Here is a 57260-nt window from a genome sequence, read left to right as displayed (position 1 = left end):
TAATGGCAGTAATCACCCTGGCAATCTACTGGGTGATTTCAACTTTCATCCCGATATTTTCAGGCTATGCCATCCCGATTTCACTGTTTCTAGGCATCATCGGCGGTTTCTTTATCTACATTCAAATTGATAATCGCATGGGCCCTTAAGCTTAACAGCCTGCCTATGCCGTTACTCTTATTTCAATATTTAAATTCCAGATAATTTAGATTCCAGCGCTGTTGCTCACCATATCCTTATAGTTTTCAATAATTGGTACTTCACCATAATCCCAAGGCAAATATTTGATGGCATGTGAAGTATTGAATAAAACAACTTCATCATCCGATTGAATCCAGCCGCTCTCAGTTAACCTGGTAAACGCTGCCCAGGTTGCTGCACCTTCCGGAGATGATGATATTCCCTGTTTTCCAAAAGATGTTTGCGCATTTTTGATCTCTTCTTTGGATACTGCAATCGCAGATCCTCCCGATTCACGAATAATGGAAACGATCCGTTCCCCATCCGGCGGATTTGGCACCCGCATACCTGTAGGATTAGAGCTGACATTCTCCGTTTGCGCCTTAAACATTGTTCCATTTTCAAAAGCATCAACGACCGGCTGACATCCTTCCTCTTGCACACTGACGATCCGCGGCAGTTCACCTTCGATGAAACCAAGCTGCTTCAATTGGTTCAAGGCATTCCATATACCTATAACACCTGAACCCCCTCCGGTTGGATAGATAATTACTTCAGGCAGTTTCCAGTTGAATTGTTCCGCTAATTCCAGCCCCATCGTTTTCTTACCCTCTGATCTCCCAGGTTCTTTAAGGGTGCCGACATTGTACCAGTTTTGTTCTGATTCACCATCTTCAATAATTTTTCCGGCATTATGAATAAGACCATCAACTAAATAAGTCTGTGCACCATATTGCAGGCACTCTTCAACAATTAACCCTGGACAATCCTGCGGAAGAAAAACATAGCTGTCCATTCCGGCGTAGCCCGCATAGGCAGCTAGAGCTGAAGCAGCGTTCCCATTCGAGTTGACCGCCACCTTTTTTATGCCGTACTCATTGGCAATCGAGAGTGCCGCAGAAAACCCCCGGGCTTTAAAACTGCCCGTCGGATTTTGTTCTTCTCTTTTCACCCAGAGTTTCTTCACAGGGTAATTCTGTTCCTCTTGATACATTCGTACGAGCGGTGTCCATCCTTCACCTAAAGAAACCACATTTTGCGGATTTTCTATCGGCAGCAGTTCTTTATACCGCCACATATCAGCTGCTCTGTTTTTCAACGCGTCTTTCGTGAAGGTTTGACCGGCGAATTCCAAATCATATTCTAACTCCAGCGTCCTGCCGCATGTACACTCATTTTGCTTTAAATGAAAATCGGTCGTTTTGCCACATGCAATACAAACATGCCAAAATTTCATCCCAAGCCCCCTTTTAGGTTACTGGATACTGGCTGCTTCCGGCCAATCCAGATTATCCTCTTTTACACTTGTAATATTGTTGTTTTCATCAAAAAAGACCACTTTTGGTTTTAAATCTTTGATTTCCGCTTCTGACATTTGGGCCATACTCAGGATAATGGTGATGTCCCCTGGTGAAAACAAGTGTGCAGGCGGTCCGTTCAGACAAATCTGTTTTGAACCTTCCGGTGCAGGCAGCGCATATGTCTTCCACCTGGCAGCATTTTTCAGGTTGGTGACTTGTACTATTTCATACGGCTTTATATCCGCTGTTTTCATAAACTCAGCATCTATTGTAATACTTCCGACATAATCAAGATCAGCTTCCGTGACTCTCACACGATGCAATTTACCTTTACACATCAACCGTTGCATGAAAAAGTTCCTCCTCAATTGTTTTATTAACTATTTTACCCGTAAGTCCTAATGAGTATGCCTGATTTGGGAAATTGGCCCTCTGCAGCAATGAAATGTGCCAGAACGTTCCTTCTATTCTTCAGGCAATTTTTTTGGCTTGTGAATCCAGAATGCCAGTATGAACCCGGCTAAGGAAAGAATGCTTGCGACCATAAATGAATGATTCACCCCCTGAACCATACCATCGACCCCGGTCTCGGGGTTCATGGTATGTGCCATGACTGAAATGAGCATTGCCGTCCCCAGGGCACCGGCAATCTGCCGCATCGTGTTGTTCATTGCTGTGCCGTGGGGGACGAGCCTGTTCGACAGCTGGTTCAGCCCGGCAGTGGTCGCCGGCATCATGACCATGGAGACACCAAACATCCTGAGAGCATTTACTATTGCCAGATAGGCAAACGTGGTACCGGAATCGAGCATGGTGAACATGAATGTTGTTACGGTGACAATACCAAGACCGGTGATCAGAAGATAGCGGGCCCCGAACATATCGAACATCCGACCGGCCACCGGATTCATGATGCCCATCACCAGCGCCCCCGGCAGCAGCATGAGGCCGGATTCAAATGCATTGTACCCAAGCATGTTCTGCATGAGCATCGGCAGTATCACTGTACTTCCGATCATGGACATGAAGACAATCATGCCGAGTATCGTCGCCAGCGTGAATATCTTATCCTTAAACACCCTGAATTCCAAAATCGGCTGCTCGAGCTTGAACTGCCTTTTGATGAATAAATAAAGGGAAACACCGCCAATGAGTAACGGAAGCAGAACAGTCGGGCTCAACCATCCGGCACTGCCTGCGATACTGAATCCATATAATAACCCGCCGAAACCGAAAGTGGACAGGATGATGGACAGTACATCTAACTTCGGATCGGTTTTCTCTGTGATATTTTTCAGGAGAAAATAGGCGACGACCAAATCAATGATGACGATCGGCAGAATAATGAAGAATAACCCTCTCCACGGATAAATATCAACAAACCAGCCGGATAATGTCGGACCGATTGCCGGCGCAAAACTGATGACCAGACCAAACATCCCCATCGCCGTGCCCCTTTGTTCCCTTGGATAGATCAAAAAGAGAACAGTCTGCATCAGCGGCATGATGATGCCTGCCCCGGAAGCCTGCAAAATACGGCCTGCCATTAAAACTGGAAAGTTGGGTGAGATGCCGCAAACCAGGGTGCCGATCCCAAACAGAGTGAGCGCAGCAACAAATAACGACCTTGTTGTAAATTTACCGATCAGGAAAGCTGTAATTGGAATCATGATTCCGTTAACCAGCATAAATACAGACTGAACCCATTGGGCAATGTCTGCCTCAAGATTCAGGTCTCTCATGATATGCGGTATTGCAGTGGATAACAATGTCTGATTCAGTATCGCTGCAAATGCACCGGATAAGAGGACCAGCATTAACGGCAGTTTCTTAACATTGTTATGGGCATTTCCGTTATTTGCATTTGATGCCATAAATTTTCCTTCTTTCATATATATAAAAAGAATAAAAATAATTTCATAAAACAGCCTATTAAAGCGTCCATATCCGGGACGCTTTAAATTTAGCGATATGCAGCAATTTTACTGATTTCCACGATGACTTTTACCGATTGTTCCATCGTATCCACTGATACGTACTCAAACTTCCCATGGAAATTCTCTCCGCCTGTAAAAAGGTTGGGGGCCGGCAGGCCTTTATAGGATAACTGGGAACCATCCGTTCCCCCGCGAACCGGCCTGATCAGCGGCTCAATGTTTAACGTTTCCATCGCTTCTTTTGCATAATCGACAACCTCGATGACCGGTTCAATTTTATCTCTCATATTGTAGTATTGGTCATGGATATCCAGCATCGCACGGCCTCGGCCGTATTTGTCCCGGATTTCCCGGACATTCGATTCCATCCGCCGTTTGCGGGCTTCGAACTTTTCCTTATCAAAGTCGCGTATGATGTACTCGGCTGTCGTCTGTTCAACTGAACCGCCCATTTTTGTCAGATGAAAGAAGCCTTCATATTCTGAAGTAAACTGCGGCGTATCTTCAGGATCGAATTTTGTAATGAATTCTGCAGCCATCATACCGGCATTCACCATTTTACCCTTGGCAGTCCCTGGATGCACACTGTTACCGATAAAAGTGGCCTTCGCTGAAGCTGCATTGAAGCTTTCATATTGAAGTTCACCGGCAGGTCCGCCGTCCACTGTGTAAGCGAAATCTGCACCAAAACGATCCACATCGAACCGATGCGGTCCGCGGCCGATTTCTTCATCCGGCGTGAATGCCACCCGGATTTTACCGTGTTTAATATCCGGATTGTCGATCAGGTACTTCATCGCCGTCATGATTTCAGCAACACCTGCCTTATTATCCGCCCCAAGCAGTGTCGTTCCATCGGTAGTCATCAGCGTGTGTCCTTTGTAACCGGCAAGTTCCGGGAAGGCCTCATCCGACAATATGATATCTTCCGCTTTGTTCAGCACGATGTCTCCGCCCGCGTAGTCAATCACCTGCGGGTTGACATTTGCAGCTGTGAAATCCGGAGAAGTATCCACATGCGCCAAAAACCCAATGATCGGTGCGCCTTCTGTATTTGCAGGCAATGTCGCCATTAAGTAACCATTGTCGTCGCTCTCCACCTCTTCCATACCGATGGATTTCAATTCATCTTCAAGCAATTCTATCAGATGCCGCTGCTTTTTAGTGGAGGGGATCGTGTCACTCTCCGGATCCGATTGCGTATCCATTTTCACATATGTAGTCAGCCGTTCAATTAATCGATCTTTCATTTCCCTTCCCCCAAAATTATTCAAAATATTTGCTGAATATAAACATACAGTTATATCATGCCATAACCAGTCAGCAGAATGAAATCAAACAAACTCATGAAAAATTGCAAAACAAAAGGGACAGCACCTCAACACTGCTGTCTTCCGTTGATATCACAACTCTTTTATATTTCTCCAGCCGTAGACCAGCTCTGTGTGCTGGCTGCCGCCGATGCTGATTTCCTCTTTGGCGATAGCCACTCCGCCCATCCTTTCATAGAACTCACAAGCCGGGTTATCTTCCAGCACTGCAATGATCATATTTTCAAATCCACGTTCCAACAGATCTTCAACAACGGCATCAAACAGCATGCTGCCGCCGCCTTTGCCCTGGGCGTGCTCATACAGGTAAATGGCATACAATTCACCATCATATCCCACATACTCTTCAGATCGCTCAGGCCCGCCGATGGCGAACCCCACAATTTCTCCATCGTCAGATTCAAGCAGAAATGCCGTATTCTGAATGACTGCCAGTTCCCATACTTCTTTTCTTTTCTTATAGCTGAGATTCTTCAGATAGTCATCGCTGACGATCCCTTTATACGTCGTCCGCCAGCTGTCCACCTGCACCTTTGCGATATCATATGCATCTGCTTCAGCCGCTTTCTTTAATTTGAACACCGTGTGATCTCCCCCTTGTGTAATGACTATGATTAGTCTGTAAAACCCTGGATTGTCTCCTACATTATATCCGTCTTCAGATGACTCTTGAGATTATACCTCTCCAACGCCAGTTCAATCAGCTGGTCCAGAAGATGCGGATATTCTATCCCTGAAATTTCAAGCAGCTTTGGGTACATGCTGATGTTTGTGAATCCGGGCAGGGTATTGATCTCGTTGACAACGACCTGTCCGTTTTTATCGAGAAACATATCTATCCTTGCCATACCTTCACAATCGAGTATTTTAAATGCGTCCAAAGCTGTTTTCCTGAGGCGGTCTGATGTCTCTTTATCCAGTGTGGCCGGAATCTCAAGCGCCGCACCACTCTCGTTGATATATTTGGATTCATAGGAATAAAAATCAGTATTTGCCACGATTTCCCCGGGCAGCGAGGCGACGGGATCAGCGTTGCCCAGCACAGATACTTCAATTTCCCTGCCGTCGACAGCGCTCTCAGCCATCACTTTCATATCAAACTCAAAAGCCAGGCCGAGCGCATCGTAGAAAGTCCGCTCATCATCCACTTTGGACACACCGACAGAGGAACCCTGGTTCACAGGCTTGATAAACATCGGCAGACCGAGTTTTTCTTTCACCGGCTGATAATCAACAGCATCTTTTTCCCCGTAATGGAAAACCGTCCAATCAGCAACACCGATGCCCTCGAGTTTCAGCAGCCGCTTTGTCATATCTTTATCCATGCACACTGCGGAACTTCTGACGCCGCAGCCGATATACGGGATATTTGCAAGCTCGAGAAGCCCTTGGACACTGCCATCTTCACCGGCTGTCCCATGTAAGATCGGCAGCATGACATCGAAATTTTCCGGTCCATTTTCTGAAGACATCTGGTTCGCAGGAACAATGGACAGACTTTTCGCTCCGTCTGTACCATCCAGACGCTCAACCGTTTCCGATTGAGGATTTAAAAGCCATTCCCCTGCCTTGGATATATGTACCAGCTTTATATTGTATTTATCTTTGTCCAAAGCATTAAGCACACTCTCAGCCGAACGCATCGACACTTCATGCTCTGTCGACTGTCCGCCATACAAAATGCCCACGTTTAATTTCCTCATAACTAACACTCCTCGGCTTCACCATTTCAATTTCTTTCATAATACCATATCTGCGGTTTCTCTTTCCTCAAATAACTGATAATATTCAACTTATCAAAATATTTAGTCATAATTATTGACTTTCATAAACGGTGTTGATATCATTTATTACAATCTTAAAAGAATTGAGTGGTCGACATGTCACATGACTATATGCAAACTCAATTGAATCAATTTTTCTTCAGCTATTTTAGATAGCGTCTATATTCCATTGTGGGTATAGGCGTAAGCATATATCTATGATGGCTGATTTGGATGCGCAATTTTCAAAATCCAGCCGCATGGGATTCTAAGTGGCTGGGTTTTTATCTATCTTCTCAACCATTTGGATTCTCTCAGCCGGAGGATGAAAAATGGCTTTTTTTATGAACTATATTCGAGGAGTGGTTTTATGTTAATTGGTTATCAGGGTGTCGAAGGTTCCTACAGCGAGCTGGCATGCAAAAAATTCGCCCAGGATTCGGACTGTCAAATGATAGGATACCCGACTTTCAGAACCCTTGTGGAAGCGATGATGGACGAGACACTTGATTATATCGCCCTGCCGGTTGAAAATTCAACGAGTGGTCCGATCACACGGACGATAGACCTGATGAAATATTTGGAAGTGTCTGCCGTGGAAGAAATATACATTAAAATCGAGCACGCACTGATCATGAAGGCGCCCATGGATATGGCTGATATCAGTAAAGTGTATTCGCACCCAGAGGCACTTGAGCAATGCTATGCATATTTGAGCCGCTACCCGAATATCGAGGTCATGGAGTACTCGGATACAGCTGAAGCTGTGAAAATGGTGAAAGAGGCTGAGGAAACGGATATCGCCGGCATTGCCGGTGCCCATGCAGCAGAGATGTACGGCATGTCCGTCATCCGGGAAAACATTAGTGACAATCCGCTGAATACCACTCGCTTTTTATTCTTCAGAAAAGGGACACAGGCCAGCCGGCAGGGAACGGATAAAACCTCCCTTTACATTGAGTCCGGCCACAGCACCGGATCCCTCAGTGAGATACTCGAGATTTTCAAGAAATATGAAATCAACCTGTTGAATCTGACCTCCAGGCCGATCCAGCACAAACCGTTCTCCTACGGATTTTTCATCGATGTTGAGAAAGGCAGAGCAGATACGAAACTGGCAGAAGCACTGGAAGATATCAGTCAAGTCAGCAGATATCTTAATCTGCTCGGCACTTATGTCAAAGGGAAAATCCCGGCCTACGAAAGTGTGACGATCAATGATTGATATAAAAAACCCCCTCTCGGTTTACAGATTTTTTATTTCATCTGTAAACCGAGAGGGGGCAAATCATAATGAGCGGCCTCAACCGTTCATGCAATTTTACGATTTGTTTCTGTATCTGGCCTGGCAGTACAGATAATACAGTGCTGGTGTTGCGATCATGGAAAGGATTGTCGAGAATGCAATTCCTGCAATGATTGTGACTGCAAGCGGCACGAATAGTGCGTCTCCGCCAAGAGCTACCGGCACGAGGGCGATGATACTTGTGATTGTGGTCAATGCAATTGGCTTGAATCTTGCCCGTCCGCTTTCGTAAATGGCCTGGTGAATATCGAATGTTTCATCTTTACGTCTCGCTTCGATAAAGTCGAGCAGTACCACTGCGTTCCTGACGACGATACCGGAGAGTGAAACCATGCCCATGATACCAAGGAAGCTGATCGGTGTCTGGGTCACAAAGAGACCGATGATGCCGCCGCTGAACGCCAGGAAGATGCTGAATACGATGATGAGCGGCATGACCACGGAATTGAATTCAACCGCAATGACAAGATAAACCAGTACAAGTATGACAGAGAATAAAATCCCTATCTCGATAAAGAAGTCCGTCTGCTCGGAAGACTCGCCGCCTGTGGTGATTTCTGTACCATCTGAAGCGTCTGCGCTGTATGCATCGATGATAGAATTCACAGCTGCTTCATCATCAGCATACACGGAGAGCTCAGCTGCGCGTTCCCCGTTACTGTGCTGGATATACTGCGTATCTTCACTTTCCTCGGTACTGACAAAATCAGTCAGCGGGAAGGTCTCCGTGTCTCCGCCGCTCATACTTACGATGTCCACATTATCAATTTCATATTCCTCGGAATATTTCAAAGAAGTCTCCCTGGAATCATCATCCACAATGACCTCCTGAATCGGAATCCCTTCAGAAATCATGCCCAGTTCATTTTTGACCTGGGAGACTGAAATGTCATTTTCTTCGAGCGCACCGTAATCAATGCTGTAGTTCATCGTTCTGACCGGATCGCCGATATTTGAAGTCACAACTGCCCCTTCATTTTCAAGTTCAGATGTGAGTTCACTGATATCTGAATTCAATGTATCCAGGTCTTCATTCAATATTTCAATGGTTATCGGTGCACTTTCAGGCGGTCCCTGGACGATGGTCTCCATGAATATTTCCGCCTCAGGGAATGCCGCTCTCACCTGAGACTGATATTCATCGATGGTGGCTGAGGCACTCATCTGCGCCTTATCAATCTCCAGAGCGATTTGTGATGTATTTGATCCTGATTGATCAAGGGAAGCCCCAAACAGGTTGGGCAGTCCGTCGCCGGTAAATATGGAAGCAGATTCCAAATGCTCCAGCTCCTCGGTGAGATACTGCATCACTGCCTCAGTATCCTGATGTGTCTGCTCAATTGTCTGCCCATCTTCGAAAATCAGGTCAACCGTCACTTCGGAGCGGTCAGCCTCCGGAAAGAACTCAAACGGTGTAAAGCGGATCAATCCCACTGAGGCAAGGGCAATAACCAGCACAGTCAGGAATGAAATGAACGGTCTTCGGACAACTCCGGGCAGGAGCTTGTCCGCATAGAAGTCACTCCCCCATGTAAATACTTTACCGATGATGCCCGGATGTTCAGCGGTTTTCCGTTTAACGATCAGATATCTCACTGCCGGCACAAATGTCAGTGCCAGTATCGTCGAGGCGATCATCGTGGTAATCAGAATACTTGGCAGCGCCCTGATGAATTCCCCGTTGGCCCCGGACAGGAGCAGCAGCGGTGAAAATGTAAAAACGATGGCGAGGGTCGAAGCGACGACTGATGGCGCCACTTCTTTCACCCCATTGTAGACCCCGTTCATCCGGGTGTCCCCAAGGTTGAACCGGCGTTCGATATTGTCATTGATAACGATGGAATCATCCACCAATATCCCAAGCGCAATAATCAGGCCGATCACTGATATCTGGTTCAGGTCGACCCCCAGCCAGGGTACCGGTATCAGGCCGATCAGAACCGACAGAAGTACGGTCACCATCACCGTGATGGAACCAAACCATGAAAGCCCCAGTGATGTCCCTATGATGACAGCAACCAGTGCCAGGGCGAGCGACATATACAGACCGATGAATATTTCCTCTACATTTTCTCTCTCTGATGAAATAGTGTCTATATTGATGTTTTCAGGCAGCTGTTCAAAACCGTCGTTGACCAGAGATTCCACATCCCTGGAAACACTCGGGACATCCTGGTTGCCGGCCAGGAATACAGTGAAGGATACCGCCCTGTCGCCTTCGTGTTCCACAATGTCTTCCGGCCGGTCTTCTACCTGCTCAACATCTGCGACATCAGTTAACAGAATGTTCTCTTCCCCAACCCTGACCTGTTCCAACACTTCAATCGGTGTTTCATCCTGGAATGACATCCTGATCGTCTCTTCATTGTCAGTTTCCTCTCCCAGGATCACGGGATTAAGTGATGACTCAATTTCACTGCTGATCGAATTGGGATCCAGCTGATTTTCAACCATACTGTCGTAATCCAGCTGCACCTCATACTGATAATCGTTATATCCTTTAATCGTCACGCTGTCGATGCCTTCCATCTGCGTCACTTCACGTTCCAGGTCTTCCAGGTCGGAACGGATGCCGTCAAGTGACCCCCCATCATCAGCAGTGATCTGATAACTCAATAGCGGGAACGAATTCGTCACTGACTGCACATCGGGTTCATTTGCATTTTCAGGCAGTTCACCGGATACACCGCTGACCAGATTATTGACGTCATTCAATACATCGTCAGGTGCTGCATCATCGGTCAGTTCGAGTGTGACCACTGACGTATCATCCTGCGATACAGAAGACACACTTTCAATTCCCTCGGCACTGAAAATTTCCGCCTCTATCACATTGGTGACGTTCTGCTCAACGTCAGACTTATCCGCACCCGGCCACGGCGTCGTTACATTTATCAGATTGGCTTCAGTTTCCGGGATTTCACGCTGATCAATCGTTAAAAAAGTGTATACACCGATGATTGATACGGTAAATATAAGGATAATAAAAAGCAGGCTTCTCCCCATCAATCGTTCATATAATTTTTTCATTAAAGCGCCTCATTTTTATATAAGTATGTGGTACTGATTTTAATCTTCGGCACTGAAGGTCAAGTATAAGCCGGCTACAAAGAGCAGGAAAACCGCCATATATCCAGGCACAATGAGTCCGTCCGGGAAAACGGTCTGGGTACCGAACATGATTAACGTTCCTGCTGCATAGCATATCGTCGCGGCAATCTTCATTAAAATTCCTCCAATTGACGCTTACTGATCATCGCTGTCAACCCATGTTGTTTTTTCATTGAACGGTGTGCGTGTCACATTTTCTTTACTCATGTCGGGTTCCCCGACAAAGATTAATCCTAAAATCTCTTCGTCTTCACGCAGTCTAAAGTAGTCTCTTACCGCTTTTGTATCATAGATAGTACCGCTTCTCCACATCGCTCCAAGCCCCAGGCCATGTGCCGTAAGCAGCATATTTTGTGTGGCCGCAGCCACAGCACAGACATCCTCGATGTAAACAGCCTTTTCACTGTCCGATGGTGACAGTGAAACAACGATGACAGTCGGTGCATTGAACGGTTTGCCAGCAATCCTTTCAATACGCTGCTGTCCCGAATCAGAATCAGGTTCCGGTACACGATGATAAGCTGCATCCTTTAGTGCCCGGGACAATGGAATTCTGCCGTCACCACTCAACACAAAGAACTTCCAAGGTTCCGTCAAATGATGATTGGGCGCCCATGTGGCTGCTTCAAGCATGGTCTCAATTTTTTCCTTGTCTACGGGGCTGTCCTTTACTTTACCCACTGACCTTCTTGTGAAAATCGCATCTGTTACTTCCATATTTATCGCTCCTGTTCACATTTTTTCATACTACATTACCAATCTTTTTGTCACTTCAACAAAATAATTTGCACCGTTTTCCAGACCATTTTCATCAATTTCAAATTTAGGATGGTGCAGCGGAAATGACTCACTCCGCTCAGGGTCATGCATCCCGATAAACTGCATCGATGATGGCACTGCCTGGGAAAATGAAGAAAAATCCTCCGTGCCAAATATCGGTTGATCCACTTTTATCAGTTTATCCGCCCCGTACACTTCCGCTGCCGCCGACCTCGTAATATCCACCGCTTCGGCATGATTGAACACCGAAGGATACCCGATGTCCCAGTCGATCGTGTAAGATGCCCGATGCGCAGTCGTAACCCCTTTCAGAATCTGTTCTATTTCTTCGCGTGCCTTCACTCGGGAGGGTTCATCAATGGAACGGACTGTCCCTCCGATTTCAACCGTCTCCGGGGTGACATTCATCGCCGCACCGCTGTGGAACTTCGTCACAGAGACGACCGGTACGTTATGCGGAGAAATTTTTCTTGAAACTACAGTCTGCAGACTCATTGTGAATTCCGACCCGATGATGATCGGATCGATCGTAGCGTCCGGCATGGCAGCATGTCCGCCGCGCCCGGATATTTTTATCCTGAAATCATCCGCCGAGGCACAGTAAACGCCGTCTCTGACGGAGAAATAACCAGTCTCATAGTCCGGTGATACATGAAGCGCAAAAGCGAAATCAACAAGATCAGCCACTCCCAGCTCAACCAGTTCTCCGGCGCCTCCCGGGAAATCCTCCTCTGCATGCTGGAAAAGAAATCTGACTTCACCTTTAATCTGCGCTTTCATCCCGGATAGTATTTTAGCAGCACCGAGCAGCATCGCCGCATGCGCATCGTGCCCGCAGGCATGCATGACGCCCTCATGCTGTGATTTAAACGCCAGATCGGTTTCTTCCTTAACAGGCAGGGCATCGATGTCCCCGCGAAGGAGCACAGTATTACCATCACCGCTGCCTTTCAATACCCCCAGCACACTCGTCTTTGTCGGCTGTGATACTTCAATGCCATCAAAAGTCTCCAGTACATTTTTTATATATTTAGATGTTTCGTATTCTTTATACGACACTTCTGGATATTTATGAAAATGCCTGCGCCATTTTATTATTTCAGATTTCAATGTTTCGTTCATCTCAGATACCTCCTTGTACCATAATCAATTATACCGAGCATATCAGTCTTCCATAGTATATAACACTGAAATACGTTTACACCAATTCCATGCGGGAAAATATAAGGGAGGTGATAAAGAAATGGAAAAAGCGAAACTAATTGAAGAAATTGAAAATATACTGGCTGTTTCTAAAGTGGGGGTCATGTCCACAGCCTTTAATGATGTGCCCAACAGCCGTTATATGATTTTTTATAATGATGAGCACACCCTTTATACAAAAACAGATAAAACTTCTTTGAAAGTAGAAGAAATTAAAGATAATCCACTCACCCATATTTTACTGGGATACGAAGAGACGAGCAACCAGAGCTTTCTGGAAATCATGGGTAAAGTCGAAGTGGTCGAAAATACGGAGACCATCGACTGGTTATGGCAAAACCAGGACAAGACATACTTTGATTCGGAAGCAGATCCGGAGCTGACAGTCATTAAAATCACCCCTGAGAGAATCAAAATCATGAATGATGACAACGTGGACACTCCCGAGTTTGTAGACTTTACCGAATAACTGGATAAAATTTCCGCCGTCATACTTCGGCGGAAATTTTATGTTTTTGGGTTGATTCCGGAAATTTTTAATACCGGCAAAAACTGCGACGATTAACAAAGCGAAGCTTAAAGTGAGTTGCCTCTATAGACTTTCTGCTATAAAATAATTAGATATGCATTTTTGAAGGAGATGAATGATTTGATCCCGCTGATCATATTAGGCACCATCGCCGGTATGCTGGTACCGGTCCAGACTTCAGTCAACAGCCGGCTGGCCAGCTTCACCCGTTCTTTAATCGTCGCATCGTTCTACTCTTTCCTCATCGGATCCGTGTTTTTACTGATATTCAATTTATTTGCCAATCCGGGGAAGCTTTCGCCTCAGTTCGTATTCAGCCACGATATTTCATACATATGGTTTGTCGGCGGTATTATGGGCGTTATCTACCTGACCGGCAACATGATTCTGCTGCCCAAAATCGGTGCGGCACTGACAGTGATCATGACCGTCGCCGGTCAGATGATCATCGGTCTCCTCATCGATACGTTCGGATGGTTCGATGCCGCAGTGCAGCCGATCAGCGTCTATAGAGTGTCGGGCATCCTCCTCATGATTGCCGGCATCATTTTCATGAACTACAAAAAGAAAAAGGACAGGGCCGCTGCGTCCGGCAGTTCTAACGCCTGGCTACTGCTCGGTCTTTTTACAGGATCAATGCCGCCGATCCAGACAGCTGTAAACAGTGCGCTCAGAATTGAAGTGGATTCATTCCTGCTGGCCGCCTTCATTTCATTTATCGTCGGTACAGCCGCATTGTTCCTTCTTTCTGTCCTCAGTACCGGCAACATTAAAATATCAGGATCCAGTGAAAAAGCAGGTGCCATAAAACCATGGCATTTTGCAGGGGGGATGCTCGGTGCCGTTTACGTGACAACGAACGTCATCCTCATGCCGCATCTGGGAGCGACCCTGACCCTGATGACCACCATTTTTGGCCAGATGCTCATGGGACTGCTCATCGATCATTTCGGATTGCTTGGCATCCCAAGACAGGCCGTGGACATGAGACGGGTCATCGGTGTGCTCATGATCCTATCCGGCATCCTGATACTTCAGCTGTCTTAAGAAAATATCCGGATGACAGATACTGCTCGTATCCTCACCCGGATATTTTCATTTAAAGATTAAACAGCATCCTGCCGAATAGAATGGCAATGCCCAGCATGCTGATCAGATTGACTGACACGATCCAGATACTCATATTTCTGCTTTTGGCCGCCGCTCCTTGTTTCCCTTTAAAATATAAAGAAATGATGCCTGCAAACAGCAGAACAAAGGCAATCAGAAGCGGTAATCCGAATGGCAGCATGTACAGGCTGGTGTCATTATCTATGAATACAGTAACGATAAAATATATAACGTTTAAAATTGACAAGGCAAGCAATGTCTTTTTCATAACTTATCCCTCTCTGTGAAAGTAGCTGTGGGTGAGTCTTATAACCATGCCTGTTAATATTAACATCCACACAATGATTGCGAAATAGATCATGATATGCGGAATGACCATTAAAAAAGGCTGATACCTCAGCATCAGCCCTTCCCATATTTATTATCCCCTTCCCCAGGCAGCAGTGTAAAGATGAAGCCGAGGAGATTAAACGCTGCGATAGCCGTAATGACCGCCATTTTCAGCCATCGTTTGGCAACCCTCATAAATATGACCGGCAGCAGCAGGATTGACAAATATTGCGGCAGCTGGAACCAGCCTGAGATCCCTGCGTCCTGATAGCGTCTTGAAGTCAGGCTGATGGAAGGCAGGATAATTGCAGCTGCAGCCATATCCTCCAGTCCCCTGATCCCCCTGTATCGATTGAAACAGTTCAACAGGATCCCGATGAGCATCAATATGATATTCGGAATCCAGAATTCCTTTCTCGTCGCGCGCCCTCTGTATTGAAAAGTTTTCTTAAAAAATTCGACCATTATCCGGCCCATTGTTAACCCTCCAGTCATTTTATACGGGGTTTGCTAAATAAAGCTGTTAAGACTCTCCTGGGTAATCGTCTTCAAATTTTCCCGGGCTGCATTATCATACGCCTGTGAGGCAGCATTTGAATGTTTCCGGCCGTCAAAGTATTCCCCTGTGACATCTTTTATATCTTCTGAAGCTGCAAGGAATATAACTGCATCTAATCCTTGTTCCACTGTGCTCTGGGCGCTTCCAAAATGTTTATCAACCATATTTGTATCCATCAGTGTAGATGGATGAAGAGCATTCACATTTACACCTCTGTCTTTCAATTCATCAGCAAGGTCAAACGTGAACATGATCAAAGCCAGCTTACTGCGGGCATAAGCCAAATATCCTTCATAGGTTTCCTCCATATTCAAATCATCAAAATCAATGGCAGATTGTCCAATCGATGCCACATTGATGATTCTGGAACCATCATTCAATAGCGGGGCCAGCTTCCGGGTCATCAGCACCTGAGCCAGATAATTCACTGCCCAGCGTAATTCAAAGCCGTCCCTGCTGATTTCCCGCTCATTTCGGGACTTTGGTCCGCCGCCGATTCCTGCGTTATTGATCAGAATATCCAGTTCCCTTTCATTTGATACAATCTTTTCAGCGAGTTGAGCAACAGAAGCCAGAGAGGAGAAGTCTCCATTAAAATACGCCAGTTTCTGATTGCCAGTGGTATTCTTTATTTCTTCAAGGATTCTATACCCTTTCTCCTCATTTCTGCCATGCAACAGTACCTTTGCGCCATTTTGTGCAAACCATTCCGCTGTCATCCTGCCAAGACCGCTGGTGGCTCCTGTGATTAAAACCGTACATTCTGATATTGGTTTCATTCGAATCCCCCATTTTTTCGGTATAAACAATTGATTGTATTATAACATAATACCGCCCCACATTATGAATGGTAAAAAACACGAACTTTTATATTATAAATATGATTTTTTACATCAATTTATGAACTTTAATCTTTTTCATTCTTGAAAAGTTCGTCAATGATGTTACAATAATAATTATCTTTAAAAACGAACCACTCATATAATAGCAATAATATGGATTGCGAGTTTCTACCGGACACCGTAAATGGTCCGACTATGGGTGAGTAATGATGCGGACGCTTTTTGAATTGAGTTTTAAATCTCATTCATATTTATCCCGAAGCTATTGCTCATCCTGTGATGAGCTATGGTTTCGGGATTTTTATCTGCTTAGCGGAATATATATTTCTTGAGGTGAAAAAATGGAACGTTTAGAAGAAAAGATTTTGTTAGAAGGCACTGCCCTGTCTGAATCTGTGCTGAAAGTCGATCAGTTCTTGAATCATCAGATAGACCCGCAATTAATGTATGAAATCGGCCAGGAATTCAAAGAAAGATTTGCTGATGCCAATATCACTAAAATTCTGACGCTCGAATCTTCAGGCATTGCCCCGTCAGTAATGGCGGGTCTGCTCATGGACGTACCGGTCGTGTTTGGACGAAAACGGAAATCCCTGACATTGAATGACGGTCTGCTGACGGCAGAAGTATATTCTTTTACAAATCAGGAGACAAATCAGATTTCAGTTTCGGGCAAATTTTTACAGGCGGACGATTGTGTGCTTGTCATTGATGATTTTTTGGCAAATGGTCAGGCTGCAGATGCACTGATCGACATTGTCAGCCAATCAGGTGCAGGGATTGCCGGCGTTGGAATCGTCATCGAAAAAGCATTTCAGGAAGGCGGCAGAATGCTGCGGGCGAACGGTCATCGCGTAGAATCGCTGGCCCGGATCGAGTCGATGGCTGAAGGCAGTATCAAATTTACTGAAAACGGAGCGCATACGCATGCAAATATCTAAAGCAAGATCACTCTCCTTAGGTTTCCAGCATGTGCTCGCGATGTATGCAGGTGCGGTCATTGTCCCTTTGATCGTGGGCGCGGGCATCGGTCTCAATAATGCCCAGATGACTTATCTGATTGCAATTGACATTTTGATGTGCGGAATCGCAACCATGTTGCAGGTATGGAGGAATAACTTTACAGGCATCGGGCTGCCGGTCGTCCTCGGCTGCGCCTTCACAGCCGTCGGACCGATGATCGCGATCGGCAATTCATATGGTATTGAATCCGTCTATGGTGCAATACTCGTTTCAGGGCTCTTTGTCTTTCTCATTGCAAAATATTTCAGCAAAATGCGTAGATTTTTCCCGCCGGTCGTTACCGGCAGCGTCGTGACGATCATCGGCATTACGCTGATTCCTGTTGCCATGAACGACGTCGCCGGCGGTCAGGGCAGTGCGGATTTCGGTACTCCTGCCAACCTTGCGCTGGGATTCGGGACTTTATTCATCATACTAATGATTTTTAAATTTGGCAGAGGGTTCATAAAATCCATTGCAATATTAATCGGCATCATCGCCGGTACGGCAGTCAGCGCATTATTCGGACTCGTGGACTTCTCGGCAGTCGGAGAAAGTTCATGGTTCCATCTGCCTCAGGTGTTTTACTTTGGCATGCCCGAATTTCATCTGGCACCGATATTGACGATGATCCTCGTATCGATTGTCAGTTTAGTTGAGTCCACCGGCGTCTATTTCGCACTCGGCGATATAACAGATAAGGACTTGAAAGAAGAAGATCTGAAACGGGGGTACCGGGCTGAGGGATTAGCAATTATGTTCGGCGGCATATTCAATTCATTTCCATACTCCACATTCTCACAAAACGTCGGACTCATTCAGCTTTCCGGCGTGAAAAACCGCAGTATCATCTATATCGCAGGTGTCATGTTGATCATACTCGGACTCGTACCGAAAATTGGCGCACTCACCCTTGCCATACCGACACCCGTACTTGGCGGCGCGATGGTTGCAATGTTCGGGATGGTCATTTCATACGGCATCAAGATGCTCGCCAGCGTAGATTTTTCCAAACAGGAAAACCTCCTGATCGTAGCTATTTCAATTGGCATGGGACTCGGGGTCACCACAGTACCAGAACTCTTCGCGGCATTGCCGGACAGCATCTCAGTATTAACAGACAGCGGCATCGTCCTCGGCAGCCTGTCAGCAATTGTACTGAATCTCCTCTTTAATCTGAGGCGATCACCAAGTGTTGAAACACAGGCGGAAGTGACAGAACAGCATGTCACAGGATGACACTGAGTAAAATTCCCCGGAGATCACGGGTCTTTGGGGAATTTAGTGATTCTGGGAAAAAAGCCTCACCGCTTGTGCTCGATTTTAGATCGAATACAAGAGAACGCCGACGCTTATCCTCGATCACGGATCGAATACAAGAGAACGCCGACGCTTATCCTCGATCACGGATCGAATACAAGAGAACGCTGCCGCTTATCTTCGATCACAAATCGAATACAAGAGAACGCCGCCCCTTATCCTCGATTGTAAATCGAATACACGCGAAGCACTCCTAAAGCATTAATAATACGCCAGACGCTATGTTTTTCGTTTGTGCTCATCCCAAAACTGACATATAATATACTCCATCAGAACTTAGGAGTTGTATTTTGATGACACGCATTTTCATGGGACTGGTTTTTACAATCGCAGCTGCTGCACATTTCCTGCAGCCGGAAAAATTCGCGAAAATTACGCCTGCTGTCATTCCATTCAAAACATTTATCGCCTTTTTCACAGGCGCGGTTGAGTTGACATTCGGCATATTATTACTTTTCAATAAAGTAAATCAGTGTCTGATAAAAGGAATGCAATTCTTTTTGTGGGCGGTGTTCCCGGCAAACATCTATATGTATACACACAGGAAGACACTCGGCCTGGAAAATTACCCGAAATGGGGACTGCTGGCAAGGCTTCCGCTTCAGCCGCTGATGGTGAAAATGATTGGGGATATCAAAACGTCCAATTCTTGATTTTCCGGAAACAAAACATTCAAAAGTATATGAAAAACAGCGAATCCTCCAGGAGCCAGAGGTTTCGCTGTTTTTTTATCCACCGGGCTTTAAAAGCCTTTCAAATACGTCTGTACATATTCAAAGAACCGTTCGACATTATTTTCATTATCGATGACTGCAATATATCCATCCGGACGCACAAGCATCACCGTATTCTTTTTTATGCCTGCGCTGCGAACTTCTGCGGTCCAGTTGAACTCATGAAGTTCGATGCCGGATTTTTTTATATGCTTTCTCATTTCTACACTGGTCTGACCGTAAAGATGGTACTGCCATTCAAAGCTTTTCAACGCATCATGGTTATCACCATCATAATATGGCACCCATGGCAGCCGGTCGCCGCCGCGGAGTCTGCCGGCTCTACCTTTTGATAAATCGCTTTGATTGTAATCGATATGGATTTGGGAAACCAGCCGGAACATCATCTTTTTCCATCTCTTGTAGTTCAGCAGACCGGGAATGACATTCGGCAGGATGAAGCCCCTGAGTGAGGCAAAAACACTGCCGGATCCCACCATTGCCTTAAAAACCTCATCAGTCGTATTGACAAGGAGTCTGGCGAATGCGATTCTTTCCGGTTCATAGGTCGCCAATGCTTCTCTGTCCAGTTTCCCATCAATGACTTCTGCCAGTTTCCATGAAAGGTTCATCGCGTCCCCAATGCCGGTGTTCATCCCCTGGCCGCCTGCCGGACTGTGCACGTGTCCGGCATCACCAAGGATGAAGACATTACTTCTTCTAAAATTTTCACTGACTCTGTGGTGCACATTATAAGTGGAAAACCAATTCACTTTACTTGCGGTAATACCGATATTCCCCTTCAGATACGCTTCTATATCTTCAAACCCGATATCTTCTGCCTGCCTGACAATATTTTCAGGCACGAGGCCGATCACTCTTACCGACCCGGTCGTTCTGACTGGTAATAAAAGAGCGAATCCCGCTTCAAACAGGTGCACCTGGACCCCGTCGATATCATATTTGCTGACAAGATCTGTAACAAAAAACATTTCTTCGTAAGTACCGCCCGGAAAATCGAAGTCAAGCGATTTCCTCACCGTGCTTCCGACACCGTCGCATCCTGCCACGTACTCATATTCATCAATGGTTCTTGACCCTTGCTTTTCAATCGTTGCTTTTACCGTACCTTCTGTCTCCTCGAGGTCGATCAGCTCAGTTTCCCATTCTATTTCAATATTTCTGCGCTTTAAGTAGTCTGTGATAATCCGTTCGTGTTCATCCTGAGGTAAAGATAGGACGAACGGAAAGGAGCTGAGTCCTTCCCCGATATCCTCCAGATTGAACCGTGCCCGTCGTTTGCCTTCATTGAAGAAAGATACATTATTCAATATAATACCGCGATTGATCATTTCCTCCGCAAGTCCGAATTGATCATACATTTCCAGTGTTCTGGCATGCACAATCATCGCCCTTGATTCACCGCCGGGCGCAGGCGCTTTGTCAATGATCCTGAATGGCACACCATGTTTTTCCAGACCCGCTGCCATCGCAAGGCCTGTTGGGCCGCTGCCGGCAACCAGTACTTTTTTGTCCATCATAACCATCCCTCTCGGGTTTTCTTATCCCATTCCCGGTTCAATGATTTTTCATGCCTCCAGTAACGCAATAATTTCTTCAGGATAATCCGTCATGATTGTGCCAATTTCCATCTCAATGAACGGCTGTGCATTTTCCGTATGATTCACCGTCCATACACGGACCTTGTCTTCAACACCTTTAACACGTTCCGGCTCAGCCAGCACTGCTTCACCATAAATGTGAAATGCATCAAGGTCAAAAGTGCTGATATAATCGCAGAGCATTGGCGGGGCGGTCTTTGACAGCCATGCCACTCTTACGTTTGGATCAACATCCTTCATACGTTTGAGGGAAGGCAGATGCACGGAGGAATATATCACTTTTGATCCCAGATCGAATTCACGGACCAGCGTATTTAATTTTGCTTCAATCCCATTATATAAAAATACAGAAGTCTTCAATTCGATATTCAGTTCGATATCCGCTGCCCTGACCAGTGTTAATACTTCACTTAATAAAGGAATCCTTTCCTTATCCCAGAACGCTGCATACTTCACAAACTCATTGAACCGGCTGCCTGCGCTGAGCTGCCTGATTTCTTCAAGTGTCATATCTTTAACCGCCCCAAAGCCATCTGTCGTGCGGTCGACATATTCATCATGGAGGACAACAATCTCCCCGTCCCTGGTGAGATGGACATCAATTTCCAGCCCGTCGACACCCATTTCAACAGCTTTTTTAAAAGCAAGCATCGTATTTTCCGGATATGTCCCCATCGCTCCTCTGTGGCCGAATACCTTTGTCATATTTCCGCTCCTTGTGTCGAAATTAAAGAAAATGAAAATTTCCTGCCCGCATTTGCCCATCTATTCAATGATGGACTTGATCAGAGCAGCCTGAGCTTCTTTATCTTCTGCTTTGGTTATACCGCCGCCCACGATAATCACTGAAGGGTGCATGGCTGAAAATCGTCTGACATTCTCTGCATTGATGCCGCCGGCCATGTACACTTTAAACGAAGCAGGATTGAGTGCTTCAAATCCCGGGAACGCATCTGCATTTTTCTGCTGATCTTTCCCAATATGCGCGCTGACTGACTTCACTCCAATCTGCCGGAGCGTATTGATCACTGAATCTTTACTGTTATTCAACAGATCGACGACCACTTCCCCGCCATGGGCATCAGCTGTCTTAAGGCACGATCGGATAGTGTCCTGATCCGCAAATGACATGACTGTAATAATATCAGCGCCGTATTGAAATGCTTGTTCACTCTCACTCTGGCCGGCATCACATATCTTCACATCTGCCAGAATTTCTTTCTCCGGATATCTTTCTTTGACTGATTTCACGATGCCAAGACCAAACGCTTTAATGACACCGGTGCCTATTTCAATAATGTCCACAGACTCATGGACCTGCCCCAGAATATGAAAGCATTCGTCATACGTCAGTCTGTCCAGTGCAATTTGCAACTTCATAAGAATAACCTCGTTTTAATTAAATATTTCAACATCGCTGTCATCAAATGCAATGATTTGTGCGATATGCCGGTCAAAAATACCAGTTTCCACAACCCCGGGGATGTTCAGAAGTTTGTTATGCAGGCAGGTTAGATCCCCTTGTTTCTCGTAAGTACAGTCGACGATATAATTTTGGTTATCCGTCACGAATAACGCCGTACCGTTCTTTCTCATCGTTGTTTCAGCCCCTGTTTTTTGTTCTATTTCTATGACAGTCATTTCATAAAGATACGGGTTGAGTTCAACAGGGATGCCGACACCATCGAAATCAGCCACAAGTTTTTTACGATCCGCAATGATATGGATCTCCTCGGAATAATAACCAATCTGCTTCTCCCTCAGAAGTGAACCGCCGCCGCCTTTGATGACGTTAAGATGAGGGTCAAACTGGTCCGCACCATCTATTGTCAGATCGATATCGTCAGCATTGCAGATCACTTCGAGATTGTGCGCTTCCAGCAGATTTTCCGTCTTTTTGGATGTGGATAAAAATCTGACATTCAAACCGTTCTCCATGATATATTGTTTTAGCGCCGGGATGTACCCGGCGATGGTTGTCCCCGAACCCATGCCAATAATAGATTCATCGTTGATGCGTTCATTCAAAAGTCCATATGCTTTTTTCAATTAAAATCAACTCCCTTCAGCCATCAGATCCGGCAGGAAGGATACGATCCCCGGCACGAATGCAATGAGCAGCAGTACAATTAAGATGATGAGCAGGTAAGGAACAACCGCTATAAAAGATCTTTCAACAGACATGTCCCCTATTTTACTTGCGATAAGCAGACACAGCCCGTACGGCGGCGTCGACAGACCGACGGCCAGAGTAATGACGACAATGAGGCCGAGGTGTACAGGGTCGATTCCAAATGCTTCAGAGGCCGGCAGAATGATCGGTACAAATAAAATCATCGCCGGTATTGAATCCATGAAAGTTCCGACAATCAGGAAGAACCCAATAATCAGCAGAAGGAACAACCATTTTGCAGAAACATTCTCAGTAAAGAATTCCTGTGCCATTGCCCCAAACTGATAGTAGCTCAGCAATTCACCCAAGGCGCTGGCAGTCGCAAGTGCAAACAATGAAAGTGCACTCAATGACAGTGTATCAAATATGATCTTCGGAAGATCTTTGAATTTCAGTGTCTTATAGTAGAACATACTGATGAAAAACGTGTATATAGAGGCGATGGCAGCAGATTCAGTTGCTGTAAAGACCCCCGTCGTAATACCGCCGATGATAATGACAATGGTCAGCAATGCCGGGAACGTATCCAGGAACTTTTTACCGATTTCCTTCAAATGGACCCTTTTAAACGTCGGATATCCCCGTTTCATTGAAATGAAATAGATCAGAATCATCATGCCCAGGCCGATCAGTATCCCCGGAATAATACCGCCAAGGAAAAGTGCACCGACTGATGCATTCGCGACACCGGCGAAGATAATCATCGGTATACTCGGCGGGATCACGACACCGACGGTGGAAGAAGCTGCAGTGACACCGACGGCTGTTTCTTTATCATAGCCGTTTTTCAACATGCTCGGAATCAGCACCTTGCCGGTGCCTGCAGTATCCGCCTGAGCTGCACCGGACACCCCGGCAAACATCATAGAAACGAGAACATTTGCCTGTGCCAGGCCCCCTTTCAGCGGACCGACGATGGCAAGTGCCAAATCAATCATCTTTTCAGAAATTTTACCGGAATTCATCAGATTAGCGGCCAGGATGAACAACGGAACAGCTAAGAGAACAAATGAATCCAGCCCATTCACCATATTCATCGGCACGATCACCTCCGGGATGTCTTCAATAGTCATCATGCCCACCAGTGCAACAATACCGATGACGAATGCGATTGGCACACCAATAACAAGCAGTATGATAAAAAGCGCAGCAAGCAGGTATCCCATCAGTGACTCACCCCTTTTCCATCTGGATCTTTAAGGGAATTGAACGCATTCAATATGTGATTTAACGAATAAATAATCATCGTTATGGACATTACCGGCACTGCAAGCCATACCACGCCCATATTGAAGGCCGGCACAGTTTCCCATGTGAAATCCCAGAAATGATTCAAAAGCTGAAAGCCATACATCGTGATGAAAATATTAAATATGATCAGTAAAGCATCTATAAAAATGCTTAAGTATGATTTATATTTGCCCTTGAACTTCGACTGGAGCATATCGAAAGTGAAATGTTCCTTATGATTGACCATGACAGCCGCCCCCATAAATATCGCCCATATAAATGAATAGTTGGCGAGTTCTTCAGTCCATATCACACTCCATCCAACAAATCGGGTTACGATCTGAACAATTGTTGCAGTGAAGAATATCAATAAAAATATGATGCCAAGAACAATCTGACCTTTTTCCAGTGATTTAACGAATTTGTTCATCATGCAGCCCTCCAGTTAAATAGTTTTTTATTCCTTAAGGTCCCGTACTTTTTCCAATGTTTCAGTCATATTCAATTCTTCTGCCAATTCATCCTGGATGGGTGCTGCAGCTTCCTCCATTTCTGTCGTATCCATCTGATTGACCTCGGCGCCGTCTTCTATCGCAATTTCCTTATATTCCTCGTCCTGCGCAAGCACTTCCTGTCTTTCGGCTTCCACTGAAGCCTCTGAAGCATTCATCAGGATCTCCTGTATATCTTCAGGGTATCCATCAAATCTTTTTCCGTTAGCCAACAGGAACCGGGTCGTATAATCATGAGCGGTTTCGGTGATATATCGGCCGTTGCTTGTCGTATGATGGTTTTGCTGAACAAAATAAGGATATGAATTTTCAGATGAATCTACAACGTTCTGCTGCAGTGCCTGATAAAGTTCCCCCCATGAAACTGACGTCGGAATTGCACCGGTCTGCTGCCAGAAATCTGACACGACACCTGAAGCCTGCGTACGTATCGTCATACCATTCAAGTCAGACATATCTTCCAAAGGCTTTTTACCGTAATAATGTCTGGCGCCCGCCGACCAGTAACCAAGCAATTTCAGATCATTGCCTGACTCTTCGCTCACCATCTGTGACATTTCTTCTCCAATTTCTCCATCGACCACGCTTTCCCAATGCGCATAGCTGTCAAAAAGATAAGGCAGGGCAAAGAACTCAAATTCCTGTATACCAGTACCTGTCATAAACCCGGGCGACACAAGGACAACATCAGCCGCTCCAACCACAAGCTTCTGGATTAATTCAGGCTCTTCCGTGCCGATTGTGCCGGCATGGACTTCCACCTCAATACGTCCGTCGGATTGTTTCTCTGCCACTTCTTTAAACTTTAAAAGACCGGTCTGGTAAGGACTTTCAGTCGATGTCTGGTTGTGTGCAGCGATTATTTTAATCGGGTCTTCCTGTGTGCCTTCCGATACATCTTCAGGAGAACTGCATGAGACCAGTGCAAAACATAACACGGATATGAATATAGCAAGAATGTATCTTTTCATCGTTAGCCTCCTTTTATTCCAAATTAAAATGCTTTGCTTTCAGCGCTTCATTACCTTTTTGATGCAGCTGATTCAAATAAACAATGAGCCCGTCCAGTATCAGGTGGACTGCCTGGTCAAACTGGCTGCCGAGTGGCTGGATCGTTGTGATGTCATTGTGTTTCGTGCTCGCATTGAGGTATAGGACGGCGTTAAACTGCTGTCTGATCTGCGCATCATCAGCTGCTGTCACCAGCGCTGCTTGGCCGCCGATGGACCGGACTTTTCTCAGCATATGATCCACCGAGTGACCTTTGCCGGAACCGCTCAAAATAATAAGCAGGTCACCCGCCTTGAATGCAGGTGTTGTTGTCTCTGAGACTACATACACGTTATAACCGCTGTGCATCAGCCGCATGGCAATCATCTTGCCGGCGAGACCGCTCCTGCCGTTGCCATGTATGAATATGTTTTCTGCCGAATCAATTTCTGATGCTAATTTTTCCACTTCAGCGGCGTCCACTTTTTTGCAGACGTCACTCACTTCATCCGCAATATTGCCGAAAATATCATTTATGTTCATGATTGATCACCGATTCCCTTTCAATTAATTCAGGTTCGAATCTATGAACCTGTGGTTTTGGATTGATGCCATTCAAAACGTCAAAAAGATGTTTGGTTGCTGCAGTCCCGATGTCGTAAGCAGGCTGTGCAATCACAGTGAGACTGGGATTGAAGAATTCTGTAAACTCGATATTATCAACACTGATGATAGACAGTTCTTCGGGAATGTTAATATTATATTGCTTCACAGCTTTCAGTACTTCAAATAGTGTAAGATCATTACCAACGATCAAAGCTTCAGGCATGGAATCATTCTTGATGTGTTCCCTGATCTTCTCAGTGATTGAGGAAAGATCCCCATCAATTAAAAGCGCTTTCACATCATGCCGCAAACATTCCTCAATATATGCATCCCGGCGTTCGAGGCGTGTCACTGCATCATTCACCTGCTGTGATATGTATCCGATGTGTTTAAATCCTTTTTTGAATAAATGATCAAATGCAATCTGGATCGTTCTGGCATTGTCCAGAAGAAAGGACGGTACACAAACGCCTTCGATATATCTGTCCACGAAAACAAGCGGGTAGCCGGCATCTGCCAGTGCTTTGAACTCATCATTATTCCCGGGTGTCGGGATAACAATCAGGCCATCCACCTGCTTGGCCAGAAGCATACTGATGTAATCTTCTTCCTTCAGCGGATCATTATCTGCATTGCAGACAATCACATGATAATCTCTGCTGTTGGCATAATCCTCGATTGAACGGATAATTCGCGTTGAAAAATTATGCAGAATGTTTGCAACGATGATACCGATCGTCATTGTTTTTTTATTCTTCAGGCTTTTAGCCACGTAATTGGGGCTGTAGTTTAATTCATCGATGGCAGAAGATATACGCGCCTTTGTCTTTGAACTCATATTTGTAAACCGCTCATTCAAATAATGGGACACAGTGGTTTTTGAAACCTTCGCTCTTCTCGCCACATCTGTAATCGTTATATGCTTCATGAGACTTCCCCTCTTTGTTACTAAACCGATTTAGTAAACCGGTTTACACGATTATAAAATAAATGTAACCGTTTTACAATACCGGGTTTTACTATTATCCATTAATAAAAGCCGCGTGCAAGAGCGGAATATCATATGAATATTCCCAGAACAACGGCTGTCAGTCCGGCTGTAATCAGCATCTGCTTCTCCACGGCCGTCGCTGCCTCAACATCGTTATTATGCATGGTAAAAAGCGCTCTTAATGTGATCAAAATCATGATCAGCGACAATATACTCGCAACCGGCCGGGTCAAAATCATTATGATAAGAATAATTAAAATGATAAGTAAGTAGAACACAGACGGCAGGTGGGCAAATTTTCTGCCGCCGCTGTTCACTGCATAGACGACGGTGGTGATTTTCCGGGGATTTGCCTGCCGGTCCGCCTCGATATCCGGGATATGGTGGACCATCACCCAGGCCATGCACCAAAGTGCATTGATTATGGCATTAAACCAGGCCCACGCCGGAATGGTATCCAACAAAATCCAAGGGGCGGCAATACCTAACGCGAACATGGAGGGGAATAAACTTGCCCATTCTCCGATAAACGGTTTGTACGCCAGCATGAACGGTCTTAAAGAATAGGACACGGCTCCCCACATACCAATAAGCACTAAGAAACCGTACTCGATGTGCCCAAATATGAAGAACAGAATGGCAGCGGCTAAAAGCAGGACGGATAATCCAATCCCCAGCAGTCTGAGCTGCCCGTAGGTTATTGCTTTAGACTGGATGACCCGGCTGCCTCCTGACAATATCCCCGGACTGTAATCATCCGTACCTGTTTTAAAATCAGTCATGTCATTGATGATATGTGTCAGCAATCCGTGGATGAGAAAAGAACCCAGGAGCAATACGATCATCGTCCACAAAACGTTTTGGTTTGGTATATCAGAGTAAAATAGAAAAAGCGGCAGACTTGTGGATAATACAGTAACGAAGCTTGAAAACACAACCGCGGTCATTCGAATCAGCATGTTGAATCTTGTGAATACATTCATATCCTTACCCATTGATCATTTCCCCTTTGTAAAAAGTCTGTTTCGCATTGGTTTTGACGCAATCCAGCAGTTTCATTCTACATTTTTTCAACTGCACCTGACAGTCCCTTTAACGATTATTGCCGCTGGATGATGATAAAAGTTGACTGTACTTTGATTATGTTCCAAAATTAAGCTAGATTATTTATTTATAATTAGATATTATAGCTTTAGGGAATAGTAAAATGAAGTATTTGAAAATGATAAGGAGTGGGTTTTATGAACCAGGAACAATTTGACAAAGTTAAAAATGGTGATGGCTTTATTGCAGCGCTTGATCAGAGTGGAGGCAGTACGCCAAAAGCACTCGCTCAATATGGTATTCCGGAGAGTTCGTACTCTGGCGAGGATGAAATGTTCGACCTTGTACATGAGATGCGCTCCCGTATCATCACATCCCCCGAATTCACTTCAGATAAGATTTTGGGCGCCATCCTGTTCGAACAGACGATGGACCGTGAAATTGAGGGAGAATACACTGCTGACTACCTGGCCCAAAAAGGCGTAGTTCCTTTTCTGAAAGTGGATAAAGGGCTGGGTGAACAAGTGAATGGCGTTCAATTGATGAAGCCGATTCCGGACCTTGGTGCTTTACTTGAACGGGCCAACGAACGCAATATCTTCGGCACAAAAATGCGTTCCAACATTCTGGAAGACAACGCAGCAGGCATCACAGAGGTTGTTGACCAGCAGTTCGAAATTGCCGGACAGATCATGGAAGCAGGACTGGTTCCAATCATCGAGCCTGAAGTCAATATACACAGTGAAAATAAGGAACAGGCGGAAGATATGCTGAAGGCTGAAATCAAAAAACACCTGGACGAACTTTCTGACGACCAGAATGTAATGCTTAAACTCTCGATCCCGACTCAGCCTGACCTTTATAAATCTCTGATTCATCACCCGCGTGTTGTACAGGTTGTTGCACTGTCCGGCGGTTATTCAAGAGAGGAAGCGAACGCACTGCTCAAGAAAAATGACAAACTGATCGCAAGTTTCTCCCGTGCGTTAACCGCTGATCTGAATGCTGATCAATCCGATGAAGAATTTGACCAAAAGCTCAAAGAAGCCATTGATTCCATCTATGATGCATCTGTAAATAAAAACTAAATGCTAAAGGTCCATGGCGTTTTCCTGTGTGAAAACGCCTTTATAATATTTTTTCATATTTTTAGTGGACTTTTTCAACATAATGGTGTATAGTATCTTTAATAAGATTTTTAAGTACAGCAATTTCTAATTCACATGTTACAAGAAGTAATCGTGACTAGTTCGGTACTTTTTGTAATGTGTGAATTTTTTTATGCTCACTTTAAGATATTATTAATTTATTTTTGGAGGTCATTATTTATGACACAGGGTACAGTTAAATGGTTCAACGCGGAAAAAGGATTCGGTTTCATCGAAGTTGAAGGTGGAAACGATGTATTCGCACACTTTTCCAATATCGTAGGCGAAGGCTACAAAACACTTGACGATGGTCAGGCAGTAGAATTCGACATCGAAGAAGGTCAGCGTGGACCACAAGCTGTCAGCATCGTAAAACTTTAATAATATTCGTTTGAATATGAATTTTGCGTGAGCAGACTAAAATCAGCCCCTTGAAACCGAGGGGCTGATTTTTTTATGACCTGATCTGGCCGCTGCCTTCAACAATATACTTGTAGCTTGTTAATGCCTCAAGCCCCATCGGGCCTCTGGCATGAAGTTTTTGGGTGCTGATGCCGATTTCTCCTCCGAAGCCGAACATCTCGCCGTCTGTGAATCTTGTGGATGCATTGACATAGACTGCAGCAGCATCCACTTCATTCAGGAAGTCCTGAATGACTTGATAGTCGTTCGCTGCGATGGCATCTGAATGCCCTGTGGAATAATGATCAATATGGCTGATGGCTTCATCATAACCGTCCACAACTTTTACAGCGATGTCATAACTTAGATATTCATCTGCGTAATCTGCTTCCACTGCTTCTTCAGCTTCCTCGATCACCTGGCATGTGAACGGGTCTCCATGAATCTTAACACCAGCGTCCTTCAGCGCATCGGCTAATTCCGGCAGCACATCCTGAGCAATGCGCTTATCGATTAACAGTGATTCGAGGGCATTGCATACCGAGACCCTGTGTGTTTTTGCATTGATGAGAATGGATTTAGCCATTTCAATGTCTGCAGATTCATGGATATACAGATGACAATTGCCTGTTCCTGTTTCTATGACCGGTACAGTTGCCTGCTTCAATACAGCCTGAATCAGACCGGCACCGCCCCTTGGAATCAGACAGTCAACACATTCATTAAATTTCATAAATTGGCTGGCGAGTTCTCTGGAAGGGTCTGTAATAAGCTGGATGCTTTCTTTTGGCAGAGCGGAATTGGAAAGCCCCTGCTGCAGCGCTTCTACAATGGCAGTATTGCTATTGATCGCTTCTTTACCGCCGCGCAAAATCACTGCATTACCGGCTTTCAGGCATAATCCTGAAGCATCCGCAGTAACATTTGGGCGTGATTCATAGATGATGCCGATCACACCGAGCGGCACACTTTTCTTACTGATTTTAAGCCCTTCATCATTCACAAAACTGCCGTCACTTTTAGCCGTTGGATCCGTTAAATCCGCCATCTGTTTCATGCCGCTCTGCATGCCCGTCAGACGTTTATCGCTAAGCGTCAGCCTTTCAATGAGCGCTTCGTCCAGCCCATTCTCCCTGCCGTTCTCAATATCCATACTGTTCGCTTCCAAAATCTTATCCGTATGATCCTCCAGTGATTGAATCATCTCAAGCAGGGCTTCATTCTTCTGCTGGGCTGACAGCTTTCTGATCACTTTTGCCGCACTTTTTGCATTTTTGCCTGTTTCAAGCAGTGTCTCATCTAATGTTAATATATCTTCAGTCATAAGATTCCTTCATCTCCTCTGAGTAAGATTTCCGCTTCAGCTTTCCTGAACAATGTGCCCGCTTCATTCCCGTCCAGGATATCGAACATGATACCGGGATTTTCAGCGGATGTGATCACCATGGATTTACCGAGATCCATCATGGATTGCGCCGCTTTAATTTTCGTCTCCATACCGCCTGTGGAGAACACGGAACCGGAGCCTCCGGCCATTGCCTGTATCTCTTCATCGATATCACCGACAAATGATATCAATGCTGCATTTGGATCCGAATGCGGATTTGCATCATACAGACCATCCACATCACTCAAAATAATGAGCAGGTCGGCATCAACCAGTTCCGTCACCACCGCTGCCAGCGTGTCGTTCTCCCCGAACTTTGAACAGTGTCCGGGTTCATCGACAGAGACAGCATCATTTTCATTAATGATTGGAATTATATTACTTTTCAATAGAGAGTCGATGGAGATTCTGCAGTTCGAGTAGGCATTTGAATAATTCATGATATCCCGCGTCATCAGTATCTGCCCGACATGCTGATTATAATGCTGGAAAAACCGACTGTACAAATTCATCAGCACACTTTGTCCTACGGAAGCGAGTGCCTGCTTCTCAGCAGCTGCTTCCGGATATTCATCCAGATTCATGGTCCCCGCTCCAACGCCTACAGCACCTGAAGTAACCATAATCACTTCCCTGCCCTGCTGCTGGAGAGACGCACACACGAAAGCCAGACGATCGATTTTCTGATAATCAATCTTTGTCGGAGTCTTCATGAGCGAGTTAGTGCCAATCTTGATAACGACGCGGCTGCATTCTTTTAAGATATCACGATTCATCCATACCACTCCTTGATGTAAGATGATAATGATTTTAATTATACATATTTCTGTATAAAAATAAAGATATTTTTATAATGAATGCGTTTTCATGCATAATAAATTAATGCAGACCCATAGATTTTGGACCTGCATATCATCAATTACTATTCATTTTCACGTAACTCATCGTGGATTTCTGCAAACTTCTGAGCTGTATACTCACTCATTCCTCTATCCTGTACATCTTCTGCATAGAGGCTCATTATCATATCTTTGCTGTTCTGATCATAGCCGATAAACCAGCCTGTCTCTTCGCCCCTTGTCTCCTGGGACATTTTATTTTCGCTGGTCCCTGTCTTACCCGCAAAGTCAGCATAATTCCTTTGCACATCATCCGGATGATTTTCAGTGACAACTGCCCGCATGGATGCTTCAAGATAGTCCAGGTTATCCTGACTGGTTATATTCTCTATCATCACTTCATCTTCCGAATCGGTAAGCATGTGGGGCTCATGTATGTTTCCGCCGTTAATCACTGCCGCATATATCGAAGTAATCTGTATCGGTGAAATGAGTATCTCTCCTTGACCATAACCACTGTCAGCCAGAAGTATTTCATCATCGATCGTATTTTCGTTGGCTGTCTGAGCTGTGTAGATCGGATAGTCCGTATCATATTCCCTGCCAATGCCTAATTCCTGCATGCCCTGGATGAATGTTTCAGCGCCCAGATCCAGCATTGTGCGGGCAAAATAAATATTATCCGAGAAGGTCAGCGCCTTTTTCAAATCGAAAGATTCATTGATCTCATGATAGCGGTTCACCGTGTATCCGCCCCATGAGTCGTCTTTTTGCCAGCTGCCGCCTGAAATATCGATGGTGGCATCCCTGTTGAAACTGTCATCATTCATCGCAATGATGGCCGACATTATCTTCTGCGTCGAGCCTGGCGAAGTGGTCCGGCTGTATTTGGAGATGAGCGGATTTTCGTCATCTTCGTGCAGTTCATCATAGGCTTCCTGGGAGATTCCAAACATGAAGTCATAAGGGCTCGGACTCGGATAACTGACCGTGGCAAGCAAATCGCCATTTGCCGGATCCATCGCAACCCCGGCTCCGGAATCATCTTCCATATTGGCGTAGATCGTATCCTGCACTTCCCTGTCTATTGTCAGCTGTACATCCTCGCCATCTTCTGTTTCCTGTGAAAAGAGCGACTCAGTCTCTTCTCCGTTCTGATCCACAATGGATACATTATACCCTCTGGTCGGCCGCAACGTTTCATCATAGAGTGCTTCAGCCCCCTGCTTACCAATGATATCCCCGGCTTCATAACTGTCATTCTGCTCCAGTTCATCCGCAGTGACTTCCCCGACATAGCCCAGCAGATGATAAGTCGCTTCATCCAGTGTATATTCTCTCGAAGGTGTTTCTGTCACAGAAAGTCCGTGCTCGGAAAAAGTTTCCTTATCTTCATCGGAAAATCTATGCGCATCTTTAATCGCGACAAACATTCCTTCCTCAATCCATGATTGGTCCAGGATACTCTGGAGATTTTCTTCACTCATTTCCAGGTCTTCTGCAGCAGCTAATACCTCTGCTTCCGTGACTGAGCCTGCATTAAACCCAACTGTTTCTTTGACACCGTTAAATGCCAGTTCATCACCATTCCTGTCAAGAATATCCCCGCGCTGACCTGTGGTATGATTAATATTCACATCGCCATTGCCCAATCCGGGTATGATAAGGTCCGGCGTCCATTCCACAAACCAGTCATCCGTCTCTTCATCATAGGAGAGCGTAAATTCATAGTCCCTGTTCAACTCCCCGTAAGACGTATCCAGTGTCAGATCCCCTTGAAAATGTTTTTGTTCCCCGTCTTCCGAAGACTCGACTTCTTCAACATTCTCAAGAGCAACATTCTCCACGCCCAGGCTGCTGTAAATTGTTTCGTACCGCGCACCGACATCCGCTTCAGCGTAATTCGATTTTGCATCGTCACTGAGGTAACCGTACAGTTGATCATAATTCTGGTTCTGGACATCTCCTGTAAAGCTGTTTAATGCCTCTGCTTCAGATTTTTGAAACCAGCCGGCAGTTACAAGAAAATATGCACCAACAGCAACAATAATCACCGCCACAGCGCCCGGTATTAAAATTTTTTTCATCATTTCACCCTTATTTTCATACGATTTGCAATAACCCTACATCATAATACCATGTGTGGAAAATATTAATAAACGAAAGCATGAAAAATCCATGTCTCGATACCGTCTAAATATTGTCGTATTCACGTTTCCACTCTTCCAATGTTGGTGTACCGCCCTGGGCACCGACCTTTCTAATTGAAATTGCAGCAGCCATATTGGCATATCCAATCGCCGCTTCAAGCGTCTCCCCCTGCGCCAGAAAGGCAGTCAGTGCGCCGTTGAACACATCTCCGGCACCTGTCGTATCAATTGGATCTGTCTGATACGCAGGCACGCTGACATCTTCCGTACCATTATTATATACACAGCCTTCACTGCCCAGTGTGACTAAGAGTTTATTCGGATAACGCTTGATCATGTCCCTGTAATTTACCCCAAACAGGGCTTCACACTCGTTTTCATTCGGTGTGATCAGATCGCATTTGTCGATATACTCTGTTTCAATCGGCAGAAATGGCGCCGGGTTATATATCAGCTTAATGTCGTTTTCAAAGCAGAAATCTATAATATATTTTGTCGTTTCAATGGGGATTTCATTTTGGATCAGCACATATTCCGCCTCTTTGATATGCATTTCTTTTTCTTTGATCATTTCCGGTGAAACCAGTCCGTTAGTGCCGGGGACGAATATAATTGAGTTGTCCTGTTCGTAGATGGTGATATGGGCAGTACCGCTCGATTCATTTTCTATGGTCTCCAAATGTTCACAGAAAATGTTGTTTTCTTTGAGGTTCGTTTTTAATGCCTCCCCGAAACCATCATCACTGATGGCCCCGATGAATGAAACATCACTGCCTAATCTGGCCGCTGCCACAGCCTGGTTTGCCCCTTTTCCGCCGCAGGCTGTCTTAAAGCTGTCGCCAACAATTGTCTCCCCTTTCTCCGGTGTCCTGTATGACTCCACGATGAAATCTGTGGACAGGCTGCCGATTACAACGATATCCATATTTTCCACGCCTCCAGTTTCCTTCATAATCGTTTCTTATCAATGCATTTCTTATTTTACCAAAGTTTAGAAAACGATTAATACTTTTGGATGATTTCTTTTCTGACAATTGACCAATCCGAAAAAATACATTACGATTTCAATATAAACATTTTCATGTATAATACTATATAGATGGATTCCTAAATTAAGGAGGGAATACTTATGGCATTTGTAATTACTCATCCATGCGTTGGGGAGAAATCCGGAGATTGTGTTGATGTCTGTCCGGTGGACTGCATCGAAGAAGGGGAAGATCAATACTATATCGACCCTGAAATCTGCATCGACTGCGGTGCATGTGTAACCGTCTGCCCGGTTGACGCAATCGTAGATGAAACGGAAATGGCACCGGAAGATGATAAATACCTGGCAAAAGCTAAAGAATTTTATGGCATCAGTTAAGCTGACTTTTCATAAAAAGAAGGATCACACTCATTAAGGGTGTGATCCTTCTGTTTGTGTGCACTTTTAATTTATATCAAGTTACTTTATCGGACCGTTAGTGATTTGAGTTAATCCTTCATTCACTTCGAATATTTTCCCATTTACGGACTCAATACCAAATTCCCTTAATCGCTTTGTATGCATCATTAAATAGTTTTGAGCTGAATCTTTGGATTCGAACAGATAAATACCACCGGCTTCATTCGCCTCACGATTTTCTGTCCAAATCTTCCATAAAAATCCTTCTTCCTCATTGATACTTTTGGCAAGATCGGAAAATGCCTCAAGCATATCGTTGCCGAATGGTCCATCCATTTGAAAATCCATCTGTAAAATACAGGCCATATGAACCTCCCTTCTGTATTCATAATATATACTAATCGACTTCATATATCTAATTAAAAAGCCTCTTGTAACGGCTAAACTAGACTCAGCCTCTCAAAAGTTCAGGTAACTTAAGAGAGGCTTTTGGAACTTTAACGGATTTTTAGAAGCAATCCATCAAAATCCAGTCAACCTTTAATTATAAGCATCTTACACCATACCAGGCATTACTCAATAAATATAAGGCTTATCATGCGTATCTGGATGCCTTCAATGTTCATGAGAAAACAAAGATCAAGAAACTTTCCACAGGTGAGAAAGTCAAACTGTCACTGGCCATTGCACTCAGTCATCACGCAGAACTGCTGATTCTTGATAAACCCACTTCCAATCTGGACCCACTTTTTTTAATCTTTGATATTCAATCTTACTCATATTTTCTCCGATGTTAAATCAGTGCCGCAGTTTTCTCACACCGGCAATAAGCGCCGTAATCAGCAGTACCACACTCGCTGCGATCAAAGTGACATCCAAGATCATATGGGCGTTATCATTTTCAGTGTAGATGCCAAAATACGGCCAGATCAGTACAAGTGGATACAGCCAGTCCCTGAAGTAAAAGGTAATGACAATTCCAATCAGAGTCGCTGCACTCAATATGATGATTGTCCATGTAAGCTCACCCAGCCCTAAAATGGTTTCTATATTGTTGTTTACGGCCAGTGTAAATATATTGACCACAGTTGCTATCGTCACCCACCCAAAGTATATGGAAAAAGGCAGACGGTCAAACCAGTGATAGCCTGATTCAGTCATTGCGGAATACATTTTTGCCAGTGTATATAAAAGACCGATGATGACCAGAACAGAGACAACCATCCACTGTTGCGTAAAGACAAGAATCCATATACCGTTTAACAGGAAATTAATGATTGGCCAGTATTTCAATTGATAAGCCGTGGAACCTTCCCATGTTTTTGAAAAGAAAAGTTTAATGATCCATATCAGGAGCAGTACATATATTAATCCCCAGATGGAAAATGCAAATCCTGCCGGCTGAATGATTGCCTGATTATCATTCGCCACGCTGCCGACATTCGTTCCGCTCCAATAATTCAGTAAAAGCATGATTATAAAGGCAGCCAGATATCCTGTTGCCCACTTTTTTTGAACCGACATATTACTCATCCTCCATATATGATTGTCTTTAACTATTTACTTTATATGAAGCCGGTAAACAAAATGTCATGATCACTCAACCGCTCCCATTGTACATTGATCAAAAAATGAAATGCAGGACGACAAAACTGAACATCGATATACCAAGACCGATATGCAGTTGCCTGATTGTCAAGCTGGAGTCTAACACAGCCGGTACCCGCCGGACAAAACCAGTATCAATCGATTGGTGGATGCAAGGAATCCAGTCAGTATTTTCATATTGGAGATGTCGAAACTTTAGATTCTGTCAAATAAATATTTATTTTCACTTTTATACTATCTTTTTACATAAGGTAGTTGACAACTATATTTCAATGAACTATATTACATTATAAGATAGTTAGGAGGAAGAAGGAAATGTCCGTTTCTGATCAGATAATGAAAGGACTTCTGGATGGCGCAATTCTCGCATTAATTGCCGAGGGAGAGACATATGGATATCAAATCACTGAGAAATTAAAAGAAAAACAATTCCCTGATATCAGCGAAGGCAGTATATATCCTGTCTTACTGAGACTAAGCAAAAAAGGATATGTTTTAACACGTATGGTGAAATCGGAAACCGGCGGACCCAAACGAAAGTATTACAGTATTAGTGATAAAGGGAAGGAGGAGTTAGATATTTTCAGGGATAAATGGGCTAAGTTAAATCATGGTATGTCTAACTTATTAGGAGGCGGCAAAAATGCTTAGCAAGAAATCCGAGAGGTTTTTAAAAGAATTTCGCATTGAGATGATGACGCGCGGAAAAAATGAGGAGTACCGAGATGAACTGGAAGAAGAATTAAGAGATCACCTGACTATGGCAGAACAAAACGGTACTTCTTTGGAAAGTGTAACCGGCGGATCGGTAAAAAATTATTTAAAAACTCTTTCGAGCGAAATACCTGAAACGAATGATTTGAAAAGAAATTTAGTGCTGTTATTTGTATTTTTAATCGGTATGTTTACCATCCCAAGCTTAATCGGCGGCAGTTTCGATTATACTCTAGCCATGCTATTCTATTATATCTGTACCGCCCTGCTCGGCCCGATTCTCTTTTATACTGCTGTTAAGTTTATATTTATACGATACACAAGTCTTCAGACTGAAAAAATCGATAAAATGGGAATATTCCTGTGTGTGATATATGCAGTTTTTTACATGGGGATGTTATCCGGCGGATTATATTTAGCGAAAAATTATCCCTTATATGAATTATTCGAGTTATCAACACAGATAAATATGACAATCGGATTAATATTACTCGGAGCATTTATCATGGTAACGATACTCATGAAAAAGTGGTTTTATGCGTTTTTAATCACTGCCATTAGTCTTCCTGACGTAATATCCCGTCTCTTTATCAATAATGACCCGACAAGTGGAAACTACTTAATGGTTTCTTCAATTTTAGTAATAATAGTCAATATATTAGTATTTGCAGTACTTATTTTCTACTCTAAAAAGGAAGATAAAAACACTAGTAATTGATAAAAGGCAAAATTACTTTAGGATATAAAATGCAGTACTACAAATACAAACAGGGATATACAAAGTCTGATATGCAGATATGTTGAATGCATACAGAGGCCTGTAATCACATTCCATACCGCCCAGATGAGCAGTGTCGCATCCAAGAAAACCAGATACTCATGTTACCCCTGCACTTATTTCTAAGATAGTTTTTTATAAATATCTTTATGATATCCTTCACTCCTCTATGATTCAGATCGTCAATTCACATAGCCCCAGGTAATCATAGATAAACCGGCATAATTAAGCACCAAAAACAGCGGACCCGGCGTTCTGAGTTCAGAATTCCGTGTTCGCTTTTTTAAAACCCTCAAGCATTCTGTATGGTTATTATTCCTTATTCTCTTTAAAGGTTTTTGCGTCTTTCAGTAAACCAATCGTCCCCTCTTCGTTGTAGTCCAATGCCTGGGTGATCGATTTAAAGTGAACATTTTATTAATATCAACATAATAGAGCGCGATATCATTCTCTGAAATCTCTTCCGACGCACTGCCGGCTATATCAGAAATTTCATTGTTCTCAACATACTGACTCAGGCAATAGTAAGTGAATGTTTCTTCGAACAGCATATGATGCCTCAACGATTCTTCAGGACGGAATTTTACAATTTCGTTTCTTGTGGATATGGACAGCATCTTGACATTCCTCAGACCAAATTCACCCGAAAACTCATTAAAGGACAGATTGTTCAGTACGTAAAAAAAGAAGTCTCCACAAGGTTTAGTAACCTCATGAAAAACTTCTCTGGTACTCTTTTCGAGTAAAAGCATGTTTAAAAACATGTAATGAAAGCTGTGATACTTGATATAGAGCGGTTTTACATCATACCAGGCATGCCGCCGCCCATTCCGCCGGCGCCCATGTCTCCACCGCCGCCGCCATTTTCTTCAGGGATGTCGGCAACGACTGCTTCAGTCGTCAGGAACATCGCAGCAACGGATCCTGCATTCTGCAGTGATGAGCGTGTAACTTTCGTTGGGTCAACAATACCTTTTTCTATCATGTCTACCCATTCGCCGGTGGTAGCGTTATATCCGACACCGGTCTTCTGGGCTTTGAGTCTTTCTACGATGACGGAACCTTCCAGTCCGGCATTTTCCACGATCTGACGCAACGGTGCTTCGAGTGCCTGCAGTACAATGTTGACACCTGTAAGCTCGTCACCTTCAGCTTTAATTTCAGCAACTTTGTCATGGACGGATACGAATGCTGTACCACCGCCGGCAACAATGCCTTCTTCAACTGCTGCCCGCGTAGAGTTCAGGGCATCTTCAATACGCAGTTTACGTTCTTTCATTTCAGTTTCAGTTGCAGCGCCGACTCTGATCACTGCAACACCGCCTGCGAGTTTAGCAAGACGCTCCTGTAATTTTTCCTTATCGAAGCTTGATGTTGTTTCTTCAAGCTGTGCTCTCAACTGGCCAACACGCGCCTCAATGCTGTTACTGTCTCCGGAACCTTCGACGATTGTCGTATCATCCTTAGTGACATTCACTTTAGATGCATTACCGAGCATATCCAGTGTCGTATCTTTCAGCTCAAGTCCAAGATCCTCTGTAATGACCTGTCCGCCAGTCAGTACGGCAATATCTTCAAGCATTGCTTTGCGACGGTCGCCAAATCCAGGCGCTTTGACAGAGATTGCCGTGAATGTGCCGCGCAGTTTGTTCAGCACGATATTTGAAATCGCATCGCCTTCTATGTCATCTGCAATGATGAGAATCGGACGGGACTGCTTAACGACCTCTTCCAGCAACGGCAGAATATCCTGGAAGTTTGAAATTTTCTTGTCAGTGATCAGGATATAAGGATTTTCAAGATCAGCGGTCATATTGTCAGAATCAGTCACCATATAAGGGGAAGTGTACCCGCGGTCAAACTGCATGCCTTCAACGACTTCCAGTTCAGTTTCCAGACCCCGGGATTCTTCAATCGTGATGACGCCATCCTGGCCGACTTTTTCCATCGCTTCTGAGATATACTCTCCGACCTCAGGGTCTGAAGCTGAGTTCGTACCCACGTGAGCAATGGATTCTTTATCTTTAACCGGACGGGAAATTGTCTGCAGTTCTTCAACAGCCGCTTCAACCGCTTTTGAAATACCTGCTCTGATACCGACAGGGTTGGCACCGCTCGTTACGTTTTTAAGCCCTTCTTCGATCATGGACTGGGCAAGTACGGTTGCAGTAGTAGTACCGTCACCAGCAATTTCGTTCGTCTGGTTGGCGACTTCTGCAACGAGTTTGGCACCCATGTTCTCGTATGCGTCTTCCAATTCAATTTCTTTAGCGATCGTTACACCGTCATTGGTGATCAACGGGGAAGTGAATGATTTATCCAGGACTACATTACGTCCTTTTGGTCCCAATGTTACTTTTACTGCATTTGCAAGTTTATCCACACCCGCCAGCATTGACTGACGTGCATCTTCTGAGAATTTCAATTCTTTAGCCATGTGTAAAAGACCTCCTAATGAATATCAATGTTAGTATTTTCTGTTTTTGAAGCTTTAATTATTCCACAACTGCAAGAATATCTGTATCTGCAAGAATCAGGTATTCCTTATCTCCGTGTTTCAGCTCTGTACCTGAGAATTTGCCATATACAATACGGTCGCCTTCTTTAACTTCAGGCTCCACCCTGCTGCCGCTCTCCAATACTCTGCCGGCGCCCACAGCGACCACTGTACCTTCCTGTGGTTTTTCCTGTGCGGATTCAGTCAGGATGATGCCGCTTTCCGTTGTTTCTTCTCTTTGAGTCAAATCGACAACGACTCTATTGCCTAATGGTTTTAACACGTAAAGTCCTCCTTGGATAAAGTGTATTTTTAATTTAGCACTCTGCACTTCAAAGTGCTAACAATTAAATAATAATCAAAGTAGGTCAAAAATGCAACTATTTTCTCTTTGCTTTAACCTATCAGTTATTTGATGTAAAATAAAGTTACTGAAAATTGGAGGTTCTATCTTGAGACAGCTATACAGTGCATTAATTATCGTCGTTTTCATAGCGGTCCAGCTGGCCGCACTCCCTGTGACAGTGATCTATTCATTCACCAACCCTGAAATGACCCCCTCAGAGATGCTTGGTTCCGTTCTGCCATGGCAGGCGGTTGCATTCGTCATCGGTACTGCAATTGTCATTGCGATCGGCCACATCCACAAGAATAAAAACCGCATCGAACGCGGTCCTCAGTCCGACATCCCTGTGACAATCGCGTGGATTGTCGGCGGTGTATTCCTTGCCTATGGTTCACAAATCGCAGCCGGACTGATCAACGTCTATCTGCTGGGCAACCCGCTGGAGAGTGAGAATACGGCAGGCATTATCGAAATGATACAATCAGCGCCATTCATGATTCTCGTCGTGGCAATTTTCGGACCCATACTGGAAGAGTACGTTTTCAGACGTGCAATATTCGCTGAAATCTACGAATTGATCCCGGGATCCCGGATTGTCGGATTCCTGATTGCCGGCTTAGTCAGTGGTCTGGTATTTGCACTTGCCCATATGGACTTCACGCATATTCTGATTTATATCACTATGGCATATGTATTCAGTTTCCTATACGTTATCAGCGGCAGGCTGCTTGTGCCGGTGCTCGTACACATGATCATGAACGGAATTGTTGTCGGAATCCAGCTGGCGGCCAGTGACTATATAGAAAATATGGATATGGAACAGCTGCAGCAGTCAGTGAATCTGATATACGATATATTAATCCTATAAACTTAAATAAGCACCCAGCCAGCTGGGTGCTTATTTAATATATTAAACGAGTGTTGGAACTTTCAAGGTCGTTAAGCGAAAAAGCTTTCGGCTTTCTCCAGAAACGATTCATTCTCCGGCGTCAGATCATTTTCATCAACGATGGCTTCAACCGGACAGGCAGCTACACACGCACCACAGTCGATGCATACATTCGGGTCGATAAAGAACTGATCCTCTCCCTCTTCAATGCAGTCTACCGGGCAGATACTTACACATTCTCCTGATTTCTCGTTTACACACGGCTGAGTTATAACGTATGCCATAGTTATCCTCCTATTAAAAATCTTTATGCCTTTTGCTCTTAAAATCATTTGGACTTCAAACCACTTCATGTAAACTTATAGAAACTGTTCGCCATCCAGGCCTAGAAATTCGAGCGCGTTCAGACCATGAATTTGATTCTTTTCTGCATCATTTAATGTTGTTAACCGGTCGACGACTTTTCCGGATGGCGCTTCCCGTAATAAGAAAGGATAGTCTGAACCAGCGATAATTTGTTCAACACCGAAGCGGTCAATCATAAATTGCAAGTTACTTTCTTCATATACCAATGAATCATAATAAAGGAATTTCGCGTAATGACTGGGTGGATGTTCGGTTTTTCTTATTTGCGGCCACACATTCCAGCCCTTATCCATCCTGGGCAGCAGATATGGGAGAGAGCCGCCGCCATGCGCAAAGCATATCTTCAAATCCGTGTATTTATCCAGCATGCCACTCATGATGATACTCCCGGCGGCCAATGCTGTCTCTGATGGCATCCCCACCATATACATGAAATTATGACGCGGCATGCGGTCTCCGCCCACTGTCTGCCAGGGATGGATGAACAATGGTACGCTCTGCTCATTTGCAGCCTTAAAAAAGCGGTCCAGAGATTCATCATCCAGATTCATGCCATTGACGTTACTGCCAATCTGGATGCCTTTTAATCCCAGCTCATTCACTGATCTCTCCATTTCTTTTATGGCTAAGTCAACATCCTGTAAAGGAACCGTCCCCATACCAATGAACCGCTCCGGATGTTCCCTCGTGACTGAAGCGATGAAATCATTTTGGAATTTTGCCAGTTCCAATCCTTTATCGGCGTCCGACCAATAACTGAATGTGACCGGAATCGGAGATAACACCTGGATATCTATACCTTCTTTATCCATATCCTTCAATCTTTCTCCGGCATCCCAGGCATGGTCGGTAATTTCCCTGAATTTCCTGCCTTTGATCATAATATTTGCGCCGCAATCACATGTCTTTTCTAAAACCGGCCACCGGTCGTCATTATATTTTTCAGCCAGATTGAGAAATTCTTCTGAGATGATGTGCGTATGAAAATCAATCTTTAAATTTCGCTCCACTTCTCTTCCTCCTGATCATTCTCCCAGTTTTGTACCATAGGTGAAATAGCTTTCCGGCGGTTTGCTGCCCCACATTTCCAGACCTAATTCTCCCAGGTCCGATCCCCATTCGATGGGTTTCCAGTCCGGTGCAAACATTAACAGCCCGCCGGTCCATATTTCCACACGGTGTCCGGATGGCTCAAAAACATAGATGAATTGTGCACCGCTTGTGCCATGTTTTCCAGGTCCCCACTCGATTTTGACATCATTCTCTGCCATGATGTTTGCTGCCCGGATCAGTTCATCCGGAGAATCCAGGTAGTATGCCAGATGGTGAAATGATGCGCCATCCTGATTCGCATTACGCATGAACGCAATTTCATGGGCAATATTTGTTCTGCTCAGCCACGAACCCAGACGTACGTCCTTTTTATTCTGAACATAGTAGCGATGATGGATACCCAGCAGTTCTGTCCACCATTTTTGTTCTTCCGCCACATCGTCAACCATCAGATTGACATGGTCAAACCGGCGCGGAGAGACTCCTTTCATCTGATACTTGCTTGGATGACTTGGCAATCTCGATTTCAATGCTTCATCATCAGTTTCAAATTTATCCTTTTCCCAATACAATTCAACCGGGATACCCGTAGGGGATTTAAAATGAATCGCATCACCCAGCGCCCGCTTCTGTCCGTTTTCTATCCATTGATATTCAATGTCCATTTCTTCCAGCTGCTTTTCAAACAGCTTCAGTGATTCCTCTGTACTTACTCTCCATCCCATTCGATTCACCTGGGACGTTGCCGACGCTTTTAAGACCAGCGTGTAATCATCAAAATCCTGCCATGCTCTCAAGTAGGCATGGTCTTCTTCTTTCTGAGTCAGTACAAGCCCCAATATCTCTGTGAAAAATTCCAATGATGCTTCAAATTTGTTGACGCTGATTTCTACATGCCCGATATGGGCAACTGTCCTCAGATAATTATCCAATCTTTCCTGTGCAGACGTTTCACTTATTATTTCTTCTTTGACCTTTGACATTACACAGCCTCCTCTAGTTATTTCCTGTATTCGCCCATAAGAGAGCCCTTTACTTTGTGGCTACTTTCTCCTTATTCTTATTCTCTTTCCTGCTCATGATGGAGGTGCTGTGAGCAGCATGCAGCGACGCGTTCGGATCCATGTAGACGATGGCATTGCTGACTGCAATAGGCGCCTCTCCAAAGCCTGTTGCCATTAATTTGACTTTGCCTGCGTAGGTCGATATATCCCCGATCGCATATATACCCGGAATATTCGTTTCAGCTTTTGAATTTACTTGGATCGCACTGTTTATAATCTCAAGTCCCCAATCGTTAATAGGTCCCAGATTCGATATGAACCCATAGTTGACGATATAATCATCCGCCTGCAGATCTACAATCTGTTCTTCTTTTGTGTGTTTGATCGTAATATTTTCTATATTATTTTCTCCCTCTATTTCAACAGGGTTATAAGGCGTCAGTATATTCACCGAAGATTCCTTAAGCAGTTTCACAGTGTAATCGTGCGCTCTGAAACGGCCTCTTCGATGAACGATGGAAACATTCGAGGCGACATTCTCCAACATCAAAGCCCAGTCCACCGCTGAATCTCCGCCGCCAAAAACAGCAACATTCCTATCTTTGAAATCATCGATATTTTCTATACTGTAATGCAGGTTTTTACCTTTGAATTGGTCTTCATTGTCCAATTTCATAGTTCTTGGTTTAAAAGCGCCGTTACCGGCAGTAATAATGATAGTTTTAGAATAATGGAGCTGCTTGTTTGTTTTGATAGTGAAAATATCTTCGTCCTTGGTAACCTCGAGCACTTCTTCCTCCAGGCAGACCTCGTTGTCGAACTGGCTCATCTGTTCTGTCAGGCGCTCTACCAGTTCCCCGCCCTTTATCTTCGGAAATCCTGCAATATCATAAACATATTTATCCGGGTACAATGCTGACAGCTGGCCGCCCAACTGCGGCAAACTTTCAATAATTTTTACGCTCGCCTGACGCATGCCTGCATAAAAAGCCGTAAACAGACCTGCCGGACCACCGCCTACAATAGTGATATCAGATATTTCTCTTTCATCAATCATGCCTTCTCCCACCTTTCACTTCATGATACGGGATTCTATAAGATCAAACTGATTTTTCCATGCGGTCTTAAACTGTCTAAATGCAGAACAACTCTTTTATTTTTGATCGCAAATTCATCATCCTGCTGCACAATCTCATAAAAATGTTTCCCGATAAAAGTATCCATCACTTCCCTTTTTGTCCGGTGGATTGTAAAGTTGCATTCCACTGTAATGATATCCGAATCCAGATTGGTGACCAGAATATTATTATAATTATGAATCGTAGTGGAGTGCGGATATTCAACATGCGCTTCTTTTTTTAACAGCCGCTCTGCCCGTTCTTCCAGCCGTTCACGAGTATCATGTGCAAAATATAAATATTTTCTTGGATCCGCATCCGGTTCGCCGAGCGGAGGTATATCATAAGTGCCGTCATCCGTAAATAATGCTGCCCATTCCTTTAATCTCCACTCATCTAATATCTTGGCTTCCGTATAAAGAAAATCAATCACATCCTGGCGTGTTACAGTTGTTACAGTCATTCTTGAACAGCCTCCTTCTTCAGAGATTCCTGTATTCTGCTATTATATTGTCTCCAGAAATTTCTCATTTGAACTTCATCTGTTGCCAGTGCATTTCCAGCGCCTCTCCACATCCCTTTGGAAATATCATTCCACTCAACTTCTGTGTTATTGTTATACGCTTCCTGACATAATTCCAATGCTTCATTATCGTCAGGCGTTGCAAAGCCGCCCGGACCTAAAAATTCCAGGAAATTATCATTCCTCGCCATGCGGTGAGACTCTTTTTCCTCTTTAGGGGCTAATGAATAGCCGGAGACTTCTATATAGCCAGGAGACGTCGGATAAAACGTTCTTGCCGTCACAGCCATAATGTCATTGATAATCAGATTCGGAAATATTACCATATTGCGGTTATAATTAGCGATTCGATCTGCACGTTCCTCGCCAAACCGTTCAGCAAGGCGCTCTTTCATTTTTTCCATATCATTCTTTAACTCTTCATCCCATATCGGCGTCCACTGTGCAACGGGTCTTCCCCAAGGAGCCACATATTCAATGACTGCATGGCCGTTATCCAATTCGACACCTTCGCCTTCCAATTTCACTTTTTTTAAATCGGGATCCTGATCCTGCTTAATATCAAAATATGTCTTATGCGTCGGCATGCCATGGTATAAGTCAACACTGTTTTCAGCCAGCAGTTTCCAATTGGTTCTTACGCTGTATTCCTGCACGCCGCCCAGTGCCTCCAGACCGTATTCTGACTGATCTGCAACCAGGTCAATGTACTCTTTCGCATTGCCCAGATATTCATCTAATGAAATCGCATCCGGATCATAGTTGACAAATACAAAACCACGGTAGCTTTCCACCCTTTTAACCGCTTTCATATTTTTCGTGCCTTCATCATTAAATCCTTCAGGAAAACCATCCTGTCCCGGCATACCTACCAATTCACCATCATTTTTAAAGCTCCATGCATGGTAGAAACAACGGAACACTCTGGAATTTCCCTCATTTTCCCTCGCAACCAGAGCACCGCGATGCGGACAGGTATTGAACAGCGCCCGGATTTCCCCGTCCTGACTGCGGATAAATATTAAATTACGGCCGCCCACATTTTTACGTTTGTAATCCCCTAACTCTGGAATTTCTGTGTCATGGCCAATGAACAACCAGCATTTATTGAAAATTTCAGCCCGTTCTCTGGCCAGTATTTCTCGATCTGTAAACACTTTTCTGTTAACAAGGAATTCACTTTTCTCTACATTGTCCTGTATAAACTGTTCCATTTCATACCCTCCGTTAATTTACCTGAATTTAAAGCATGTTGCTTCCGCCATTGACGCTGATGACCTGTCCTGTAATGAAACGTGCCCCATATGTCGATAAATACCATACAGCATCTGCAACTTCTTCCATCGAAGCAGCTCTGCCTTTGGGGATGATGTCGATGTATTTATCAGTTAATCCAGCATCCCTTTCTTTGATCTTATCAAGCAGCTCGCCTTCAACTGCAGGCGGTGCCACTGTGTTTACCGTGATATCCTTATCTGCAAATTCTCTTGCCAGCCCGGTCGTCATCGCATGTACACCGCCTTTTGCAGCGTTGTATGCGGCATGATCCCAGAGACCGTTACGTACGGAATCTGCACCGATGTTGATAATCCGTCCATAGCCGGCCTCTGCCATATAAGGCAGGACTTTATAGCTCGACCAGATTGCTGTCCAAAGGTTCCTGTCTATGGTCTTTTTTAATGTTTCAGACGTCTGTTCAAGAAAAGGGAGAATGACGCCCCCGCCTGCATTATTGACTAAAATGTCAATTTTTCCATGATCGTTTATTGTCTGTTCAACCATTTCCAGAACATTCTCTTCAGAAGAAAGATCTCCAGCATAATAACCGATATTGGAATCTGTCTGCGTCTGCATTTCTTCAGCAGCATTTTTCGTACGTTCCTCATTGGTTCCGCTGAGGACAACATCGGCACCTGATTGAGCCAGCCGCAGTGCAATCGCATTGCCGATTCCTCTTGCAGATCCGGTAACTACAGCTACTTTCCCTTTCAGTGATTCACTCATCAATCTATCTTCCAAATCAGATTCCCTCCTCTTCAATCACTATTTGTAAGCACTTACATTTTTGTGGTGAAAGAACCCATTTGGTATAATAATGGATAAACAAATGGGAGAACTTTCGAATAAATCTGATTTATTTATAACTCTAATTATAAGAGTGGTTATCCTGGCATACAAATCAGATATTTTTTTATTTTCTAACTATTTTAAATGAATCATTTATAGATTTTATAAAGAAATTTTGGCAAAAGACAAATTTAGTAAGGTAAAATCCTTTCGCAATTTGGTTTTATACTTCAACATATTACCATGATCCTGAAGCGTATTTTCATCCGCTGGATGGAAAAAATAATTTTTATGCACTGATATAAAGGGGTTTTCCCGGTTTTTATTCAATGATTTTGGCAAATAATACGAAAAAGTTCATAATTAAAATATCCGATTCCCCTATAAGGAACAAAAAATGGCTGATTATCTTTTCAACGCTATTCATCTGATTGAAAGATTGTCAGATAAAATCATAAATTGATATAATGAAATCGCTTACCATAAATAGGGCACTATACATTCAGGAGGAAATATAATGAATGAAAGCCAATTACAGACCTTTCTCACTGTAGCTGAGTATAAAAGCTATTCAAAAGCGGCATCTGCCCTTAATGTGACCCAGCCAACCATTACTTCACGGATAAAAGCTTTGGAAGACATTATGCAATGTGAACTATTTAAAAGAATCGGCCATGAAATATTTCTGACAGAAGAAGGTAACATGCTGATAGATTATGCGAATAAAATTTTAATCTATATTACACACTCAAAAGAAATAACCAATATGGTCAAAGCGCCAAGCATAAAAGTCGGCTTTTCTCCGGGATATGATTATTCTTTTATCATAGAACTTTTAAAAACGATTAAATCAATTGGTGAGATAGATATTAAGGTGATAGAAGGATATGATTCGGTCAGTTTAAATGAGAAAGTGCTTTCCGGCGAGATGGACCTCGCCTTCACCAGAGAGGTGCTGTCAAACAGCCGTGAGGTTGTTTCAGAATATCTGTTTGATAATAATCTTGTACTTGCTCTGCCCGCAAATCATACGCTTTGCAGTAAACAATCACTAAGCATAGAGGACTTGAACAGAGAAACGATTATAAGTTTCAAGAGAAATTCTGCATTGTGGCAGTTAATTGATAAGGAACTTATCGGTGCAAATAATTTAACGCGTATTGAGGTTGAAAATAATGAAATGCTTTTGAGAGCTGTGGCAAATGATATAGGAATCGGGATTATTCCTGAACTGGGTGCAGATTCCAGGTATGATGCAGACATAAAAATCCGGGAAATAAGTAACATTTATAACATCCAGAACAGCGTCTACGTCCAATACCGCAAAAACTCTCGAATCGAAAGCCTTGCCAAAAAGCTTATCTATACGATCATCCAGCACAAATATTCAGAAGCCTATACAGAAAAAAATTGATTGTATCCATAAAAAATGCAAGGGACACCCCCTGCATTTTTATAGGTATATCACTTTCCTAATTTGTCTGCAGCAGTTCCACCAATCGCCCAGCGGTTTTTTGGCACTTCCTCCACGGTTATGCGCACATTTTCTTTTGGCGCATCCAGCGAATCACTGACTGCATCTGTCACATTTTTCATTAATGCTTCTATTTTCTCATCAGATCTGCCTTCCATTATCTTCATATTTATAATTGGCACGCTCGTCACCTCCTGTCAAAGTTCGCTGCAATCAATCTATTCTTTGACGAAAAATGATACATCACCTAATCCTCCGTACTTTGCATTGACAAAATCCCCCGGAGACAGACGTACTGCTGTTGTGATACCGCCTGATAAAATCGGCTGCCCAGCTTTTACTTTTTCCCCTTTTTTACTCAGCATATTGGCAAGTCTTGCAATTGATTTGGCCGGATGCTCCAGGACGGCAGCACCTGCACCTAACGATTGAACTTCTCCATTGATTGAGAGGGTCACACCGACAACATCCAGTTCCAGCTCCTCCGGCTTCCTTAAGCAGGTTCCAAACACCGCCCCTGCTGCAGAAGTATTATCCGCAATGACATCCGGCAGCGTAAAGTTGAAATTCTCATACCGGCTGTCAATAATCTCAATGGCCGGGAAAACATGCTCAGCAGCACGTAACACATCAAGTGTGGTAATACCGGGGCCTTGTAAATCCCGTGCTAAAACAAAGCCAATTTCAGGTTCTACTTTTGGATGGATATAATCAGAGATGGAAATTGATTCGCCTTCTTCGACAATCATATTGTCAAATACATAACCATATATTGGATCATCCACATCCATTTGTTTCATTTTGGCTTCGCTGGTGATTCCCATCTTTGGCCCAATAATTTTATGACCTGCTTCCAATTTTTGGCGGATTAATTCTTCCTGGACAAGATATGATTCATCAATGGAGAGTTCCGGATATAAATCGGCCGTGATTTTTACTATTTCCTTTTTTTGTTTTTCTGCATCGTGAACATAATCTGCAAGCGCTTTGATTTTATTCTGATCCATTTTCATCGCTCCTCGTTTTTATCAAATGAAACCCTTACTGTCTCAAGCCCGGCAAACTTTGCGTAAAATTGGTCCCCGGCATTCGCCTCTACGGCAGCAGACAGGGCGCCTGATAGAATGACTTCACCGGCTTTTAATGTAATCCCATAACCTGAGAGTTTATTGGCCAGCCACGCCACGCATTTTACTGGGTCCCCTAAAGCCGCTGCACCAACACCGGTATTTTGTAATACACCATTCCTATAGAGTGCCATGCCCATCTGCTTCAGGTCTATGTCTTCAATTTTTGTCGGAGTCCCGCCGAGCAGGTACAATCCGGAGGATGCATTATCTGCGACCGTATCAGCTAATGTGATTTTCCAGTCCTTTATCCGGCTGTCTATAATTTCAAGTGCTGGAACGACTGCATCAGTGGCTTTTAATACATCTAATGAAGTGACATCCGGCCCCGCCAGATCATCTTTCAGAATAAAAGCGATCTCGCCTTCCACTTTTGGCTGCAGTACACGTTCCGAGGAAACCGTTCCTCCATTTTCCACTTTCATCTGGTCCAATAGATGTCCGTAATCCGGCTCATCTACGCCCAGAGCTTCCTGCATTACTTTGGATGTTAAACCGATTTTCTTGCCTGTAACCCGCTCTCCGCTCTCCGCCTTTTGTTCAACTGTATGCAGCTGTATCTGATAGGCTTCATCAACGGAAATGTCAGGATCCAGCGCAGTAATTGGCTGAACCCCTTCATTTTTACTCCAGGCGGCGGCCAGATGACTGGCATGTTCTGCCGTTTGTGTCGTGTATTTGGTTTTCATCTAAAATCCTCCTACAACTTGAGTGTAATATTCGTCAGTTCAGAATAGAAATCAAAACTATGGGCACCGCCTTCGCGGCCGATCCCGCTATGTTTCATACCGCCGAACGGTGTGCGCAGATCACGCAGGAACCATGTATTGACCCACACGATGCCAGCTTCAATTTTTCCGCTGAAACCTGTCGCGCGTTTGACATTACTCGTCCATACACTTGCGCTCAGACCGTAATGCGTATCATTGACTTGCTCCAGCACTTCATCTTCTGTATCAAAAGGGACGACTGTGACAACCGGACCAAAGATTTCCTCACGGACACATCTGGAATCTTTTCCTAAGCCGGTAATGATTGTCGGTTCCACATAAAATCCTTTGTCAAAGCCTTCAGCAGCCTTCCCGCCTGTCAGGAATGTGCCGCCTTCTTCTTTCGCAATATCCAGGTAACCAAGCACCTTATTATAATGTTCTTCACTGACCAATGCGCCAACCTTTGTATCTGCATCGAACGGATCACCGACAACGAGTTCTTCTGCTTTTGCTGAAAATTTCTCCAGGAATTCATCATATACCGGACGTTCCACATAAATCCTGGATCCGCATAGACAAACTTCTCCCTGATTAATGAAACTGGAACGGACAGTCGTGTCAATGGCGTCGTCCAGATCTGCATCTGCAAAAATGATATTCGGATTTTTGCCGCCAAGTTCAAAAGACAATTTTTTCAATGTGGGTGCCGCAGCTTTCATAATTTCAGTGCCTGTAATTGTTTCCCCGGTGAAGGCAATCGCGTCCACATCTTCGTGGGAAGAAAGCGCTGCGCCCGTTTCCCCGAATCCATGAACCATATTGACAACCCCATCGGGGACACCGGCATCCTTACAGATTTGCCCCAGCACAGTTGCTGTCATCGGCGTCACTTCAGATGGTTTCATCACAGCCGTATTGCCTGCTGCCAAAGCGGGTGCGAGCTTCCATGTCATAAGAAACAATGGCAGGTTCCAGGGATTAATGAGACCCACCACGCCTACTGGACGGCGGGTAGCATAATGAATGGCTATATCATCCTGCTCATAAGCTTCCGTGCCTACGGATGTCATATAATCAGCAAAGAAATAGAAATTATTCGCCGCGCGATCAATATCCACCTTTTGGGATAGCCATAGCGGCTTGCCAGTATCCAGAGACTCAAGTTCTGCCAATTCATCTTTTCTCTCCAGAATCAGATCTCCAATTTTACGGATGATGTTGGAACGTTGTTTCAATGGCATGTCCGTCCATTCACCCTTTAATGCCTTCCTGGCGGCACCCACTGCCTGGTCAACTTCTTTCTCTCCGCCTGCTGCAACGTTCCCCAGTATCTGTTCAGTCGTCGGGTTCACATTTTCAAATGTTTTCTCACCCGCGGTCTGTACATATGCTCCGTTAATGAAATGGGAACAATCCATTACATTCTCTTTTGTTTCAGTTTTCATAAATTAAAAACCTCCTTATATATTGAGAACGCATACATTATGAGGCATGTATGCTGAACTTTTCCTGCTTAGTCAGCATATATCCAGTATAAAGCTGGCTTAACAGATTCAAAACACCGTTATTCCTTCATACGCAACAAATAATCATAATTTTTTTATTTATTTTTAATCACTATTTAGAAAGCGTTAACAATGCTGTATAATCAATAGTTAACTTGAAGAACAATTTATATCAATGTTCTTCTATACAAAACAATTTAAAAAAGGTGATAATATGACAAAGAAAACACCCGAGCCGCAAGTTCTTTCGTCTGTTACGAACGCCCTGCGAATTTTAAAAAGTTTTTCTGCATTCGAACCGACGAAAAAAGTAAGTGAATTGGCTGAATCATTAGGACTGGCCAAAAGTACAGTGAGTCGCTTAATGTCAACACTTGCTCATGAAGGGTTTATCACAAAAGATAAGGAAAATCAGTCGTATCGGTTAGGGGTATCAGTGCTTACCCTTGCAGGAATTGTTACTAATGATTTGGACATCCATAAAGAAGCAGCTCCAATCCTGCACAAACTAGTAAATGATACAGGTGAGACGACACATTTAGCTGTCATGGATGGTCTGGATACAATTTATATCCATAAAGAAGAATGTTATCATCCGGTTCGGATTTTAACCCACCTTGGGAGAAGGAATCCTTCATACTGCACAAGTTCCGGTAAGGTATTGCTTGCCTTCAGTGAAGATCACATAGTAGAAGATGTAATTGATAAAGGGTTGATTTCACATACCAGCAACAGCATTACAGATCCCGACGTACTTAGAAATGAACTGAAAACTGTTCGAAAACAGAAATATGCAGTCAGTACAGAAGAGCTGACAGAAGGTACAAAATCAGTCGCTGCACCCATACGGGACTACACAGGCAGAGTGGTGAGCGCCGTTACTGTTGTTGGACCCATCCAGCGGATGAAGGAATATAAAATTCGTGATATAGCAGCAAAAGTGACCGCAGCGGCCAAAGATGCTTCTGAACGCCTGGGGTATGATGAAAGATTTTTCAGGGAGACACAGGCATGAACCCGTGTCTCCCTTTTGAATCGCCAGTTCCTGCATCTTTCCCCTGGCATAATTTTTAGTTATCCGTTTACACAGTGTGTTAATATGTATTTGAATATCTATTACGGAAGGGGGCAGCACCAAATGGCAGCAGTTTTTAATGATTACAGGTATGAACGGCCGAACATAATGAAACTTTCAAGAGTTGTCGACCAGTTGCTTGAAACATTCAACAAGGCATCTTCCGCTGAACAGCAGGCAGAAGTGATCGATCAGCTGAATGTACACTTCAATAATGTTTCCACGATGGAGAACCTCGCCTATATCCGTGCTTCAATTGATACGAACAACAAGTATTATGATGAAGAACGCAGTTTCTTCGATGAATTTGGTCCGCAGTTTCAGGAAATCACCAATAAATACTACAAAGCTCTGACTGAGAGCAGATTCAGAGATGAACTAAAAGCGCGTTATGGTCACCAATTGTTTGCTCTGGCAGAGAATGAGATTAAAGCCTTTGACCCAAAAGTGATGGATTTATTGAGAGCGGAAAATAAACTGGATAGTGAGTATTCCAAACTTCTGGCGTCTGCTGAAATAGACTTTGATGGCAAAAAGCTGAATCTCTCCGAATTCGGCCCCTATGCACAGCACAAAGACAGAACGATGAGAAAAGAAGCCTCCCTCGCTGTTCAGTCGTTTATGGGACAACATATGGAAAAGATTGACCGGATTTATGATGATCTGGTCAAAACACGGGATAAGATTGCCAAAACCCTTGGCTATAAGGATTTTGTAGAACTTGCCTACATCAGGATGGACCGCATTGACTATGACAGGCACATGGTGGAAGCGTTCAGAAATCAGGTTGCTGAACACGTTGTCCCCCTGGCGACAGATTTATATGAAAGGCAAAGAAAACGGATCGGACTGGATAATTTGAAATCATACGATGAATCCTTCGAATTCCCAAGCGGCAATGCGGCACCCAAAGGCAATACCGAAGACATATTGGAACTGGGCGGCCGGATGTACAGGGAACTGTCTCCTGAAACGGACGAATTCTATACTTTCATGAGAGAACGGGAACTCTTTGATGCAGCAGCCAAAAAAGGCAAGGAAGGCGGCGGGTACTGTACATTCATTCCGGATTACAGTTCACCGTTCATATTTTCCAACTTCAACGGTACACTTGATGACGTGACTGTATTGACCCACGAAGCAGGGCATGCCTTCCAGGCCTATATGTCACGAAACATAGAAGTACCGGAGTATCAATTCCCGACTTTTGAATCCGCTGAAATCCATTCGATGAGCATGGAATATTTCACATATCCATGGATGCAGATGTTCTTCAAGGCAGACACGGATAAATTTAAATTTTCGCATATGGCAGGTGAAATCACCTTTCTGCCATACGGTACCGCAATTGATGAATTCCAGCACATTGTCTATGAAAAACCCGAACTCACACCGGAAGAAAGAAGACAGGAATGGCAGACACTTGAGAAAAAATATCTCCCTCACCGTGATTATGACGGCATCGAACCGCTTGCCAGCGGGGCATTTTGGCATCGGCAGGGTCATCTGTTCGGCGCGCCCTTCTATTATATTGACTATACACTGGCCCAGGTCTGTGCAATGCAATTTTGGAAGCGTGCAAATGAAAATTTCGAAGACGCTTGGGAAGATTATATCAAGCTTTGTAAACTTGGCGGTTCGCTGCCATTCACCGCCTTAGTCGAAGCAGCAAATTTAAAATCACCATTCGAGGCAGGGTGTCTGGAAAGCATCGTTGATGAAGCTGAAGATTACCTCAATTCAATTGATGATCAAGCGTTGTAAACAAAATAAAAAAACAAACCTCAAGTCATTCTCAAGGTTTGCTTCAACCAGCCCCGTCGCTGCGGGGCTGGATTATATTATTATTGATTGCGGGGTTTTCTTGTTAAGAGGTAGAGGATTATCCCAGCCACTAAAAGTACTGTGGCATAGATGTATGAGTAACCGCTGCTTTCCCCGGTATTCGGCAATTCTGACGCGCCTGCCGCCTCAGCAGAGCCAGATTCAGACTTTTCTTCAACTTCGGCCTGCTCCATTTCCGCAAGTTCTTCTTCTGTAATAATTTTAGATGTCATAATCTCGTTCACTGTCTGATCGAGCTTATTAAACGCTTCTTCAGACCCCCCGGGCTTCAACTCGATATCTTCAAGCATGCTGCTGTAATCATATCGATAGACTTTACGTTCGCCATTCTGATTTCCATCCCCGGTCGCGGCTTCCTCAGAAGTTTCCGCTTCAGACGCAGATTTCTCTGTTGCTTCGTCACTATCCGAAGCATCCGGACGTTCCAACTCCGGCAGATCTGTCGGTTCGACCGGTTCCTCTGCCGGCTTTCCCTCAGTCGATTCCGGTTCTATAGTTGCCTCTTCTTCAGATACCTCCTCTGTAGAAGGCTCCTGGGTGTCTTCTGATGTGGACTCTTCTGCAGTGTCTTCCTGGGTCGGTTCTTCAGTCGATTCTTCCCCGGATGGCGGCTCCTCCGTAGAAGGTTCCTGGGTGTCTTCCTGGGTCGGTTCTTCAGTCGATTCTTCCCCGGATGGCGGCTCCTCTGTGGTGTCTTCCTCAGTGGGCTCCTCCGTAGAAGGTTCCTGGGTGTCTTCTGATGTGGACTCTTCTGCAG

At 44.3% G+C, this 57260-nt stretch carries 60 protein-coding genes, 1 pseudogene and 1 riboswitch (1 of these 62 running past the window's edge); of the genes and pseudogenes, 17 read left to right on the top strand and 44 right to left on the bottom strand.

Annotated elements, in window-relative coordinates; translation table 11 throughout:
* Positions 1 to 149: the 3' portion of a hypothetical protein gene (locus tag G343_RS15550; RefSeq protein ID WP_020006800.1), read on the top strand. It extends 28 nt beyond the left edge of the window; the window shows 149 of its 177 coding nt (coding positions 29-177); its start codon lies off the left edge, out of view; the stop codon is at positions 147 to 149.
* A gap of 56 nt (positions 150 to 205) precedes the next feature.
* On the opposite strand, the gene G343_RS0103865 is transcribed toward G343_RS15550, so the two are convergent.
* From G343_RS0103865 to G343_RS0103840, 6 genes are all read right to left on the bottom strand, one after another.
* Complete coding sequence (locus tag G343_RS0103865) at positions 206 to 1417, bottom strand: threonine synthase (RefSeq protein WP_020006799.1); 1212 nt, start codon at positions 1415 to 1417, stop codon at positions 206 to 208.
* 18 nt (positions 1418 to 1435) lie between these two features.
* On the bottom strand, positions 1436 to 1831 hold the full coding sequence (gene panD, locus G343_RS0103860; protein ID WP_020006798.1) for an aspartate 1-decarboxylase: 396 nt from the start codon (positions 1829 to 1831) through the stop codon (positions 1436 to 1438).
* Between the two features lie 114 nt (positions 1832 to 1945).
* Positions 1946 to 3355: an MDR family MFS transporter gene (locus G343_RS0103855; RefSeq protein WP_020006797.1), complete on the bottom strand. Its 1410-nt coding sequence runs from the start codon at positions 3353 to 3355 to the stop codon at positions 1946 to 1948.
* An 89-nt stretch (positions 3356 to 3444) separates the two neighbouring features.
* Positions 3445 to 4668 (bottom strand): peptidase T, encoded by a 1224-nt coding sequence (gene pepT / locus G343_RS0103850; RefSeq protein WP_020006796.1) that lies wholly within the window; start codon positions 4666 to 4668, stop codon positions 3445 to 3447.
* A 153-nt stretch (positions 4669 to 4821) separates the two neighbouring features.
* Positions 4822 to 5331 carry a GNAT family N-acetyltransferase gene (locus G343_RS0103845; RefSeq protein ID WP_020006795.1) on the bottom strand — a complete coding sequence of 170 codons (510 nt, stop codon included), beginning with the start codon at positions 5329 to 5331 and terminating at the stop codon, positions 4822 to 4824.
* A 59-nt stretch (positions 5332 to 5390) separates the two neighbouring features.
* Entirely contained in the window at positions 5391 to 6452 is a 1062-nt protein-coding gene (locus tag G343_RS0103840) for a D-alanine--D-alanine ligase family protein (RefSeq protein ID WP_020006794.1), read from the bottom strand.
* Between the two features lie 430 nt (positions 6453 to 6882).
* Here G343_RS0103840 and G343_RS0103835 point away from each other — a divergent pair, with 430 nt between their 5' ends.
* On the top strand, positions 6883 to 7737 hold the full coding sequence (locus tag G343_RS0103835) for a prephenate dehydratase (protein ID WP_020006793.1): 855 nt from the start codon (positions 6883 to 6885) through the stop codon (positions 7735 to 7737).
* A 96-nt stretch (positions 7738 to 7833) separates the two neighbouring features.
* Here G343_RS0103835 and G343_RS0103830 read toward each other — a convergent pair whose 3' ends face one another.
* Genes G343_RS0103830 through G343_RS0103815 form a run of 4 tightly spaced genes read right to left on the bottom strand, consistent with a single transcriptional unit; the run spans position 7834 to position 12831 of the window.
* The gene (locus G343_RS0103830) at positions 7834 to 10848 is read right to left on the bottom strand and encodes an efflux RND transporter permease subunit (protein ID WP_020006792.1); all 3015 of its coding nucleotides are present in this window, start codon (positions 10846 to 10848) and stop codon (positions 7834 to 7836) included.
* A gap of 39 nt (positions 10849 to 10887) precedes the next feature.
* A complete protein-coding gene (locus G343_RS15545) occupies positions 10888 to 11043 on the bottom strand; it encodes a hypothetical protein (protein WP_020006791.1) in 156 nt (51 codons plus the stop codon).
* Positions 11044 to 11064: 21 nt separating this feature from the next.
* Positions 11065 to 11646, bottom strand: coding sequence for a nitroreductase family protein (locus tag G343_RS0103820; RefSeq protein ID WP_020006790.1), 582 nt, complete (start codon positions 11644 to 11646; stop codon positions 11065 to 11067).
* Positions 11647 to 11676: 30 nt separating this feature from the next.
* Positions 11677 to 12831, bottom strand: coding sequence for a M20 metallopeptidase family protein (locus tag G343_RS0103815; protein ID WP_020006789.1), 1155 nt, complete (start codon positions 12829 to 12831; stop codon positions 11677 to 11679).
* Between the two features lie 121 nt (positions 12832 to 12952).
* Between G343_RS0103815 and G343_RS0103810 the strand changes: the two genes are divergently transcribed.
* Positions 12953 to 13381 (top strand): pyridoxamine 5'-phosphate oxidase family protein, encoded by a 429-nt coding sequence (locus G343_RS0103810; RefSeq protein WP_020006788.1) that lies wholly within the window; start codon positions 12953 to 12955, stop codon positions 13379 to 13381.
* A gap of 171 nt (positions 13382 to 13552) precedes the next feature.
* Complete coding sequence (locus G343_RS0103805; protein WP_033426521.1) at positions 13553 to 14488, top strand: DMT family transporter; 936 nt, start codon at positions 13553 to 13555, stop codon at positions 14486 to 14488.
* Positions 14489 to 14540: 52 nt separating this feature from the next.
* On the opposite strand, the gene G343_RS0103800 is transcribed toward G343_RS0103805, so the two are convergent.
* The 3 genes from G343_RS0103800 to G343_RS0103785 all read right to left on the bottom strand — a co-directional run bounded on the left by G343_RS0103800 (position 14541) and on the right by G343_RS0103785 (position 16219).
* Positions 14541 to 14819, bottom strand: a complete 279-nt coding sequence (locus G343_RS0103800; protein WP_020006786.1) for a hypothetical protein — start codon at positions 14817 to 14819, stop codon at positions 14541 to 14543.
* A gap of 134 nt (positions 14820 to 14953) precedes the next feature.
* Entirely contained in the window at positions 14954 to 15358 is a 405-nt protein-coding gene (locus tag G343_RS0103790; protein ID WP_020006785.1) for a DUF805 domain-containing protein, read from the bottom strand.
* A 33-nt stretch (positions 15359 to 15391) separates the two neighbouring features.
* Entirely contained in the window at positions 15392 to 16219 is an 828-nt protein-coding gene (locus G343_RS0103785; RefSeq protein WP_020006784.1) for an SDR family NAD(P)-dependent oxidoreductase, read from the bottom strand.
* A gap of 178 nt (positions 16220 to 16397) precedes the next feature.
* A riboswitch (purine riboswitch) is annotated at positions 16398 to 16498 on the top strand.
* Between the two features lie 125 nt (positions 16499 to 16623).
* Here G343_RS0103785 and G343_RS0103780 point away from each other — a divergent pair.
* The 3 genes from G343_RS0103780 to G343_RS0103770 all read left to right on the top strand — a co-directional run bounded on the left by G343_RS0103780 (position 16624) and on the right by G343_RS0103770 (position 19257).
* Positions 16624 to 17223: a xanthine phosphoribosyltransferase gene (locus G343_RS0103780; protein WP_020006783.1), complete on the top strand. Its 600-nt coding sequence runs from the start codon at positions 16624 to 16626 to the stop codon at positions 17221 to 17223.
* Positions 17210 to 18523 carry a nucleobase:cation symporter-2 family protein gene (locus G343_RS0103775; protein ID WP_020006782.1) on the top strand — a complete coding sequence of 438 codons (1314 nt, stop codon included), beginning with the start codon at positions 17210 to 17212 and terminating at the stop codon, positions 18521 to 18523. The genes G343_RS0103780 and G343_RS0103775 overlap by 14 nt, the downstream gene beginning before the upstream one ends.
* 374 nt (positions 18524 to 18897) lie before the next feature.
* Entirely contained in the window at positions 18898 to 19257 is a 360-nt protein-coding gene (locus G343_RS0103770) for a DoxX family protein (RefSeq protein ID WP_020006781.1), read from the top strand.
* 89 nt (positions 19258 to 19346) lie between these two features.
* On the opposite strand, the gene G343_RS0103765 is transcribed toward G343_RS0103770, so the two are convergent.
* The 10 genes from G343_RS0103765 to G343_RS0103720 all read right to left on the bottom strand — a co-directional run bounded on the left by G343_RS0103765 (position 19347) and on the right by G343_RS0103720 (position 28436).
* Complete coding sequence (locus G343_RS0103765; protein ID WP_020006780.1) at positions 19347 to 20858, bottom strand: FAD-dependent oxidoreductase; 1512 nt, start codon at positions 20856 to 20858, stop codon at positions 19347 to 19349.
* Between the two features lie 48 nt (positions 20859 to 20906).
* Positions 20907 to 21644, bottom strand: coding sequence for a glycerophosphodiester phosphodiesterase (locus tag G343_RS0103760; protein ID WP_020006779.1), 738 nt, complete (start codon positions 21642 to 21644; stop codon positions 20907 to 20909).
* 60 nt (positions 21645 to 21704) lie between these two features.
* On the bottom strand, positions 21705 to 22319 hold the full coding sequence (hxlA, locus tag G343_RS0103755) for a 3-hexulose-6-phosphate synthase (protein WP_020006778.1): 615 nt from the start codon (positions 22317 to 22319) through the stop codon (positions 21705 to 21707).
* 15 nt (positions 22320 to 22334) lie between these two features.
* A complete protein-coding gene (gene rpiA, locus G343_RS0103750; protein ID WP_020006777.1) occupies positions 22335 to 22988 on the bottom strand; it encodes a ribose 5-phosphate isomerase A in 654 nt (217 codons plus the stop codon).
* Between the two features lie 6 nt (positions 22989 to 22994).
* Entirely contained in the window at positions 22995 to 24278 is a 1284-nt protein-coding gene (locus G343_RS0103745; RefSeq protein WP_020006776.1) for a TRAP transporter large permease, read from the bottom strand.
* The gene (locus tag G343_RS0103740) at positions 24278 to 24772 is read right to left on the bottom strand and encodes a TRAP transporter small permease (protein ID WP_020006775.1); all 495 of its coding nucleotides are present in this window, start codon (positions 24770 to 24772) and stop codon (positions 24278 to 24280) included. Before G343_RS0103740 ends, G343_RS0103745 begins: the two co-directional genes overlap by 1 nt.
* Positions 24773 to 24799: 27 nt before the next feature.
* On the bottom strand, positions 24800 to 25825 hold the full coding sequence (locus G343_RS0103735) for a TRAP transporter substrate-binding protein (protein WP_020006774.1): 1026 nt from the start codon (positions 25823 to 25825) through the stop codon (positions 24800 to 24802).
* A 13-nt stretch (positions 25826 to 25838) separates the two neighbouring features.
* Positions 25839 to 26387, bottom strand: a complete 549-nt coding sequence (hxlB, locus tag G343_RS0103730; protein ID WP_020006773.1) for a 6-phospho-3-hexuloisomerase — start codon at positions 26385 to 26387, stop codon at positions 25839 to 25841.
* Positions 26374 to 27378 (bottom strand): LacI family DNA-binding transcriptional regulator, encoded by a 1005-nt coding sequence (locus tag G343_RS0103725; protein ID WP_020006772.1) that lies wholly within the window; start codon positions 27376 to 27378, stop codon positions 26374 to 26376. Before G343_RS0103725 ends, hxlB begins: the two co-directional genes overlap by 14 nt.
* Before the next feature lie 131 nt (positions 27379 to 27509).
* A complete protein-coding gene (locus G343_RS0103720) occupies positions 27510 to 28436 on the bottom strand; it encodes a prenyltransferase (protein ID WP_020006771.1) in 927 nt (308 codons plus the stop codon).
* A gap of 246 nt (positions 28437 to 28682) precedes the next feature.
* On the opposite strand from G343_RS0103720, the gene G343_RS0103715 reads away from it, so the two are divergent.
* Positions 28683 to 29573, top strand: a complete 891-nt coding sequence (locus G343_RS0103715) for a fructose bisphosphate aldolase (protein WP_020006770.1) — start codon at positions 28683 to 28685, stop codon at positions 29571 to 29573.
* A 240-nt stretch (positions 29574 to 29813) separates the two neighbouring features.
* Positions 29814 to 30014 (top strand): cold-shock protein, encoded by a 201-nt coding sequence (locus tag G343_RS0103710; RefSeq protein ID WP_020006769.1) that lies wholly within the window; start codon positions 29814 to 29816, stop codon positions 30012 to 30014.
* A 73-nt stretch (positions 30015 to 30087) separates the two neighbouring features.
* Here G343_RS0103710 and G343_RS0103705 read toward each other — a convergent pair whose 3' ends face one another.
* The 4 genes from G343_RS0103705 to rbsK form a co-directional block, all read right to left on the bottom strand.
* Positions 30088 to 31359 carry a glutamate-5-semialdehyde dehydrogenase gene (locus G343_RS0103705; protein ID WP_020006768.1) on the bottom strand — a complete coding sequence of 424 codons (1272 nt, stop codon included), beginning with the start codon at positions 31357 to 31359 and terminating at the stop codon, positions 30088 to 30090.
* Positions 31356 to 32198: a glutamate 5-kinase gene (gene proB / locus G343_RS0103700; RefSeq protein ID WP_020006767.1), complete on the bottom strand. Its 843-nt coding sequence runs from the start codon at positions 32196 to 32198 to the stop codon at positions 31356 to 31358. Before proB ends, G343_RS0103705 begins: the two co-directional genes overlap by 4 nt.
* 146 nt (positions 32199 to 32344) lie before the next feature.
* On the bottom strand, positions 32345 to 34348 hold the full coding sequence (locus G343_RS0103695; protein ID WP_020006766.1) for a penicillin-binding transpeptidase domain-containing protein: 2004 nt from the start codon (positions 34346 to 34348) through the stop codon (positions 32345 to 32347).
* Between the two features lie 106 nt (positions 34349 to 34454).
* Positions 34455 to 35336 carry a ribokinase gene (gene rbsK / locus G343_RS0103690; protein WP_020006765.1) on the bottom strand — a complete coding sequence of 294 codons (882 nt, stop codon included), beginning with the start codon at positions 35334 to 35336 and terminating at the stop codon, positions 34455 to 34457.
* A 204-nt stretch (positions 35337 to 35540) separates the two neighbouring features.
* On the opposite strand from rbsK, the gene G343_RS0103685 reads away from it, so the two are divergent.
* Positions 35541 to 35780: a DUF362 domain-containing protein gene (locus G343_RS0103685; RefSeq protein WP_020006764.1), complete on the top strand. Its 240-nt coding sequence runs from the start codon at positions 35541 to 35543 to the stop codon at positions 35778 to 35780.
* Positions 35781 to 35861: 81 nt separating this feature from the next.
* Here G343_RS0103685 and G343_RS0103680 read toward each other — a convergent pair whose 3' ends face one another.
* Positions 35862 to 36167: a monooxygenase gene (locus G343_RS0103680; RefSeq protein WP_020006763.1), complete on the bottom strand. Its 306-nt coding sequence runs from the start codon at positions 36165 to 36167 to the stop codon at positions 35862 to 35864.
* Between the two features lie 227 nt (positions 36168 to 36394).
* Between G343_RS0103680 and G343_RS15930 the strand changes: the two are divergent.
* Positions 36395 to 36550, top strand: a pseudogene (locus tag G343_RS15930) (ATP-binding cassette domain-containing protein); the annotation flags it as partial.
* Between the two features lie 49 nt (positions 36551 to 36599).
* On the opposite strand, the gene G343_RS0103675 reads toward G343_RS15930, so the two are convergent.
* The gene (locus G343_RS0103675; protein WP_020006762.1) at positions 36600 to 37325 is read right to left on the bottom strand and encodes a tryptophan-rich sensory protein; all 726 of its coding nucleotides are present in this window, start codon (positions 37323 to 37325) and stop codon (positions 36600 to 36602) included.
* A 399-nt stretch (positions 37326 to 37724) separates the two neighbouring features.
* Here G343_RS0103675 and G343_RS0103670 point away from each other — a divergent pair, with 399 nt between their 5' ends.
* Together G343_RS0103670 and G343_RS0103665 are read left to right on the top strand one after the other, a co-directional pair.
* Positions 37725 to 38060, top strand: coding sequence for a PadR family transcriptional regulator (locus G343_RS0103670; RefSeq protein WP_020006761.1), 336 nt, complete (start codon positions 37725 to 37727; stop codon positions 38058 to 38060).
* Positions 38053 to 38841: a hypothetical protein gene (locus G343_RS0103665; RefSeq protein WP_020006760.1), complete on the top strand. Its 789-nt coding sequence runs from the start codon at positions 38053 to 38055 to the stop codon at positions 38839 to 38841. The genes G343_RS0103670 and G343_RS0103665 overlap by 8 nt, the downstream gene beginning before the upstream one ends.
* Positions 38842 to 39248: 407 nt before the next feature.
* On the opposite strand, the gene G343_RS0103660 is transcribed toward G343_RS0103665, so the two are convergent.
* The 3 genes from G343_RS0103660 to groES all read right to left on the bottom strand — a co-directional run bounded on the left by G343_RS0103660 (position 39249) and on the right by groES (position 41681).
* Positions 39249 to 39518 (bottom strand): hypothetical protein, encoded by a 270-nt coding sequence (locus tag G343_RS0103660; RefSeq protein ID WP_020006759.1) that lies wholly within the window; start codon positions 39516 to 39518, stop codon positions 39249 to 39251.
* A gap of 182 nt (positions 39519 to 39700) precedes the next feature.
* Positions 39701 to 41338, bottom strand: coding sequence for a chaperonin GroEL (gene groL / locus G343_RS0103655; protein WP_020006758.1), 1638 nt, complete (start codon positions 41336 to 41338; stop codon positions 39701 to 39703).
* Positions 41339 to 41396: 58 nt separating this feature from the next.
* Entirely contained in the window at positions 41397 to 41681 is a 285-nt protein-coding gene (gene groES / locus G343_RS0103650; RefSeq protein WP_020006757.1) for a co-chaperone GroES, read from the bottom strand.
* A gap of 169 nt (positions 41682 to 41850) precedes the next feature.
* On the opposite strand from groES, the gene G343_RS0103645 reads away from it, so the two are divergent.
* Positions 41851 to 42612: a CPBP family intramembrane glutamic endopeptidase gene (locus G343_RS0103645; protein ID WP_020006756.1), complete on the top strand. Its 762-nt coding sequence runs from the start codon at positions 41851 to 41853 to the stop codon at positions 42610 to 42612.
* A gap of 71 nt (positions 42613 to 42683) precedes the next feature.
* Here the strand turns inward: G343_RS0103645 and G343_RS0103640 are convergent, their stop codons facing one another.
* From G343_RS0103640 to G343_RS0103610, 7 genes are all read right to left on the bottom strand, one after another.
* A complete protein-coding gene (locus G343_RS0103640; RefSeq protein ID WP_020006755.1) occupies positions 42684 to 42917 on the bottom strand; it encodes a DUF362 domain-containing protein in 234 nt (77 codons plus the stop codon).
* Positions 42918 to 42992: 75 nt separating this feature from the next.
* The gene (locus G343_RS0103635; protein ID WP_020006754.1) at positions 42993 to 44009 is read right to left on the bottom strand and encodes an amidohydrolase family protein; all 1017 of its coding nucleotides are present in this window, start codon (positions 44007 to 44009) and stop codon (positions 42993 to 42995) included.
* Between the two features lie 15 nt (positions 44010 to 44024).
* Positions 44025 to 45035, bottom strand: coding sequence for a VOC family protein (locus G343_RS14260; protein WP_020006753.1), 1011 nt, complete (start codon positions 45033 to 45035; stop codon positions 44025 to 44027).
* Between the two features lie 49 nt (positions 45036 to 45084).
* Positions 45085 to 46113 (bottom strand): NAD(P)/FAD-dependent oxidoreductase, encoded by a 1029-nt coding sequence (locus G343_RS0103625; protein ID WP_020006752.1) that lies wholly within the window; start codon positions 46111 to 46113, stop codon positions 45085 to 45087.
* 35 nt (positions 46114 to 46148) lie between these two features.
* The gene (locus G343_RS0103620) at positions 46149 to 46637 is read right to left on the bottom strand and encodes an aromatic-ring-hydroxylating dioxygenase subunit beta (RefSeq protein WP_020006751.1); all 489 of its coding nucleotides are present in this window, start codon (positions 46635 to 46637) and stop codon (positions 46149 to 46151) included.
* Positions 46634 to 47911: an aromatic ring-hydroxylating oxygenase subunit alpha gene (locus tag G343_RS0103615; RefSeq protein WP_020006750.1), complete on the bottom strand. Its 1278-nt coding sequence runs from the start codon at positions 47909 to 47911 to the stop codon at positions 46634 to 46636. Before G343_RS0103615 ends, G343_RS0103620 begins: the two co-directional genes overlap by 4 nt.
* A gap of 28 nt (positions 47912 to 47939) precedes the next feature.
* Positions 47940 to 48716 (bottom strand): SDR family NAD(P)-dependent oxidoreductase, encoded by a 777-nt coding sequence (locus tag G343_RS0103610; RefSeq protein WP_020006749.1) that lies wholly within the window; start codon positions 48714 to 48716, stop codon positions 47940 to 47942.
* 565 nt (positions 48717 to 49281) lie between these two features.
* On the opposite strand from G343_RS0103610, the gene G343_RS0103605 reads away from it, so the two are divergent.
* Positions 49282 to 50178: a LysR family transcriptional regulator gene (locus G343_RS0103605; RefSeq protein WP_020006748.1), complete on the top strand. Its 897-nt coding sequence runs from the start codon at positions 49282 to 49284 to the stop codon at positions 50176 to 50178.
* Positions 50179 to 50228: 50 nt separating this feature from the next.
* On the opposite strand, the gene G343_RS0103600 is transcribed toward G343_RS0103605, so the two are convergent.
* From G343_RS0103600 to G343_RS0103585, 4 genes are read right to left on the bottom strand one after another with little or no spacing between them, the layout of a single operon-like run.
* Complete coding sequence (locus G343_RS0103600) at positions 50229 to 50420, bottom strand: 2-hydroxymuconate tautomerase (RefSeq protein ID WP_020006747.1); 192 nt, start codon at positions 50418 to 50420, stop codon at positions 50229 to 50231.
* A 36-nt stretch (positions 50421 to 50456) separates the two neighbouring features.
* Positions 50457 to 51245 carry a 2-keto-4-pentenoate hydratase gene (locus G343_RS0103595; RefSeq protein WP_020006746.1) on the bottom strand — a complete coding sequence of 263 codons (789 nt, stop codon included), beginning with the start codon at positions 51243 to 51245 and terminating at the stop codon, positions 50457 to 50459.
* A gap of 2 nt (positions 51246 to 51247) precedes the next feature.
* Complete coding sequence (locus tag G343_RS0103590) at positions 51248 to 52054, bottom strand: 2-keto-4-pentenoate hydratase (protein ID WP_020006745.1); 807 nt, start codon at positions 52052 to 52054, stop codon at positions 51248 to 51250.
* Positions 52055 to 52065: 11 nt separating this feature from the next.
* A complete protein-coding gene (locus G343_RS0103585) occupies positions 52066 to 53523 on the bottom strand; it encodes an aldehyde dehydrogenase (RefSeq protein ID WP_020006744.1) in 1458 nt (485 codons plus the stop codon).
* Positions 53524 to 53797: 274 nt separating this feature from the next.
* Here G343_RS0103585 and G343_RS0103580 point away from each other — a divergent pair, with 274 nt between their 5' ends.
* On the top strand, positions 53798 to 54598 hold the full coding sequence (locus G343_RS0103580; protein WP_026366256.1) for an IclR family transcriptional regulator: 801 nt from the start codon (positions 53798 to 53800) through the stop codon (positions 54596 to 54598).
* Between the two features lie 123 nt (positions 54599 to 54721).
* Positions 54722 to 56422: a M3 family oligoendopeptidase gene (locus G343_RS0103575; RefSeq protein ID WP_020006742.1), complete on the top strand. Its 1701-nt coding sequence runs from the start codon at positions 54722 to 54724 to the stop codon at positions 56420 to 56422.
* 80 nt (positions 56423 to 56502) lie between these two features.
* Here G343_RS0103575 and G343_RS15820 read toward each other — a convergent pair.
* A partial coding sequence (locus G343_RS15820) for an LPXTG cell wall anchor domain-containing protein (protein WP_020006741.1) occupies positions 56503 to 57260 on the bottom strand: 758 nt, incomplete at its 5' end.

Source organism: Salinicoccus albus DSM 19776 (assembly GCF_000385175.1).
In the GTDB taxonomy this organism is placed as follows: domain Bacteria; phylum Bacillota; class Bacilli; order Staphylococcales; family Salinicoccaceae; genus Salinicoccus; species Salinicoccus albus.
This window is presented reverse-complemented; position numbering and strand designations above follow the sequence as displayed.

Excerpts from the sequence above, each read along its gene's own strand:
- G343_RS0103865 (WP_020006799.1), bottom strand. The coding sequence starts at position 1,417 with ATGAAATTTTGGCATGTTTGTATTGCATGTGGCAAAACGACCGATTTT.
- panD (WP_020006798.1), bottom strand. The coding sequence starts at position 1,831 with ATGCAACGGTTGATGTGTAAAGGTAAATTGCATCGTGTGAGAGTCACG.
- G343_RS0103855 (WP_020006797.1), bottom strand. The coding sequence starts at position 3,355 with ATGGCATCAAATGCAAATAACGGAAATGCCCATAACAATGTTAAGAAA.
- pepT (WP_020006796.1), bottom strand. The coding sequence starts at position 4,668 with ATGAAAGATCGATTAATTGAACGGCTGACTACATATGTGAAAATGGAT.
- G343_RS0103840 (WP_020006794.1), bottom strand. The coding sequence starts at position 6,452 with ATGAGGAAATTAAACGTGGGCATTTTGTATGGCGGACAGTCGACAGAG.
- G343_RS0103835 (WP_020006793.1), top strand. The coding sequence starts at position 6,883 with ATGTTAATTGGTTATCAGGGTGTCGAAGGTTCCTACAGCGAGCTGGCA.
- G343_RS0103830 (WP_020006792.1), bottom strand. The coding sequence starts at position 10,848 with ATGAAAAAATTATATGAACGATTGATGGGGAGAAGCCTGCTTTTTATT.
- G343_RS15545 (WP_020006791.1), bottom strand. The coding sequence starts at position 11,043 with ATGAAGATTGCCGCGACGATATGCTATGCAGCAGGAACGTTAATCATG.
- G343_RS0103820 (WP_020006790.1), bottom strand. The coding sequence starts at position 11,646 with ATGGAAGTAACAGATGCGATTTTCACAAGAAGGTCAGTGGGTAAAGTA.
- G343_RS0103815 (WP_020006789.1), bottom strand. The coding sequence starts at position 12,831 with ATGAACGAAACATTGAAATCTGAAATAATAAAATGGCGCAGGCATTTT.
- G343_RS0103810 (WP_020006788.1), top strand. The coding sequence starts at position 12,953 with ATGGAAAAAGCGAAACTAATTGAAGAAATTGAAAATATACTGGCTGTT.
- G343_RS0103805 (WP_033426521.1), top strand. The coding sequence starts at position 13,553 with ATGAATGATTTGATCCCGCTGATCATATTAGGCACCATCGCCGGTATG.
- G343_RS0103800 (WP_020006786.1), bottom strand. The coding sequence starts at position 14,819 with ATGAAAAAGACATTGCTTGCCTTGTCAATTTTAAACGTTATATATTTT.
- G343_RS0103790 (WP_020006785.1), bottom strand. The coding sequence starts at position 15,358 with ATGGGCCGGATAATGGTCGAATTTTTTAAGAAAACTTTTCAATACAGA.
- G343_RS0103785 (WP_020006784.1), bottom strand. The coding sequence starts at position 16,219 with ATGAAACCAATATCAGAATGTACGGTTTTAATCACAGGAGCCACCAGC.
- G343_RS0103780 (WP_020006783.1), top strand. The coding sequence starts at position 16,624 with ATGGAACGTTTAGAAGAAAAGATTTTGTTAGAAGGCACTGCCCTGTCT.
- G343_RS0103775 (WP_020006782.1), top strand. The coding sequence starts at position 17,210 with ATGCAAATATCTAAAGCAAGATCACTCTCCTTAGGTTTCCAGCATGTG.
- G343_RS0103770 (WP_020006781.1), top strand. The coding sequence starts at position 18,898 with ATGACACGCATTTTCATGGGACTGGTTTTTACAATCGCAGCTGCTGCA.
- G343_RS0103765 (WP_020006780.1), bottom strand. The coding sequence starts at position 20,858 with ATGATGGACAAAAAAGTACTGGTTGCCGGCAGCGGCCCAACAGGCCTT.
- G343_RS0103760 (WP_020006779.1), bottom strand. The coding sequence starts at position 21,644 with ATGACAAAGGTATTCGGCCACAGAGGAGCGATGGGGACATATCCGGAA.
- hxlA (WP_020006778.1), bottom strand. The coding sequence starts at position 22,319 with ATGAAGTTGCAAATTGCACTGGACAGACTGACGTATGACGAATGCTTT.
- G343_RS0103745 (WP_020006776.1), bottom strand. The coding sequence starts at position 24,278 with ATGGGATACCTGCTTGCTGCGCTTTTTATCATACTGCTTGTTATTGGT.
- G343_RS0103740 (WP_020006775.1), bottom strand. The coding sequence starts at position 24,772 with ATGAACAAATTCGTTAAATCACTGGAAAAAGGTCAGATTGTTCTTGGC.
- G343_RS0103735 (WP_020006774.1), bottom strand. The coding sequence starts at position 25,825 with ATGAAAAGATACATTCTTGCTATATTCATATCCGTGTTATGTTTTGCA.
- hxlB (WP_020006773.1), bottom strand. The coding sequence starts at position 26,387 with ATGAACATAAATGATATTTTCGGCAATATTGCGGATGAAGTGAGTGAC.
- G343_RS0103725 (WP_020006772.1), bottom strand. The coding sequence starts at position 27,378 with ATGAAGCATATAACGATTACAGATGTGGCGAGAAGAGCGAAGGTTTCA.
- G343_RS0103720 (WP_020006771.1), bottom strand. The coding sequence starts at position 28,436 with ATGGGTAAGGATATGAATGTATTCACAAGATTCAACATGCTGATTCGA.
- G343_RS0103715 (WP_020006770.1), top strand. The coding sequence starts at position 28,683 with ATGAACCAGGAACAATTTGACAAAGTTAAAAATGGTGATGGCTTTATT.
- G343_RS0103710 (WP_020006769.1), top strand. The coding sequence starts at position 29,814 with ATGACACAGGGTACAGTTAAATGGTTCAACGCGGAAAAAGGATTCGGT.
- G343_RS0103705 (WP_020006768.1), bottom strand. The coding sequence starts at position 31,359 with ATGACTGAAGATATATTAACATTAGATGAGACACTGCTTGAAACAGGC.
- proB (WP_020006767.1), bottom strand. The coding sequence starts at position 32,198 with ATGAATCGTGATATCTTAAAAGAATGCAGCCGCGTCGTTATCAAGATT.
- G343_RS0103695 (WP_020006766.1), bottom strand. The coding sequence starts at position 34,348 with ATGAAAAAAATTTTAATACCGGGCGCTGTGGCGGTGATTATTGTTGCT.
- rbsK (WP_020006765.1), bottom strand. The coding sequence starts at position 35,336 with ATGGATATCGTTGTAATCGGCAGCCTGTCCACAGATTTCATCGTGGAG.
- G343_RS0103685 (WP_020006764.1), top strand. The coding sequence starts at position 35,541 with ATGGCATTTGTAATTACTCATCCATGCGTTGGGGAGAAATCCGGAGAT.
- G343_RS0103680 (WP_020006763.1), bottom strand. The coding sequence starts at position 36,167 with ATGGCCTGTATTTTACAGATGGATTTTCAAATGGATGGACCATTCGGC.
- G343_RS0103675 (WP_020006762.1), bottom strand. The coding sequence starts at position 37,325 with ATGTCGGTTCAAAAAAAGTGGGCAACAGGATATCTGGCTGCCTTTATA.
- G343_RS0103670 (WP_020006761.1), top strand. The coding sequence starts at position 37,725 with ATGTCCGTTTCTGATCAGATAATGAAAGGACTTCTGGATGGCGCAATT.
- G343_RS0103665 (WP_020006760.1), top strand. The coding sequence starts at position 38,053 with ATGCTTAGCAAGAAATCCGAGAGGTTTTTAAAAGAATTTCGCATTGAG.
- G343_RS0103660 (WP_020006759.1), bottom strand. The coding sequence starts at position 39,518 with ATGCTGTCCATATCCACAAGAAACGAAATTGTAAAATTCCGTCCTGAA.
- groL (WP_020006758.1), bottom strand. The coding sequence starts at position 41,338 with ATGGCTAAAGAATTGAAATTCTCAGAAGATGCACGTCAGTCAATGCTG.
- G343_RS0103640 (WP_020006755.1), bottom strand. The coding sequence starts at position 42,917 with ATGGCATACGTTATAACTCAGCCGTGTGTAAACGAGAAATCAGGAGAA.
- G343_RS14260 (WP_020006753.1), bottom strand. The coding sequence starts at position 45,035 with ATGTCAAAGGTCAAAGAAGAAATAATAAGTGAAACGTCTGCACAGGAA.
- G343_RS0103625 (WP_020006752.1), bottom strand. The coding sequence starts at position 46,113 with ATGATTGATGAAAGAGAAATATCTGATATCACTATTGTAGGCGGTGGT.
- G343_RS0103620 (WP_020006751.1), bottom strand. The coding sequence starts at position 46,637 with ATGACTGTAACAACTGTAACACGCCAGGATGTGATTGATTTTCTTTAT.
- G343_RS0103615 (WP_020006750.1), bottom strand. The coding sequence starts at position 47,911 with ATGGAACAGTTTATACAGGACAATGTAGAGAAAAGTGAATTCCTTGTT.
- G343_RS0103605 (WP_020006748.1), top strand. The coding sequence starts at position 49,282 with ATGAATGAAAGCCAATTACAGACCTTTCTCACTGTAGCTGAGTATAAA.
- G343_RS0103595 (WP_020006746.1), bottom strand. The coding sequence starts at position 51,245 with ATGGATCAGAATAAAATCAAAGCGCTTGCAGATTATGTTCACGATGCA.
- G343_RS0103590 (WP_020006745.1), bottom strand. The coding sequence starts at position 52,054 with ATGAAAACCAAATACACGACACAAACGGCAGAACATGCCAGTCATCTG.
- G343_RS0103585 (WP_020006744.1), bottom strand. The coding sequence starts at position 53,523 with ATGAAAACTGAAACAAAAGAGAATGTAATGGATTGTTCCCATTTCATT.
- G343_RS0103580 (WP_026366256.1), top strand. The coding sequence starts at position 53,798 with ATGACAAAGAAAACACCCGAGCCGCAAGTTCTTTCGTCTGTTACGAAC.
- G343_RS0103575 (WP_020006742.1), top strand. The coding sequence starts at position 54,722 with ATGGCAGCAGTTTTTAATGATTACAGGTATGAACGGCCGAACATAATG.